Source organism: uncultured Streptococcus sp. (assembly GCF_902463925.1).
Lineage (GTDB): Bacteria > Bacillota > Bacilli > Lactobacillales > Streptococcaceae > Streptococcus.
In genome coordinates this window covers 57672-115342 of the sequence record NZ_CABQHE010000001.1, presented here as the reverse complement: position 1 = coordinate 115342, position 57671 = coordinate 57672, and the positions used below count along the sequence as shown (strand labels likewise).

At 40.8% G+C, this 57671-nt stretch carries 57 protein-coding genes, 3 tRNA genes, 1 other RNA gene, 3 pseudogenes and 1 riboswitch (2 of these 65 cut by a window edge); of the genes and pseudogenes, 10 read left to right on the top strand and 54 right to left on the bottom strand.

The features are described 5' to 3' along the window. The 16 genes from era to argF all read right to left on the bottom strand — a co-directional run. Positions 1-400 carry the start of a GTPase Era gene (gene era / locus RDY04_RS00440; RefSeq protein ID WP_303952649.1) on the bottom strand. The gene continues 500 nt to the left of window position 1, outside the view, so 400 of the gene's 900 nt are visible here — the first part of the coding sequence; its start codon is at positions 398-400; its stop codon lies beyond the left edge, outside the window. 18 nt (positions 401-418) lie between these two features. Beyond that, on the bottom strand, positions 419-823 hold the full coding sequence (locus RDY04_RS00435) for a diacylglycerol kinase family protein (protein WP_295496621.1): 405 nt from the start codon (positions 821-823) through the stop codon (positions 419-421). Further along, positions 804-1301 carry an rRNA maturation RNase YbeY gene (gene ybeY, locus RDY04_RS00430; protein ID WP_048787858.1) on the bottom strand — a complete coding sequence of 166 codons (498 nt, stop codon included), beginning with the start codon at positions 1299-1301 and terminating at the stop codon, positions 804-806. The genes RDY04_RS00435 and ybeY overlap by 20 nt, the downstream gene beginning before the upstream one ends. A gap of 222 nt (positions 1302-1523) precedes the next feature. After that, a complete protein-coding gene (licT, locus tag RDY04_RS00425) occupies positions 1524-2360 on the bottom strand; it encodes a BglG family transcription antiterminator LicT (protein WP_303953210.1) in 837 nt (278 codons plus the stop codon). Positions 2361-2462: 102 nt separating this feature from the next. Continuing rightward, complete coding sequence (gene recR, locus RDY04_RS00420) at positions 2463-3059, bottom strand: recombination mediator RecR (RefSeq protein ID WP_003094128.1); 597 nt, start codon at positions 3057-3059, stop codon at positions 2463-2465. A gap of 109 nt (positions 3060-3168) precedes the next feature. Further along, positions 3169-5283, bottom strand: a complete 2115-nt coding sequence (gene pbp2b / locus RDY04_RS00415; RefSeq protein ID WP_303952647.1) for a penicillin-binding protein PBP2B — start codon at positions 5281-5283, stop codon at positions 3169-3171. 121 nt (positions 5284-5404) lie between these two features. Then, positions 5405-6241, bottom strand: coding sequence for an NAD(P)H-hydrate dehydratase (locus tag RDY04_RS00410; RefSeq protein ID WP_303952645.1), 837 nt, complete (start codon positions 6239-6241; stop codon positions 5405-5407). A gap of 3 nt (positions 6242-6244) precedes the next feature. Continuing rightward, positions 6245-7099: a bifunctional methylenetetrahydrofolate dehydrogenase/methenyltetrahydrofolate cyclohydrolase gene (locus RDY04_RS00405; protein WP_303952643.1), complete on the bottom strand. Its 855-nt coding sequence runs from the start codon at positions 7097-7099 to the stop codon at positions 6245-6247. 632 nt (positions 7100-7731) lie between these two features. Further along, on the bottom strand, positions 7732-8007 hold the full coding sequence (locus RDY04_RS00400) for an alpha/beta fold hydrolase (protein ID WP_303952641.1): 276 nt from the start codon (positions 8005-8007) through the stop codon (positions 7732-7734). Between the two features lie 139 nt (positions 8008-8146). Next, on the bottom strand, positions 8147-8287 hold the full coding sequence (locus RDY04_RS00395) for a FeoB-associated Cys-rich membrane protein (protein ID WP_003094518.1): 141 nt from the start codon (positions 8285-8287) through the stop codon (positions 8147-8149). 17 nt (positions 8288-8304) lie between these two features. Next, on the bottom strand, positions 8305-10443 hold the full coding sequence (gene feoB / locus RDY04_RS00390; protein ID WP_303952638.1) for a ferrous iron transport protein B: 2139 nt from the start codon (positions 10441-10443) through the stop codon (positions 8305-8307). Then, complete coding sequence (locus RDY04_RS00385; protein ID WP_037599232.1) at positions 10440-10916, bottom strand: ferrous iron transport protein A; 477 nt, start codon at positions 10914-10916, stop codon at positions 10440-10442. The genes feoB and RDY04_RS00385 overlap by 4 nt, the downstream gene beginning before the upstream one ends. 171 nt (positions 10917-11087) lie before the next feature. Further along, complete coding sequence (locus RDY04_RS00380; protein WP_003094046.1) at positions 11088-11822, bottom strand: amino acid ABC transporter ATP-binding protein; 735 nt, start codon at positions 11820-11822, stop codon at positions 11088-11090. Beyond that, complete coding sequence (locus RDY04_RS00375) at positions 11822-12502, bottom strand: amino acid ABC transporter permease (RefSeq protein ID WP_002886081.1); 681 nt, start codon at positions 12500-12502, stop codon at positions 11822-11824. Before RDY04_RS00375 ends, RDY04_RS00380 begins: the two co-directional genes overlap by 1 nt. A gap of 269 nt (positions 12503-12771) precedes the next feature. Then, positions 12772-13002, bottom strand: a complete 231-nt coding sequence (locus RDY04_RS00370) for a DUF1797 family protein (RefSeq protein WP_002885970.1) — start codon at positions 13000-13002, stop codon at positions 12772-12774. A gap of 68 nt (positions 13003-13070) precedes the next feature. Beyond that, positions 13071-14051, bottom strand: coding sequence for an ornithine carbamoyltransferase (gene argF, locus RDY04_RS00365; protein ID WP_303952633.1), 981 nt, complete (start codon positions 14049-14051; stop codon positions 13071-13073). A 242-nt stretch (positions 14052-14293) separates the two neighbouring features. On the opposite strand from argF, the gene RDY04_RS00360 reads away from it, so the two are divergent. From RDY04_RS00360 to RDY04_RS00350, 3 genes are all read left to right on the top strand, one after another. Further along, entirely contained in the window at positions 14294-16564 is a 2271-nt protein-coding gene (locus RDY04_RS00360) for an ATP-dependent Clp protease ATP-binding subunit (protein WP_303952631.1), read from the top strand. Positions 16565-16706: 142 nt separating this feature from the next. Continuing rightward, the gene (locus tag RDY04_RS00355) at positions 16707-17165 is read left to right on the top strand and encodes an NUDIX hydrolase (protein WP_295496236.1); all 459 of its coding nucleotides are present in this window, start codon (positions 16707-16709) and stop codon (positions 17163-17165) included. A 9-nt stretch (positions 17166-17174) separates the two neighbouring features. Continuing rightward, positions 17175-17477, top strand: a complete 303-nt coding sequence (locus RDY04_RS00350) for a DUF1827 family protein (protein ID WP_002885967.1) — start codon at positions 17175-17177, stop codon at positions 17475-17477. Between the two features lie 40 nt (positions 17478-17517). Here the strand turns inward: RDY04_RS00350 and RDY04_RS00345 are convergent, their stop codons facing one another. The 13 genes and pseudogenes from RDY04_RS00345 to parE form a co-directional block, all read right to left on the bottom strand. After that, on the bottom strand, positions 17518-18480 hold the full coding sequence (locus tag RDY04_RS00345; RefSeq protein WP_303952628.1) for a Gfo/Idh/MocA family protein: 963 nt from the start codon (positions 18478-18480) through the stop codon (positions 17518-17520). 97 nt (positions 18481-18577) lie between these two features. Beyond that, complete coding sequence (locus RDY04_RS00340; RefSeq protein WP_303952626.1) at positions 18578-19813, bottom strand: aminoacyltransferase; 1236 nt, start codon at positions 19811-19813, stop codon at positions 18578-18580. Next, on the bottom strand, positions 19791-20117 hold the full coding sequence (locus RDY04_RS00335; RefSeq protein ID WP_303952624.1) for a VTT domain-containing protein: 327 nt from the start codon (positions 20115-20117) through the stop codon (positions 19791-19793). The genes RDY04_RS00340 and RDY04_RS00335 overlap by 23 nt, the downstream gene beginning before the upstream one ends. Before the next feature lie 414 nt (positions 20118-20531). Then, positions 20532-21152 carry a DUF3862 domain-containing protein gene (locus RDY04_RS00330; protein ID WP_303952621.1) on the bottom strand — a complete coding sequence of 207 codons (621 nt, stop codon included), beginning with the start codon at positions 21150-21152 and terminating at the stop codon, positions 20532-20534. A 43-nt stretch (positions 21153-21195) separates the two neighbouring features. Continuing rightward, positions 21196-21545: a transfer-messenger RNA gene (ssrA, locus tag RDY04_RS00325) on the bottom strand. A gap of 294 nt (positions 21546-21839) precedes the next feature. Beyond that, a tRNA-Arg gene (locus tag RDY04_RS00320) sits at positions 21840-21911 on the bottom strand. Positions 21912-21979: 68 nt separating this feature from the next. Next, the gene (rpsA, locus tag RDY04_RS00315) at positions 21980-23182 is read right to left on the bottom strand and encodes a 30S ribosomal protein S1 (RefSeq protein WP_201040891.1); all 1203 of its coding nucleotides are present in this window, start codon (positions 23180-23182) and stop codon (positions 21980-21982) included. A 120-nt stretch (positions 23183-23302) separates the two neighbouring features. Continuing rightward, positions 23303-23374 (bottom strand) — tRNA-Gln (locus RDY04_RS00310). A 68-nt stretch (positions 23375-23442) separates the two neighbouring features. After that, positions 23443-23523 (bottom strand) — tRNA-Tyr (locus RDY04_RS00305). Between the two features lie 60 nt (positions 23524-23583). After that, the gene (locus RDY04_RS00300) at positions 23584-23814 is read right to left on the bottom strand and encodes a DUF2969 domain-containing protein (RefSeq protein ID WP_003097605.1); all 231 of its coding nucleotides are present in this window, start codon (positions 23812-23814) and stop codon (positions 23584-23586) included. Between the two features lie 118 nt (positions 23815-23932). Next, positions 23933-24964: pseudogene (locus RDY04_RS00295) on the bottom strand (branched-chain amino acid aminotransferase); the annotation flags it as partial. Positions 24965-25120: 156 nt separating this feature from the next. Beyond that, entirely contained in the window at positions 25121-27577 is a 2457-nt protein-coding gene (gene parC, locus RDY04_RS00290) for a DNA topoisomerase IV subunit A (RefSeq protein ID WP_303952617.1), read from the bottom strand. Positions 27578-28068: 491 nt separating this feature from the next. After that, entirely contained in the window at positions 28069-30018 is a 1950-nt protein-coding gene (gene parE / locus RDY04_RS00285) for a DNA topoisomerase IV subunit B (RefSeq protein ID WP_303952615.1), read from the bottom strand. Between the two features lie 137 nt (positions 30019-30155). Here parE and plsY point away from each other — a divergent pair, with 137 nt between their 5' ends. Beyond that, complete coding sequence (gene plsY, locus RDY04_RS00280; protein WP_303952613.1) at positions 30156-30797, top strand: glycerol-3-phosphate 1-O-acyltransferase PlsY; 642 nt, start codon at positions 30156-30158, stop codon at positions 30795-30797. Between the two features lie 117 nt (positions 30798-30914). Here the strand turns inward: plsY and RDY04_RS00275 are convergent, their stop codons facing one another. The 9 genes from RDY04_RS00275 to RDY04_RS00235 all read right to left on the bottom strand — a co-directional run bounded on the left by RDY04_RS00275 (position 30915) and on the right by RDY04_RS00235 (position 37687). Then, entirely contained in the window at positions 30915-31274 is a 360-nt protein-coding gene (locus tag RDY04_RS00275) for a helix-hairpin-helix domain-containing protein (protein ID WP_303952611.1), read from the bottom strand. A gap of 74 nt (positions 31275-31348) precedes the next feature. After that, positions 31349-31603 carry a DUF1912 family protein gene (locus tag RDY04_RS00270; protein WP_002886199.1) on the bottom strand — a complete coding sequence of 85 codons (255 nt, stop codon included), beginning with the start codon at positions 31601-31603 and terminating at the stop codon, positions 31349-31351. Between the two features lie 112 nt (positions 31604-31715). After that, entirely contained in the window at positions 31716-32666 is a 951-nt protein-coding gene (mmuM, locus tag RDY04_RS00265; RefSeq protein ID WP_303952608.1) for a homocysteine S-methyltransferase, read from the bottom strand. Positions 32667-32677: 11 nt separating this feature from the next. Beyond that, the gene (locus RDY04_RS00260; RefSeq protein WP_303952607.1) at positions 32678-34054 is read right to left on the bottom strand and encodes an amino acid permease; all 1377 of its coding nucleotides are present in this window, start codon (positions 34052-34054) and stop codon (positions 32678-32680) included. 132 nt (positions 34055-34186) lie between these two features. Beyond that, positions 34187-34786 (bottom strand): ribosome biogenesis GTP-binding protein YihA/YsxC, encoded by a 600-nt coding sequence (gene yihA / locus RDY04_RS00255; RefSeq protein WP_303952606.1) that lies wholly within the window; start codon positions 34784-34786, stop codon positions 34187-34189. A gap of 9 nt (positions 34787-34795) precedes the next feature. Next, positions 34796-36022, bottom strand: coding sequence for an ATP-dependent Clp protease ATP-binding subunit ClpX (gene clpX, locus RDY04_RS00250; protein WP_295496835.1), 1227 nt, complete (start codon positions 36020-36022; stop codon positions 34796-34798). Between the two features lie 17 nt (positions 36023-36039). Further along, a complete protein-coding gene (locus tag RDY04_RS00245) occupies positions 36040-36210 on the bottom strand; it encodes a hypothetical protein (RefSeq protein ID WP_002886174.1) in 171 nt (56 codons plus the stop codon). 4 nt (positions 36211-36214) lie between these two features. Beyond that, entirely contained in the window at positions 36215-36718 is a 504-nt protein-coding gene (locus RDY04_RS00240; RefSeq protein ID WP_303952590.1) for a dihydrofolate reductase, read from the bottom strand. 108 nt (positions 36719-36826) lie between these two features. Then, on the bottom strand, positions 36827-37687 hold the full coding sequence (locus RDY04_RS00235; protein WP_303952589.1) for a thymidylate synthase: 861 nt from the start codon (positions 37685-37687) through the stop codon (positions 36827-36829). A gap of 331 nt (positions 37688-38018) precedes the next feature. Between RDY04_RS00235 and RDY04_RS00230 the strand changes: the two genes are divergently transcribed. The 5 genes from RDY04_RS00230 to RDY04_RS00210 all read left to right on the top strand — a co-directional run bounded on the left by RDY04_RS00230 (position 38019) and on the right by RDY04_RS00210 (position 41995). After that, entirely contained in the window at positions 38019-39185 is a 1167-nt protein-coding gene (locus RDY04_RS00230; protein WP_295495735.1) for a hydroxymethylglutaryl-CoA synthase, read from the top strand. Between the two features lies 1 nt (position 39186). After that, positions 39187-40461, top strand: a complete 1275-nt coding sequence (locus RDY04_RS00225; protein ID WP_303952586.1) for a hydroxymethylglutaryl-CoA reductase, degradative — start codon at positions 39187-39189, stop codon at positions 40459-40461. A gap of 166 nt (positions 40462-40627) precedes the next feature. Then, positions 40628-41077, top strand: coding sequence for a DUF1836 domain-containing protein (locus RDY04_RS00220; protein WP_303952584.1), 450 nt, complete (start codon positions 40628-40630; stop codon positions 41075-41077). Next, positions 41070-41747: a hemolysin III family protein gene (locus RDY04_RS00215; protein WP_295495726.1), complete on the top strand. Its 678-nt coding sequence runs from the start codon at positions 41070-41072 to the stop codon at positions 41745-41747. Before RDY04_RS00220 ends, RDY04_RS00215 begins: the two co-directional genes overlap by 8 nt. A 56-nt stretch (positions 41748-41803) precedes the next feature. Beyond that, positions 41804-41995 (top strand): PspC domain-containing protein, encoded by a 192-nt coding sequence (locus RDY04_RS00210; RefSeq protein WP_002886147.1) that lies wholly within the window; start codon positions 41804-41806, stop codon positions 41993-41995. A 71-nt stretch (positions 41996-42066) separates the two neighbouring features. Here RDY04_RS00210 and RDY04_RS00205 read toward each other — a convergent pair whose 3' ends face one another. Further along, positions 42067-42246, bottom strand: a complete 180-nt coding sequence (locus RDY04_RS00205; protein WP_295495721.1) for a hypothetical protein — start codon at positions 42244-42246, stop codon at positions 42067-42069. A gap of 275 nt (positions 42247-42521) precedes the next feature. Between RDY04_RS00205 and RDY04_RS00200 the strand changes: the two genes are divergently transcribed. Next, the gene (locus RDY04_RS00200) at positions 42522-42761 is read left to right on the top strand and encodes a PBECR4 domain-containing protein (RefSeq protein ID WP_303953208.1); all 240 of its coding nucleotides are present in this window, start codon (positions 42522-42524) and stop codon (positions 42759-42761) included. On the opposite strand, the pseudogene RDY04_RS00195 reads toward RDY04_RS00200, so the two are convergent. The 15 genes and pseudogenes from RDY04_RS00195 to fni form a co-directional block, all read right to left on the bottom strand. Then, positions 42748-43263: pseudogene (locus tag RDY04_RS00195) on the bottom strand (DUF3114 domain-containing protein); the annotation flags it as partial. The gene RDY04_RS00200 and the pseudogene RDY04_RS00195 sit on opposite strands and share 14 nt — an antisense overlap. Positions 43264-43292: 29 nt before the next feature. After that, positions 43293-44231 carry an alpha/beta fold hydrolase gene (locus RDY04_RS00190; RefSeq protein WP_303952580.1) on the bottom strand — a complete coding sequence of 313 codons (939 nt, stop codon included), beginning with the start codon at positions 44229-44231 and terminating at the stop codon, positions 43293-43295. A gap of 49 nt (positions 44232-44280) precedes the next feature. Beyond that, positions 44281-46227 (bottom strand): threonine--tRNA ligase, encoded by a 1947-nt coding sequence (gene thrS / locus RDY04_RS00185; RefSeq protein WP_303952578.1) that lies wholly within the window; start codon positions 46225-46227, stop codon positions 44281-44283. A gap of 55 nt (positions 46228-46282) precedes the next feature. Continuing rightward, entirely contained in the window at positions 46283-46417 is a 135-nt protein-coding gene (locus RDY04_RS00180) for a MazG-like protein (RefSeq protein WP_303953205.1), read from the bottom strand. Between the two features lie 48 nt (positions 46418-46465). Next, entirely contained in the window at positions 46466-46606 is a 141-nt protein-coding gene (locus tag RDY04_RS00175; protein WP_303952576.1) for a MazG-like protein, read from the bottom strand. Continuing rightward, positions 46578-46758: pseudogene (locus RDY04_RS09500) on the bottom strand (hypothetical protein). Before RDY04_RS09500 ends, RDY04_RS00175 begins: the two are co-directional and overlap by 29 nt. 187 nt (positions 46759-46945) lie before the next feature. Further along, a complete protein-coding gene (locus RDY04_RS00170; protein ID WP_303952574.1) occupies positions 46946-48268 on the bottom strand; it encodes a glycosyltransferase family 4 protein in 1323 nt (440 codons plus the stop codon). Continuing rightward, positions 48269-49267 carry a glycosyltransferase family 4 protein gene (locus RDY04_RS00165; protein WP_303953203.1) on the bottom strand — a complete coding sequence of 333 codons (999 nt, stop codon included), beginning with the start codon at positions 49265-49267 and terminating at the stop codon, positions 48269-48271. Positions 49268-49588: 321 nt separating this feature from the next. After that, positions 49589-50062, bottom strand: coding sequence for an IS200/IS605 family transposase (gene tnpA, locus RDY04_RS00160; RefSeq protein WP_308000816.1), 474 nt, complete (start codon positions 50060-50062; stop codon positions 49589-49591). Positions 50063-50275: 213 nt separating this feature from the next. Further along, on the bottom strand, positions 50276-50968 hold the full coding sequence (locus RDY04_RS00155; protein WP_303952570.1) for a 5'-methylthioadenosine/adenosylhomocysteine nucleosidase: 693 nt from the start codon (positions 50966-50968) through the stop codon (positions 50276-50278). A 67-nt stretch (positions 50969-51035) separates the two neighbouring features. Continuing rightward, positions 51036-51296 (bottom strand): cell wall synthase accessory phosphoprotein MacP, encoded by a 261-nt coding sequence (gene macP, locus RDY04_RS00150; protein ID WP_303952568.1) that lies wholly within the window; start codon positions 51294-51296, stop codon positions 51036-51038. A gap of 3 nt (positions 51297-51299) precedes the next feature. Continuing rightward, positions 51300-51848: an NUDIX domain-containing protein gene (locus RDY04_RS00145; protein ID WP_303952566.1), complete on the bottom strand. Its 549-nt coding sequence runs from the start codon at positions 51846-51848 to the stop codon at positions 51300-51302. Positions 51849-51927: 79 nt separating this feature from the next. Beyond that, positions 51928-53310: a bifunctional UDP-N-acetylglucosamine diphosphorylase/glucosamine-1-phosphate N-acetyltransferase GlmU gene (glmU, locus tag RDY04_RS00140; protein WP_295496744.1), complete on the bottom strand. Its 1383-nt coding sequence runs from the start codon at positions 53308-53310 to the stop codon at positions 51928-51930. 289 nt (positions 53311-53599) lie between these two features. Beyond that, entirely contained in the window at positions 53600-56260 is a 2661-nt protein-coding gene (mgtA, locus tag RDY04_RS00135) for a magnesium-translocating P-type ATPase (protein ID WP_303952564.1), read from the bottom strand. A 225-nt stretch (positions 56261-56485) separates the two neighbouring features. Then, positions 56486-56639: riboswitch (M-box (ykoK) riboswitch) on the bottom strand. A 325-nt stretch (positions 56640-56964) separates the two neighbouring features. Then, positions 56965-57671: the 3' portion of a type 2 isopentenyl-diphosphate Delta-isomerase gene (fni, locus tag RDY04_RS00130; protein ID WP_303952562.1), read on the bottom strand. Its footprint extends 301 nt past the window's final position; 707 of the gene's 1008 nt are visible here — the last part of the coding sequence; the start codon falls outside the window, past its right edge — the gene reads right to left on this strand; it ends in the stop codon at positions 56965-56967.

Sequence of the window (57671 nt, the reverse complement as noted above, 5' to 3'; positions counted from 1 at the left end):
GCTCAAGGAGCTGATCTGGATGGACCTTATCAATCTTATTAACCACCAATATAACCGGAACCTTGGCTTGCTTAAGACGTTCGATAATCATGTCATCACCCTTACCACGCGGCTCATCAGCTGGAACCATGAAGAGAACTGTATCCACTTCACGAAGGGTTGAATAAGCAGATTCCACCATGAAATCTCCAAGTGCTGTCTTGGGCTTGTGAATACCCGGTGTATCGATAAAAACAATCTGTTCTTTTTCTGTTGTGTAAATCCCCATAATTTTGTTACGGGTTGTTTGAGCCTTATCACTCATGATAGCAATTTTTTGCCCCATAACATGGTTCAAAAAAGTTGATTTTCCTACATTAGGTCGACCAAGAATGGCCACAAATCCTGATTTAAATGTCATATATCTTCTTTCTATTTTTTAGTTAAAAATCAAATTCCAAATTTTAGGTATGAAAACAATCATACCAGTAATGAGTGCGTAACAAGAGACAACCAAGACCGCTCCTGCAGCCATATCCTTAGCATTTTTAGCTAACATAGAAAAGTGATAATTACTGGCCAAATCAACAACATTTTCAATGGCAGAATTAACAATCTCTAGGGCAATTACTAGAAAAACTGCCTGCAGAAGAAAGAGCCATTCTGTCGCAGACACACGAAAAATCAAGCCAGCCAATACCACTAAGATAGCTGATACCAAATGTTTACGCATGTTGCGTTCTTCTTTAATGGCCGTTATTATCCCTGTCAGAGCAAACTCAAAACTGGCCGTAAATTCTCTGTTTTTCCACTTTTTTTGTGGGTTATTGTCGCGTAAGTCCATAAGCAGTCAAAATTTCTTCCTGTAATCCAAACATTTCCGCTTCTTCTTCTGGGGTGTAGTGATCATACCCGTTGATATGAAGAAATCCGTGAACAGCCAAAAAGCCCATCTCACGCTCGTAGCTATGTCCATATTCCTCAGCTTGTTCGCGAGCCTTATCAATAGAAATAAAGAGTTCGCCGATATAACTATCAAACTCCCCCATCATTTCAGCCAATTCGGGATTTTCAGCCAAATCTTCTTCATCAAAGGTAATATCTAACTCCGGCTTATACTCCAAACTAATAACATCGGTTGGACGATCCGTATCACGATACTCCAAATTCAATTCGTGACTACGTTCGTTAGTTACAAATGTAACCGCCATTTCCTTGTCTTCCTTGCCAAGTTTTTGAGCTGCAAAATCAAGTAATTCCAAGGTTTGTTTTTTTATTTCTTCTGAGACTTGTCCAGTCTCATCAATCATTTCAACGTACATAGCATGCTTTTTCGGAACAGTTGAGCCTACTTAAAGGACAGAGCCGTTCCCTTCCTTTCCCTAACAAATTAGCTTTTTATTACGAATACTAAATTGCATTCAATACTTTCATCGAGTGATTTCAGTACAATATCAATCAATTCATTATATCACAAGGGCACAGAAAAAGCAGACTTGAGCCTAATTGTCTGCTTTTTGTATAGTAGCTATGAGAATCGCTTCCTAATCGATATTATCTCTAAGACGTTGAATATGAATGGTTAAATAGACTTGTTCGTCTAAACTAAGTTCAAAAGCATAACTTGACTTGATGTAGATGACAATCTTTTGGGTACAAATAAAAGATTCCGGGTAGTTAACCTTAACTTGTTCATATAGAAAAGCATCGTTTTTACCACCACTAACCCCACTCACAATACGTTGTGCTAGATATTGGAGATGGGTAATAAAACGGTTATAAGAAAAACTTTCCTCCTCTAAATCACAACCAAAATGAAGACGGATAATCTCACTAATGCCAACCACAATTTGAGTTAGCTGTCGGTCTTTTTCATGGAGACCCGTATCCTTTTGTGCATTGACAAAGTGCAAAGCGACAGAAGCTGACTCATCATCTGCCAATTCAACCTCTAAATCATTGGCAATCAAACGAAGAGCTTGTTTTCCAATTTCATACTCCCGAGGGTAAAATTTTCGAATTTCCCAGGCCAAAGGGTTTTGCAGGAATATGCCTTCTCTACTGCGTTCAATAGCATAATGAAGGTGGTCTGCAAGAGCGATAAAAAAAGAGGGTTCAAACTTGGTTTGCAGGACAGCTTCAGCAAAAGTAATGATATTCAAAAAAACCTGCATTTCACCATCAGACAAATCTACATACACACGAGTCCATTCGGCCTCTGTCTCCGGATTTTCCAAGACAAAGGTCTTTTCAATCTTCTCTTTATCAACCGTCTCTCCTACCTTCTTTTGAAAGCCTAGTCCCTTACCCATAACAATATATTCCACATCATTATCCGTAGCTTGGACAACATTGTTATTTAAAATTTTTTCAATTTGCATCATGATTCCTCATCATTTAAGCCTTTCTTTTATTTTAACAAATTTTTAATGAGAAACCTAATTACAATAAACAAAAAGTGCTGGCTATACCAACACTTTTTTCTACAGTTCTGTTCGATTTTCGATGGCCCTTAGCAAGGTTACTTCATCAGCGTACTCAATGTCAGAACCAACAGCCAACCCACGCGCTAGGCGGGTCACCTTGATACCTGCAGGTTTGAGGACACGTGAAATATACATAGATGTTGCCTCACCATCTGCTGTTGCATTAGTGGCAATGATGACCTCGTCAACCTCGCTATCCATAAGACGGGTAATCAAACTCTTTAAATTAATATCATCTGGTCCAACACCATTCATAGGGGAGATAAGCCCTTGAAGCACATGGTAGAGACCTCGGTATTCCTGAATCTTTTCCATAGCAGAAACATCTTTGGAGTCTTCAACAACCAAAATCTTAGTACGGTCTCTAGTTTCATCCATACAAATATTACATGGGTCATCATCTGTTAAGCGACCACAAACCGAACAATAAGTCAATTCACGTTTTGCTGCTAAAAGATTTTTTGCAAAATCATTGACATCTTCATCAGACATGTTAATAGTATAGAAAGCCAGACGTGTCGCCGTCTTAGCCCCAATTCCTGGAAGTTTTGAAAAACTATCAATCAGTTTAGCAATTGGAGTAGGGTAAAGCATGAAGGCCTCCATTTCTTTTATTTTTCTCAATTCATATCTTAAAGAACAAATACTCAAACACTATATCACAGAAAAATCCCTCGTGCAAGGCACAAGAGACTTTAGATGTTTAGTGAGTATTTTGATAAAGTTCCATAATAGCTTTGACTGCATTTTGATGGGCCCCACTCTTCCCATCTAGAGCATGTGGGTACATAATCCCAACTGCCAACTTCGTACCATCTTTGGCGGTCGCATAGGCCACAGCATTAAGGTTAACTGTCGTTACTGAATTTCCTGAACCATCTGTTGCATAAGTTTCGGCTGTCCCTGTTTTACCACTAATTGGAATAATAGAACTTGCCATGGCTTTACCGGTTGCAAGACTAGAACCTGAATTGACCACGTCATTAAACCCTTGTTGGATAATCCCTAATTGCTCAGAATCTAAGGATAAGTTGTTAAGGACACGTGTGTCTACAGTTGAAGATAAAGTTCCTAGACTACCATTTTCACCAGCATCATAGATACCTCCGACGATGTGAGGCGCTACACGTTTTCCACCATTTGCGATTGAAGCAACATACTGAGCCAACTGGATAGTTGTATAAGAGTCATATTGTCCAAAAGCCTCTGTCAAGACATTGGCTACATTATAATTCTTGGAAATGTAACCTTCTGATTCTCCAGGTAAATCAAGTCCCGTAGACACACCCATACCAAATTCAGCATAGGTATCACGAAGCGTCGTCATCGCCTTTTCCATATTATCAGTCGACAAGGACATCCCTGGAACATACTGTTGCCCAAGAAGTTTGATAGCAATCTGAACCATATAGGTATTTGAGGAATATTCTAAGGCCTGAGTTGCGGTAATGGCACGACTACCTTTCTCTGTAAACCAAGAGGTAATTGAGGGCGAACCAGCAATATTAATAGGTTGGTCAGTTAATACCTGGTCCCCATAGATAGCACCCGAGCGCCAACCTGCGGTTAAAGTAGCCCCCTTAACTACAGAACCTGGAATAAAGACATCGGTGATTGTCCCTAAGGCATCAGCCTTAAAATCCTGTGCCCCTTGCTCGTGTTTTTGTCCTGCCATAGCAAGGACAGCACCAGTATCCGCATTCATAACTACTGCGTACATACCTTCAGAATAAGTCGCTTTATTCTCTGAAATCTCTGAAGAAAGTTGTTGGCCAAGGATATCTTCAACTCCCTTTTGGAAATCAAGGTCGATGGTCAACTGCAGGTTGTTTCCCTTGCTACCTTTCTGAGTGATTTTATCACTATCAACCTGACCTTCCTTGTCCACAGTAATCTCACGAATAGTATGTTTTCCTTGGAGCTTCTCTTCGTACTCTTTTTCCAAATAAGAGGTACCCACACGGTCATTTAGGGCATAGCCTTTTTTAAGATAATCCTTAGCATCCTCCTGAGGCAGTCCTGCTTCTGAACTTGAAACCCTACCGATAAGAGGGGACAAGGCCGAATCAGACGTGTGACGTTCCCAATCCTTAGCAACTGTAATTCCGTTAAGTTCCTTCTGCTTGGCTGCCACAATCGCAATCTGATCAGGGGTCAAGTCCGCCGTTTTCAGTGTGACTGTTGAGAAATTAGAAACAGCATTCATCTGAGAATAAATGTAGACTATCTTTAGCTCGTCCTCAGAATAATCAACAGCTTCATCAGGAACCGCATCAATAGCATTATTGTAGATAGTAGCTTCAGCTAATTTATTACCAAATTTATCTGTTTTCTTGTTGTTTGGAAGATCATTAACAACACGCTTATAAGTGGCAGAATCTGCTAAATAAAAGTCACGTTTCTGTCGATCGGTCACCTTGGTCTCTGTCAGAGTCACCATGGTCGCCAACTTTTCAGCGACCTTCTTCATCGTATCTGATGACACCAAATTGCTACGTGTGAAGGTAATAACGTCCTTACTCTGGTTAGTCGTGAGGGCAACCCCTTTAGCATCAAAGATTTGTCCACGTTCGCTTGCAATCCTAACCGTATACTTGGAGTTATCCTCTAATTTTTTAGTATAAAACGATTTGTTATAAACCTGCATATAGGTCAAACGCGCAAAAAGTAACAAAAAAAGAACAAAAACGACACCAAAAAGCAAGTAAACACGACGCGAGATGTTTACTGGCTTTCTAGGTTTATTCGCTCGTTTTTCTTTTCGCTTCTGAAGCCGTATTTTCCATTTTTGACTATTTTTTTCCCAAAATGATGTCACTTTGTTTCCTCTATGTTCTTATAAGAATTTTCTTATATTTTATCACAAATTATCTTCAGCAAACTTAAAAAAATATCGAAATTTAAAAAAACTTGCCTCAATTTGAGACATGTTTTCAGATTTATAATGACAATTTTTTCATCCAGCTAGGAATAGCCTTGCTGATGCGAGTCGGTAAAACCACATAAGCATTTTCAGCGAGATTATATGCAATAGCTGAGTGAAGCCAGACTGCAACTGTAACTGCTTTATAGGAGCCAATTGAGGCGAATTGGGCCAGAAAACCAGTAATCATACCAGCCAAGGTATCTCCCATTCCTCCCGTTGCCATATAGGGCCCACCGACCTCTATATGGGCTACTTCTGCTCCTTGATAAACAGCTGTCTTATGACTCTTGGCAACTAGAATTGTCCCACTTTGAAACTCTTCTAAGGCTCTTTGAGTATTGGAAACCGACTGCTCTGAAATAGCTAAACCAGACAGTCTTTCCCATTCCTTTTGATGGGGAGTAAGTATAAGGTGACACTCTGGCAAACTGCTCTTTTTTTTGTGTGCCAACAGATTAAGAGCAGAACCATCAACAACCAAGTTCTGGTTTGACCTAATATTTGCCAAGACCAAATCCAAGGCTCGACCAGCCGTCTCCTCCTCACCTAGGCCAGAACCGATTAATACCACATCAGCTGCCCTAAGATTATCAAGAAATCTTTCCGTCTCCCTTAGGTCAAAGGCCATAGCTTCAGGAAGGTGAGCATGAAGGGCTGTGATATTGTCACGATCTGTAGCAACTGTAACCAAACCTGCACCACTGTTGACACAGGCAATAGCAGCCATAATGATGGCACCACCATAAGGATAAAGTCCACCAACCAAAAGCACTCGACCATAAGAGCCCTTGTGAGACTCTCTCAATCTAGGTCTTATCACTTGCCTAACTAAATCGTCATCAACTTCCATAAGCTATCCTTTCGAACTACGAAGAGCAGCTTGATAGGTCTGTTCCATCAGCATGGTAATAGTCATAGGACCTACACCACCTGGGACAGGAGTGATCATGCCAACCTTCTCTTTCACTTGATCAAAATCAACATCGCCACAGAGTTTACCTTCTTCATCGCGGTTGATTCCTACATCAATGACAACCGCACCCTCTTTGACAAATTCTTCTGTGACAAATTTTGCACGGCCAATAGCCACAATCAAAACGTCGGCCTTGTTACAAACTTTAGCCAAATGTGGTGTACGTGAGTGGGTCAAAGTAACTGTGGCGTTTTTCTCCAAGAGAAGCTGAGCCATAGGTTTACCAACAATGTTACTACGTCCGATAATAACCGCTGTCTTACCTTCCAATTCAACATTGTACTCACGAAGAATTTCCATAATCCCAGCCGGTGTACAAGGTACCATTTGACGACGACCATTCCAAAGATTACCAGTATTCATAGGATGGAAACCATCGACATCTTTTTTAGGATCAATAGCCAAAAGAATACGCATTTCATTAATATGATTTGGCAATGGCAACTGAACCAAGATACCATGGAAAATCGGATCTTGATTGTACTTCTCAATAACCTCAATCAATTCTTCCTCGCTGATACTCTCAGAAAGATTGACCGTCTTACTGTGGAAACCAGCCTTTTTAGCAGCACGTTCCTTATTACGCACATAAACTTGACTAGCAGGGTTGTCTCCGACCATAATCACCACGAGTCCTGGAACAATCCATTCCTTTTCTTTTAGACGTGCTACCTTTTCTTGTAATTGATCCTGCATTTTAACAGCTAGGGCCTTACCATCCATTATAATCGCCATGGGTGTTCTCCAATACATACTTTTTTTCAATTATACCATAGGGAGGCCTCTTTGTGACTCAATTTTCAAAATTTTCAAAAAGACATTTAAAATGAAACACAAAAAGCTGGGAATTTGTCCCAACTTCGTCTGATTATTCTTCGTAATTAATCTACAAAAATTTTGCTGACTCCCTCCTCAATAACTCTTAAGGTCTTTTGCTGGAATTTACCACTTTCATACATGTGCACCCATTAGTGAAACAAGAACTGAATCACGGTAGTTCTTAGCTATTCTTCTAGCAATATTAGGATGAGTCATCTTATTCTTACAAGAACAGGGCACGAAATGTTACTAAAATTCATGTAAATCGCCTTGGTCTTATCAAATCAATGAAGGGGCATCCGAGTGTAATATCCGACTCAGGCACTAGTGTAACAAAGACTTGTTCTTTTAAAGATTCCTCCTGCTCATTCATACAATACTTGAAAAAATTCTTTTTTTATAAGGCGGAATGGCTTTTTCCCATAAGCACCAACGTAAAAAGTGTTTACCGAAACAAGCTAGCATAGTTGAATAAAAGGCAAAAATATCAGCTGTCAGAGCAGATCACATGAGAATCATACCAGCAATTTCTGTCTTTTCAGCAACCATCATGCCACCAGACAACCTAAAGAGTGTCCCAAAATAATCGGTGGCTGATTTAAACTTTCGATCAAAGCCACCAAATCATCTCGATAATCCTGCAAAGTTACGGTACCAACTTTAGTCAGACAGCCTTGATATGGTAAGTCATGGTAACGAAAGCTAGGTGTATGCACCGTATACTCCATCTGACGGAGACCTGTCGCAAATTCTCCCCAAATATTATCAGCACACCAGGTCTCATGAATTAGGACACTCTCTCTGTTCAAACCCATTTCTTTCATTTCGCCTTTATTAAGTCACGCTAGATTCTTTAAATGTTATCATATCACACTTTCTCTTAGGAAACCTTTATACATTCCTCACAATTGTAAGAAAAAAATGACCCCTTATACAAATAAAAGCTCATTTTCTTATATTCCATTAGTGATTAGCTTTATGCATTTCTTCTTTGACTGGACAAGAGCACTCGCAATCGCCACAAGAACCTTTTCCTTTGATATAGTGGCGGATGCCAAGACCGGCCAAAGCAAAAATAATGAAGGCAATAATAAACGTAGACATAACAATTCCTCCTAAACCTAAATATGGGCTTCTTGAAGATTATCCAAGCTAATGATTTGATCCTTAATCTGACGTGGTTTACGAACAACAAAGTAAATCATAGTAACTAAAAGTAAGAAAGCAACAAAAGTCCAAATTGTCATTGACTTGCCGTACAGGATAACTTGGCCAAACTGGTAAAGGATTAAACTCACACAATAAGCTAGGCCTGTTTGGAAACCGATAGCACCAACCGTCCATTTAATATTGGCCATTTCACGCTTAATAGCTCCAATAGCCGCAAAACAGGGTGCACAAAGCAAGTTAAAAATCAAGAAGGAATAGGCAGCTAAAGAAGAATAATCTGCTTGCAAAGCCGTAGCCAAACCAGATTCACTACTGTTATGATAGAGAATTCCGAAGGTGGCAACAACTGTTTCCTTGGCAGCTAAACCTGTAAGAGCCGCAACTGTTGCCTTCCAATTTCCAAAACCAAGAGGTGCAAAAATCCAAGACAATCCTTTACCCAAAGTCGCTAAGATACTCACTTCCGTATCAACGGTCTGTAACATAAAGTTGTAGTTGGACATGAACCAAATCAGGACAGTCAAACTGAAAATAATTGTTCCCGCACGTTTGACAAAACTCATAGCCTTACCAAAGGCATAACGCAAGACTGACATGGCTTTAGGCCAGTGGTAGGCAGGCAATTCCATAATAAACGGACTGGTTAAACCACCCAAAAAACTCGTCTTTTTGAGGGCAATACCTGATAGGATAATGGCAGCCATCCCAATAAAATAGGTACTTGGTGCTACTAAAGAATTACTAGGGAAGAAAGCTCCAGCAATCAAAGCGATAATTTCCAACTTTGCCGAACACGGCATGAAGGTCGCCGTCATAATGGTAATGCGACGGTCCCTTTCATTTTCAATGGTTCGACTAGACATAACTGCTGGAACCCCACAACCTGTCGAAATCAACATGGGAATAAAGGATTTTCCAGAAAGTCCAAAACGACGGAAAATACGGTCCATAACAAAGGCAATACGACTCATATATCCAATGTCCTCAAGCACACCCAAACAGATAAAGAGCACAAAAATTTGAGGAAGGAAACCTAGTACTGTCCCAATCCCAGCAACAATCCCATCAACAATCAAAGACTTAAGCCAGTCCTGAACTTGAAGATAGTCAAGACCAGAAGTTACCAAATCTGGAACATACTTACCAAAAAGCACATCGTTAGCCCAGTCTGTCCACATGGTTCCAACAGTCTGAATAGATAAGAAATAAACCAAATACATAACTGCTGCGAAAATTGGCAAGGCCAAAATACGGTTGGTGACAATTCTATCAATCTTATCTGACAAGGTCAGGGCAAAATCTTCTGTATGACTTTGAGCCATCTGGCAAACACGTTCAATAAAGGCATAACGCTCATTAATGACAATTGACTCCGCATCTTCTGTGAAAATTTCCTCAGTGATACGAATGATATCTTTGATTTCTTTTCGTTGAAATGGGGACAAGTCTAGCTCAGCCTCAACTAAAGCATCATGTTCAAAGAGTTTAATGGCATAAAAACGAGCAGACCTTTGCGGCACCGAATTTCCCAAGACTTCCAAGATTTGTGAGATAGCAGCTTCTAATTTATCATCATAAATTGGAAAGGCAATATCACCGACTGTAGAAGTCGTCGTATGGGACGCCTTTTTCACGACCTGATCCACACCAGTTTGCTTGAGAGCACTAGTAGCTACTACTGGCACGCCTAGATGGTAAGATAATTTATCAATATTAATCTGTTTTCCCTGAGCCTCTAAAACATCACTCATGTTAAGCGCTAAAGTGACTGGAATACCTGTCTCAATCAACTGCGTTGTCAGATAAAGGTTACGCTCCAAATTTGTCACATCGACTACATTTAAAATACTGTTGGCCCTTTGGCTCAACAAATAGTCACGCGCCACCTTTTCTTCAGGGCTATAGGGTGACATTGAGTAAATCCCTGGTAAATCCTGGATTTCTAAATCCTTATTCTTTTTGACCAGACCACTTTTTCGTTCGACAGTAACACCCGGCCAGTTACCAACACGCTGATTGTTCCCTGTTATCAGGTTGAATAAACTGGTTTTACCACTATTAGGATTACCTATTAATGCAATTTCTGTCATTTTTCCTCTCCCTCGTCCAGCATGACCACACTAATCATTTGCGCTTCCGACTTGCGTAGAGTTAATTCATACCCTCTCAAGCTAATTTCTAGAGGATCTCCCAAAGGAGCTACCTTACGCAACAAGACTCGAGTACGCTTTGTAATTCCCATATCCATAAGACGTCGTTTGGTTTCATTTGCTGAAAAAATATCAGTAACGATAGCCGAACGTCCAACTGGTAATTCAGAAAGAGGTATCTTTTCCTGATCTTCCTCTGCAGGTGCCAAATCAATCTTATCCAGAATCGAAGCATCAAAGGCTAAGCGACTCCCCTTAACGATAATAATAGCACTGTTCTTGGTCTTAGTTACCACCTCAATCGTTTCACCGGCAGCCAACCCTAGGTTAGATAAGTGTAAAAGACTATCCTTAGGGAGGTTAATGCCAAGAATCCGGTAAGGCGTTTTTAAGGCCGCATCATATATGAGCATATTTCTTGACCTACTTTATTATTTTTGATATGGCATCATTATAGCATATTTATCCATCTTTTCCGCAATATTATCCTAAACAAGAATGATTCTAGAAAAGCAGAACACAAAAAGAAAAGACCGGAAAAGTTCCAGTCTTCACAAACAATGTATACATACTTAATGAATATCTTACAAAACCTTACTCAAGAAATCCTTGGTACGATCTTCCTTAGTATTGTCGAAGATCTCTTGCGGTGTACCTTCTTCGACAATGACACCACCATCCATAAAGATGACACGGTCAGCTACCTCATAGGCAAAGCCCATTTCGTGGGTAACGATTGCCATTGTCATCCCTGATTTAGCGAGGTCTTGCATAACTGCAAGAACTTCACCAACCATTTCTGGGTCAAGGGCTGATGTAGGTTCGTCAAACAAGAGAACGTCTGGATCCATAGCCAAACCACGTGCAATCGCAATACGTTGTTGCTGACCACCTGATAGACTCGTTGGGTAGGCATCTGCCTTATCTTTCAAGCCAACCTTTTCTAAAAGTTCCATAGCCTTTGCTTCTGCATCAGCTTTAGAAACACCCTTAGTCTTAATTGGTGACAAGGTGATATTTTCTTTAACTGTCATATTAGGGAAGAGGTTGAACTGTTGGAAAACCATTCCCATCTTTTCACGCATTTTAAAAATATCGTTGCTCTTGTCTGTAATATCCACACCTTCAAAGGAAATCACCCCTTTTGTAGGCGTTTCAAGTAAGTTCATTGAGCGTAGGAAAGTTGATTTACCAGATCCTGAAGGACCAATGATAACCACTACTTCACCTTTTTTAATGTCTAAATCAATCCCTTTGAGAACTTCGTTTTTACCAAAATACTTGTGGAGATTTTTAATCTCAATAATTGTTTCTGCCATTATTTACGTCCCTCCCCAAGTCGTTTTTCCATTTGTTTCAAGAGTGCAGTCATAGCCGTTGTCACAATCAAATAATAGAAGGCTGCGAACAAGAGCGGTGTCAAAGTCAAGTAGGTTGTAGTTGCAACAGTTTGTGCACCATTCCACAACTCCATAACCCCGATAGTTTGCAAAAGTGAACTATCCTTGATAATAGTGACGAACTCGTTACCCAAGGCAGGCAAGATATTTTTAATGGCTTGAGGCAAGACCACATATCGCATGGTATTCCATGGACGGATGCCAAGTGAGTAGGCAGCTTCAACCTGACCTTTAGGAATAGACTCGATACCTGCACGCACACTCTCAGAAATATAAGCACCACTGTTCAAAGAAAGGACGATAATACCTGGAACGATACGTGACAAATCAAGATTCAAAATGCCAAACTGTACAGTTGGAAGGTTCATGTGGATGAGGTTAAAAGCAATCATAATCTGCACAACCATAGGAGTCCCACGGAAAACCCAAACATAAAGGCTTACCAACCACTCCAAAGGTTTGATTCCAGAACGCTTGGCCAAGGATACCAAAACCCCAAGAATGGTTCCGAAGAAGACCACGCAGACTGAAATCATAATTGTTACTAAGACACCATAGTTAAAGTAAGACCAAAACTGTGGTAGAAATGAAAAATTCATCAAGATACTCCTTACTAATATTCTTCAATATTATATCAGAAGACTGTATAATAATAAAGTATTTTTCTTATAAATGCGATATTTCAGTATAAAAAATAATGATTGACCTAGCAATCAAAAACTCTACGAAAACTTTTGAAGTGACTCCATTTTTTTTTGCAATTAAAACAAGCATAAACTAAAACTCTAGCCCTAAAAAAACACCTGAAACTATTGAGTCCCAGGCATTTTGAATTTTTGGACCCCTATCTGAGGATCCAAATTAATTATTAGTAAAGCAAATCGTAGATTTCCATTGCAATCAAGTCGATGCTATCAAATGAGTATGACTCGCGAGCTTCAACATCACGCAATGTGAAAACTGGACCATTTTCAGGATCGTTGCTAAATGATACTTCAGCAACAACCACTCCTTCACGTTCAAAATTACGTTTCAAATTACCACCATCAGCCGCCATCATTTCAAGACGGTTAATGATTCTCACCAAATGTGATTCCATGTTATTTCTCCTATTAATTGTGTATTTCTTACTTATTTTATCACACTTATGGGAAAAATGGGGGAATTTTAAATATTTTTCAAGGAATTGTACATAATGGCCTTGATAGAATGCATACGATTCTCAGCTTCTTGGAAGATAATATCACTGTATTTTTGGAATACTTGATCGGTGATTTCTAACTCTGCCAAACCATATTTGTCATAGATTTCTTGCCCAATTTGGGTATTGAGATCATGAAAAGCTGGGAGACAGTGCATAACGATGACATCTGAATTTTCCGTCTTGGCAAGTAGGTCTGCATTAATTTGATAAGGCTGGAGCAAATCAATACGAGATTTAAAGTCTACTTCTTCACCCATAGATACCCAGACATCCGTATAAAGCATATCCACTCCCTTGACCTCTGAAATATCATCTGTAATGGTTAAATCGGCACCATTATTATGTTTCTGAGCTAGGGCTACAATCTCATCTTCGGGTTGCAGCACCTCTGGGGCAATAATCTTGACATTAACGCCTAAAATAGCCGAAGTGACCAAAAGTGAGTTGGCCATATTATTTCTACCATCTCCAATATAGGCGATGGTCAAACCTTCCAAACTACCAAAACGCTCCTTCAAAGTCATGAAATCAGCAATCATTTGCGTTGGATGCCAGGTATCCGTCAAACCATTCCAGACCGGAACACCTGAGTACTTAGCCAAATCTTCGACATCTTCTTGCTTAAACCCACGGTATTCGATTCCATCAAACATAGAACCAAGCACCTTGGCTGTATCAACTACAGATTCCTTTTTACCTAACTGAATGTCTCCAGCACCAAGATAAGTCACATTCATACCTAGGTCCTGACCAGCCACTGTAAAAGCTGAGCGGGTTCTTGTAGATGTTTTTTCAAAAATCAAGGCAATATTTAAGCCATCTAAATATTTATGCGGAATTTTTTCCTTCTTTAGCTGTTTAAATTTTATAGATAAATCGATCAACTCCTCGAGTTCTTGCTTGGTAAAGTCAATTTCTTTCAAAAATGATTTAGCTTGTGTCATAGGTCTCTCTCTTTCGTTCTGAATAATATAAAAATATTATATAATATTTATTCACTTTGTACAAGTGATTTTGAATTAAAATTCAAAATCAGCACTTTTGTCAAGAGAGTGCCAAACCTAAATGCTTTTTACTTGCAATCTACCTTCTGCATGCTATAATGAATTTATATATTTGACCTTTTTTGACCAAGATATTTTCAAATAACGGTCTTTCCCAATTCAAATAGAAAAGAGGTACTGATATGCTCTGTCAAAACTGTAACCTTAATGAAGCTAGTATTCATTTATATACCAATGTAAATGGTAATCAGCAACAAGTTGACCTCTGTCAAAATTGTTATAAAATCATGAAATCTGACCCCAAGAACCCCCTCAATCAATTCAATCAAACAGGAGGTTCCAACTTCTTCGACGATTTCTTCAGCGACCTAAATAACTTTCGTTCTTCAAACGGAGATCTTCCCAATACACCTCCAACACAAGAAGGTGGTAACCGAGGAAATGGTGGCAATACACAAGGGCCAGGCCATTCAGGAGGACCACGCCAACAAGCTCCTCAACAGCCACAAGGTCTTCTTGAAGAGTTCGGCATTAACATCACTGACATCGCTCGTCGTGGAGACATTGATCCTGTTATTGGTCGTGACGAGGAAATCATTCGTGTCATCGAAATTCTTAACCGCCGTACCAAGAACAACCCCGTCCTCATCGGTGAACCCGGTGTCGGTAAGACTGCTGTTGTTGAAGGCCTAGCTCAAAAAATCGTTGACGGTAGTGTGCCTCAAAAACTCCAAGGCAAACAAGTTATCCGTCTTGATGTGGTCAGCTTGGTTCAAGGGACTGGTATCCGTGGCCAATTCGAAGAACGCATGCAAAAACTCATGGAAGAAATTCGTCAACGTCAGGATGTGATCCTATTTATTGATGAAATCCATGAAATTGTAGGAGCTGGTAATGCTGGTGATGGCAATATGGATGCTGGAAACATCCTAAAACCTGCCCTTGCTCGTGGGGAACTTCAACTGGTCGGAGCAACTACACTCAACGAATACCGCATCATCGAAAAAGATGCTGCCCTTGAGCGTCGTATGCAACCAGTTAAGGTTGACGAACCAACGGTTGAGGAAACAATCACTATTTTACGTGGTATTCAACCTAAATATCAAGACTACCACCATGTCAAATATACAGACGAAGCGATTACTGCAGCTGCAGAATTGTCCAACCGCTACATTCAAGACCGCTTCTTGCCAGACAAGGCCATCGACCTTCTCGATGAAGCCGGTTCTAAGATGAACTTGACCCTCAACTTTGTTGATCCTAAAGATATCGACAAGCGTTTGATTGAGGCTGAGAACCTCAAGGCTCAAGCTACTCGTGACGAGGACTTTGAAAAAGCCGCCTATTTCCGTGATCAAATTTCCAAATACAAGGAAATGCAAAAACAGACCATCAAAGACCAAGATATGCCTGTCATCACAGAAAAACATATCGAAGCTATTGTGGAACAAAAAACCAATATTCCTGTCGGTGATTTAAAAGAAAAAGAACAATCACAACTTCTTAGTCTTGCTGATGATCTTAAATCACATGTTATTGGACAAGATGCCGCAGTCGATAAGATTGCCAAAGCCATTCGCCGTAATCGTGTTGGATTGGGTGCACCAAATCGCCCAATTGGTAGCTTCCTCTTCGTAGGTCCTACAGGAGTCGGTAAAACTGAACTCTCTAAACAATTGGCGATTGAACTCTTTGGTTCAGCTGACAGCATGATTCGTTTCGACATGTCAGAATACATGGAAAAACACGCCGTTGCTAAATTGGTAGGTGCTCCTCCAGGATATGTTGGTTACGACGAAGCTGGGCAATTAACTGAAAAAGTCCGCCGTAACCCTTATTCACTCATTCTTCTTGATGAGGTTGAAAAAGCTCACCCAGATGTGCTTCACATGTTCCTTCAGGTACTTGACGATGGTCGTCTGACTGATGGTCAAGGGAGAACTGTAAGTTTCAAAGATACCATCATCATCATGACTTCAAATGCTGGTACAGGTAAAGTTGAAGCTAGCGTTGGCTTTGGAGCTGCCCGTGAAAATCGTACCAATTCTGTTCTCAACCAACTCGGAGATTTCTTCAGCCCTGAATTCATGAACCGTTTTGACGGTATTATCGAGTTCTCTGCCCTAAGCAAGGAAAATCTCCTTACTATCGTGGACCTTATGCTTGATGGTGTCAACCAACGCTTGGCTAATAACGGTATCCACCTCAGTGTAACTGAGAAGGTTAAGGAAAAATTGGTTGACCTTGGTTACGATCCTAAGATGGGGGCTCGACCACTACGCCGCACCATCCAAGATCATATTGAAGATGCTATTACTGACTTCTACCTTGAAAATCCAAACGAAAAAGATCTCAAGGCAATCATGACTTCAAAAGGCCACATCACCATTAAGTCTGCCAAAAAAGCTGAAAAAGCTACTCAGAAAACTGAGACATCAAAAGAAACTGATTAAATAAAGAAACCAAGTCGCAATGACTTGGTTTCTTTATTTTTTCATTTCCTATTTTCAAATTTATCCCTAATTCTGCCTAAATCAATAGGAAAATGAGCAAAATTTTAGTATAATATAGGCAAATAAACGTAAGGAGCAACTCATGAATCCAACATTTGGTGACAAGGTTGAGGGAGCTCATTATCAAACACGTTACGGTGTTTATGCTGTAATTCCTAACCAAGACAAGACAAAGATCATTTTAGTGCAGGCTCCTAATGGAGCTTGGTTTCTCCCAGGCGGAGAAATCGAAGCAGGCGAGGATCACTTTAGTGCCTTAAAACGCGAGTTAATTGAAGAACTTGGGTACACAGCCACTTTAGGTCAGTACTATGGACAAGCTGACGAATACTTTTATTCAAGCCATCGTGACACATACTACTACAATCCAGCCTACATTTATGAAGTTGTAGATTTTTCAGAGATTGGCAAGCCCCTCGAAGATTTCAACAACCTAGCATGGTTTCCAATTGATGAAGCAATCGCCAAGCTAAAACGTGGTAGCCATAAATGGGGAATCGAACAATGGAAATCAAGCAATACCCTAACTGCCAAATCCTAGGAGGAAACTATGAAACTCATTAATACAACCCGTACCCATCAAGAACTCGTTCAAAATCAACTCGATAATACAGATGCCTTTCTCGTAGAGACATACTCTGCTGGAAACACAGATGTTGTCTTTACACAAGCACCGAAGCATTACGAACTTCTGATTTCAAATAAACACCGTGCTGTTAAGGATAACGAATTGGAAGTTATCCGTGAATTTTTCCTCAAACGAAAGATCGACAAAGATATCGTTTTGATGGACAAACTTAGAACAGTACACACTGACAAATTGATTGAGATTTCATTCCCAACAACTGTATAAATTCAAAAGAAGCCGTGGCCACCGCCACAGCTTCTTTTTTTTATAAGACTTTAGAAGCTTGGTCCAAGACTTCCATAACCTGGTGGCTATGCTCCAACTGCTTGGAAACATTCTCAAAATCCATTGTCGCAATCATTTTCTCAAAAGCTACAAATTCATCATACATACGATGTTTTGGACTATTAAGATTAATCACAGTCTCTTCTTGACCATTAAGAGTAAGACCAATTTCAGGAAGGGTGTTGGTTGCACCAAAAATGGTAATAGCTCCCTTGTCACCTTGAATAGTCGAGCGAATTTCAGCACTACAATCCTTTGCTCCAATGGCAACAGCCTTAAAGTTACCATAGTCCAAAACTAAAATCCCTGAAGTATCCACTCCTCGCTCTACATTCGGTAGATATTCCACATGATTAGGATTTCCAAACAGGCCAACAAGAAGGTGAATATTATAGATATTAAGATCTCTAAGCGCTCCACCACCCATTTCAGGGTTAAAGGCAGGAGCAATATCTCCTCGCTTAAAGGCATCATAACGTGACGAATATTGGGAATAATTGATGTTAACAATTTTGATATCACCAATTTCAGATAAGGAGTCCTTGATAACTTTAAAATTTTCCAGATATTGATTTGTTATTGCTTCTATCAAGAGAAGCTCTTTTTCTTGAGCAAGCTTAATCAGCTCTTCAAACTCTTCCAAATGCAGGGTAAAAGGTTTCTCACAGATGACATGCTTGCCAGCCAAAAGTGCTTTCTTAGCATAGTCATAGTGGGTATGGTTGGGCGTTCCCACATAAATCGTATCAACTTCTGGATTGGACAAAATTGCCTCATAATCACTAGTCGCCTGAGTAAGACCATACTGCTTGGCTAAGGCTTCAGCCTTATCAAGTGATCGTGGTGTCGACATTATAGCCTCCAGCTCAATTTCCTCAATAGTCATTAACACAGGAAGAACCTCTGTCACAATCATTCCTGTACCCAATAGTGCAAGTTTCATCAACTTACCTCCCTAATTTCTAATCTCTCTTTACAATGATCCAAGCCCATATAGAGACTTATAATGAAAGAGGACTCAAATCGAAGCCCTCTAAAATTTAAGAACGTCCAAGCAGTTTCTTAACTCCTTGAATCGCTTTGTATTTAAGCGGTTGTGGATAATAACGGAAAGTTCCCATCTTACGAACAATATAACCATTAAAGTTTTGTTTAAATCGCAAAACCCCATCAGAACCATCAAAAATTCCCATAATACCAAGGAAGTTATAGAAGCTGACGCCACGTTTAATAGCCTGTGTCATTACATACTCTTGCAAGAGTGCTGGAGCATAAAATTTATTAAATTCAGGATAAGAGCCACTGAAAAGATAGACTCCCTCCTGAGGGGTGTAAACGAAGAGACTTCCGGCTAGAACAATGTCTTCCTGACCATACTTGTCAATAAAGGCAGTCGCTTCTCCCTTACGAACATCAAAAGTCGCAAACTGACTTGATAGCTCTCGCAATTGGTTTTGTTTTTTCTCAGACTTAGGATTAACTTCCAAATCAGCTTGCAATTTGACAATTCTAGCTCCCAACTTTGCCTGATCACTCTCCAAATGATCAAAGTAATCTTGAAAATTCAGGGTAGCTACCATAAAATCGGCATTATCACCAAAAGCATCATAAAAATCTTGATAATATTCTAGCGATTTATCACTATACTCACGACGATCAGAAGTCGCTGAAGTGATTTCTTTAAAAATGGATAACTCATCGCGTTTCAATTTTTTCAGTTTAATCCCGAATGTTTTGGCTTTTTTAACCAGAGGTTTCCCTTTTTTACTGAATGATTTGATGAGATCTTTTTCCTCAATCCCAGATAAATCCTTCACATAGTGCCAGTCAGGCTCACCACCAGGATAGCCTGTCTGTAAACCATCAAAGCTATAACCTAAATCAGTCAATTGACTAATCAACTGCTTCTGCTCATCACTAGTTGGTTCACCATTACTGTCAAAAGTTTGATAAGTATCATAAGGTTTGATTAATAGTTCAAGAGCACCATTTTCCTTAGCATAATCCTTCAAACCTTGGTAAAAGTCGCTCAGATGAGCTGTATTTGAGTGAATCGGTCCACAATTCACCTCCATACGAAGCCCACCAGTCATAGGCATGCTGTAGACAATTGCTGAGACTTCTAGCTGGTCTCCTTCTTTCCAAGCGACATAGCTAATGCTAAACCCACGCTTTTCAAGAAGCTTAGCCATTTCCTCAGTTTGCATAAAAGAACGCTCAGACACTTGTTGAGCATGTGTGTTAAATTCTTCTTTAGTTACTTGAATGAAGCTCATTTTTTTCCTTCCTAAAATGGATAAAGTAAATGACGAGTGAGATAAAAAGCAAGATGGCAAGTACTGCCACTAATGGTATTCGGATTGGACGGATATTAAGAAACAAGTCTCCACTGACTGCATAAACAACAGAGAGTGGTGCCATTCCAATTAGTGTCGCTAAAGTCCTTGTCCTTGTGGGTAATTTCATCTGAACACAAGCATAATTGACCAAAGCTGATGGGATAAAAGGAGTAGAGAATGCTAGGAAAATACCAATAAAGCGATGTTTAAAGGACTCAACATAGTTTAGGAGTTTCTCCATACGTTTAGACCTCCAAGTCTCCTTAAAATTTCAAATCTAGTCAAATTACTAAAAGTATTACCTATAATATTCATAGGAATTGAAAACAAAGGGACATAGAGTAGCCCAACAAGAATACAAAAAATAGAACTTGAAACTCCAGGAATAGCTGATAACAGAATCATTAGACTAAGAAGTATCATTGCGTTTTGGAATTTAACCTGCTTAAAAAGGCTTGATCATGATTAGCATTGATCCACTTCTTGATTTAGGGGATAAAGCTATTTAAAAGAGGCCATAAGAATACCAGAATTAAACCTGCTATCCCTATAAAAAATACCCTTTTTAGTCATTATATTTCCACAAATTTAATTACTCCTTTTATTATAACAAAAAAATACCTTCATTGATTTAGAAAGGCATCTTTTACTGCGATTACTTGTTAATCAAATTTGCTTGAGACTTGTTTTCCAAGGCACCATTTTTAAAGTTAAGAGTAAGGCTACCTGTCTTCCCTTTCTTAGTTACAAGGTTAGATGACCAAAGTGCTTGTGTCATTGTCGCATCAGAAGAAACAGCGATAGAATAAACATCTGGTACCCCAAGTGTTTTGACCGCATTATCATAGCTAGTTCCATTTTTAAGATCTTCATACATTTTCAAAGTGATTTTAGAATCCCGAACGTAAGAAAAAGTTGAAATTGACTTAACAACGGTACTATTGTTAAAAAGTTTTGCTGTAACAACAACATTATCATACTGCCAATTATAGACATCAAGCGTGGCGTCTCCTGCCTGCTCCTGACTAGTTGATGTGGGCTCACCAAACCAACCCTTCAAACTATCAAGATTTGATCCCCCAGAAAACTCCTGAGAAGCATTTGCCATGGCAATCTTATCAAAGTTCTGGCGAACATTTCCATGCTTAACAGTTAAAATCTTTGATACTTCATTATCCAAAGATCCCTTCGTCTCTGTCTTAGACGAAGATTTTCCACAAGCTGCTAGAGTAAAAAGTGAGAGACCTAAAACGGTCAAAGACAAAAGTTTTTTCATAATAAGTTCCTATACACAAATAAAAGGCTGACGCCTCTGGTTTTTATGGAGCCGGTGGGAGTCGAACCCACGTCCAAACACCTGCCAACATATTCATCTACAACCATAGGTTATGTCTTTCATTTAACAGATAGGCGACACATAACTCAAGCCTTCTATATGCGAGCCTATAAATCTCTTTTCAACCAGCTAGGCAATGGTCAAACGTAGCTTATAAATCAATAAAACCTCTAAACAAACATAAGCAATCTGCTAGAAGTCACGCGAGCAGGTGTTTAGGCTGCTACAGCGTAAGAATTAGTATTTTTTGCAGTTATATTTAACTGAGCGTTTACGTCGCCACACGAGTCGCAGAATATGCCTCATAATGCCTGTCGAATCCGTAACGACCCCAATATGAGATACTGAGTATTATAGCAAAATTTTTAATAAATAGCAAAAGATTACCAAAATATACACCAAAGTATAGACTATGTACGATTTATTAGCATCTAGCTTTCTACCCAATTTACAGAAATAGATAATTCGGTTATTATTACAAATTACTATTCAATAACTTTCTTCCTAAACTCTAAAGATACTATATATCATTTACCTTTTCTAACATTCCCTGAATTTACAGAGCACTCTTGATAAATTTAACAACTAAAAAACGCTGAAAGCACTACTCTCTCAACGTTTCCTCTTTGCACCCTAAGGGAATCGAACCCCTATCTCAAGAACCGGAATCTTACGTGATATCCATTACACTAAGGGTGCTAACAGTATACTATTATAGCATACTCTAAAATATAAAAAAAGACATGTTTCCATGCCTCTTTATTATCTTACAATTCGATATCTCCGAAAAGATCCGCCATTGAGAATCCAGATTGAGTTTCTGGAAGCTCATAGTCACGTTTTTCTTGACGTTTTGGACGACGTGGACGTGATTGACGTTTTTCATTGTTTTCGCCTTCAGCGTTAGCTGGACGTTCTTCAAGAGCTTTGATAGAAAGTGATACACGTTCTGCATCAGCGTTTACTTCAAGAACTTTAACTGTAACGTCTTGGCCTACTGAAAGAACATCTTTTGGATTTTCAACACGTTTGTGTGAAATTTGTGAGATGTGAACAAGTCCATCGATTCCTGGCAATACTTCAACGAAAGCACCAAAGTCAGTCAAACGTTTAACTTTACCTTCGATTACATCACCAGCAGCAAGTTTTTGTTCAACGCCATCCCATGGTCCAGGTGTTGTTGCTTTAAGTGAAAGAGATACACGTCCTGCTTCTTCGTCGATAGCAAGAACTTTAACTTCAACTTCATCACCAACAGATACAACTGATTTAGGTGAAACATTACGTTCGTGAGACAATTCAGTCACGTGAACAAGTCCGTCAACACCACCAAGGTCGATGAAAGCACCAAAGCTTGTCAAACGAGCAACTTTACCAGTTACCACTGAACCAACTTCAAGTTTAGAGAAGACCTCTTTACGAGCTTCTGCAGCTTCTGCTTCAACAACTTCACGACGTGAAAGGATGAAACGGTTTTCAGCTGGATCAACTTCTTTAATTTTAGCGTCAAATTCTTGACCTACGAATTGTTCAGTGTTACGAACAAAACGAGTATCAATCATTGAAGCAGGAATAAATCCACGGAGTCCTTCAAATTCAACTGAAAGTCCACCTTTAACAGCACGTGTTCCTTTAACAGTAACAACTTCTTCTTCACGACCAACAAGTTTATCCCAAGCTTTGCGAGCTTCCAAGCGTTTTTTAGATACAAGGTAAGTTACAGTATCAGTATCTTTACCAACAACTTGACGAAGAACAAGCACTTCAAGTGTTTCACCAACTTTAACAAGGTCTGCAACGTTTGCGTCACGGTCGTTTGTCAATTCACGACGTGTCAAAACACCTTCGATACCAGTTCCTTCGATAACAACATTTGCTTGATCATTATCTACTGAGATAACTTCAGCTGTTACAACGTCACCTGTGTTAACTTCGCTAACACTGTTTAGCAATTCTTCAAATTCGTTCATTCTAAAAAAATCCTCCAACAAGAGCCAGCCAATTCTAACCCTTGATAACAATATATTTTTCAAGGTACCCGCAAAGACAATGGTTAACATAGACGGTGCCAATGCACCCGATACCTTTGACTGGGGTAGCTGGATTCGAACCAACGCATGAGGGAGTCAAAGTCCCTTGCCTTACCGCTTGGCTATACCCCAATAGCAAAATGCTATAAAAAAACATCTAAGCACTTGATATCGAATATTCCGATTCAGTTTCTTAGACATGGAGAGAGAGGGATTCGAACCCCCGAACCCGAAGGAGCGGATTTACAGTCCGCCGCGTTTAGCCTCTTCGCTATCTCTCCTTAAGAACAAGAAATAGTATAACACAGTTTCTTGACCAAAGCAAGCCTTTACTTTGGATTTTAATGATTAAGATTGTACGATTCGATAATGGCAGCTATTGCATCATCCATTTTATTGTGGAAACCTGCTACGTTTTCTTTATCAACAACGGCAAACTTCCCATCGATTTCTACAATTTGTCCGATGACTTTCTTACCAACAAGAAGCTCAAAACCTTCAATGGTTGCTTTGTTTACAATGACTTTGGCATCTTTGATTTGGATTTCAATTTTTTTGTCTTTTTTACTCATAGATTTATACCCGATACCTAAATCGAGCCATCCTTTCTTAGTATATGTTCTTAATTTTACCGAAAAAGAAAAAAGCTTGCAAGAGCAAGCTTTAAAATATTCATTTATTTACTTGGAATTAGTCAACTTTGACAATCCATCCTTCTGGGGCTTCAACGTCACCAAATTGGATACCTGTCAACTCATCATAAAGTTTACGTGTTACAGGTCCGACTTCTGTTTCTGAATAGAAGACATGGAAGTCATCACCGTGTTGTACACCACCAATTGGTGAGATAACAGCAGCTGTACCACAGGCACCGGCTTCGACAAATTTATCCAACTCGGCAATCTTAACATCACCTTGAATAGCCTTCATACCAAAACGATTTTCAGCCAAGTAAAGCAATGAGAATTTCGTAATTGATGGCAAGATAGATGGGCTGAGTGGTGTAATGAATTCGTTATCGGCTGTGATACCAAAGAAGTTTGCAGAACCAACTTCTTCAATCTTAGTGTGAGTTGCTGGATCAAGGTAGATCACATCAGAGAAGTTACGGTCATGTGCAATCTTACCTGGCAACATACTTGCTGCGTAGTTACCACCGACCTTAGCAGCACCTGTACCATGTGGAGCAGCACGGTCATAATCATCTTGGATAAGGAAGTTTGTTGGAGCCAAACCACCTTTGAAGTAGTTACCTACTGGCATAGCAAAAATGGTAAAAATATACTCATCTGCTGGATGCACACCAATGATATCACCAACCCCAATCAACAGTGGACGGAGATAAAGTGTTGCACCTGTCCCATATGGTGGCACGTATTCTTCATTGGCACGTACAACTTGTTTACATGCATCTACAAATTTGTCAACGGGAACTTGTGGCATCAAAAGACGATCCGCAGTACGTTGCAAACGTTTAGCATTTTCATCTGGACGGAACAATTGAATAGAGCCATCTTTAGTACGGTAAGCCTTGAGTCCTTCAAAAGCTTCTTGACCATAGTGAAGAGCTGGAGATGCTTCTGAAATATGCAAAGTTGCATCCTCAGTCAATTGCCCCTCATCCCATTTACCGTCTTTGTAATATGAGATATAACGGAATGGAAGTTTACGGTAATTAAATCCTAGATTTTCCCAGTCTAAATCAACTGTCATGTGTATGTCCTCTTTTCTGTTACTATGTGCTTTCTAGTATAGTCCTTTTCATTGAAAATTTCAAGGTTATTTTGCAAAATTCTGACAATTCTTTTTAAAACATTTATTTTGCCCATCAAAGAAAAAAACTCTGCTCTCTAGTAAGAGAACAAAGCTTTCTTATCTTTATTTTTCAATAATCTTGGCAGAAAAGACTTCTTTGTCTGCTAATCCTTCAATGAAATTACCGTTGCTAGTCCGGTCTGAAAGATTTAGAAGGGACAAGTCAACCTCTGCCGTTTCACCTGTTGTAGCTGTTACAAGCAAGGTCTGAGGAGTCTCTTCCACTGGTGTCGCTAGAAGATCTATCTCGCCACCAGCATTTTCCGTAAAGACTGGACCCGCAGTGAAGACGCGATGTGGTTTCGTCTTAAGCTCACGAAGAACTTGGAGACCGCGACCAGCTCGCTTAGCCTGTGGAATATCTGCTGTAGCTACACGTTTGAGACTAACTCTTTGTGTCAGAAGGTAGAAACTTTGAGTATTTGCCACAAAAACGGACTGAACGATATCATCATCCTTAAGATTGATTGCCTTAACACCTGCTGCCTTGGCACCAACTACTGGTACTTCGTACGCGTTAAAGCGAAGAGCATAACCCTTTTGAGTGATAATCATGATATCATCCAATTGAATTGGCGTAACCGTGACAATAAAATCACTATCATCCTTGAGTTTAGCGTATTTAACCGACTTAGACTTGTAGGTACGCCAAGGTGTAAATTCCTTGCGTTCGAAACGTTTAATCTGACCTAGCTTGGTAGCTGCTAGGTAAGTACCCGTTTCAAAATCATCCAGGATTTCTGCGTAAAGCACTTCTTCATCCTTAGATAAATTGGTGATAGTTTGTGATAAATGCTCTCCCAAATCCTTCCAACGAATGTCTGGTAACTCATGGATTGGACGATAAATCACATTGGCCTGATTAGTGAAAATCAAAAGGTGTTGTGTCGTCTTAGCTTGCTGAACCAGAATCAAATCATCATCATCACGTTTTCCGACTTCGTCAATCGTTGAAGCATTGAAAGAACGTGGGCTTGTACGTTTGACATAACCACCACGAGTTATGCTGACATAGGTTTCTTCTTCAACAATCAAACTTGCAGTATCAATTTCAATGATCTTGGTTTCTGCTTGCAACTCTGAACGACGGTCATTACCAAATTTCTTCTTAATGTCACGGAGTTCACGTTTCATGACATTAAACATGGTACGCTCATCACCAATGATAGCAGCCAAGGTCGCGATTTGTTCGCGTAGATCGGCTTCCTCATTTTGGAGAGTGACGATATCCGTATTAGTCAAACGATAAAGTTGCAAGGTCACGATAGCTTCGGCTTGTTCTTCTGAAAAATCATAGCTGACCTTAAGATTTTCCTTAGCATCAGCTTTATTTTCAGAAGCTCGGATAAGAGCGATAACCTCATCCAAAATAGAGATAACTCGGATCAATCCTTCAACAATATGAAGACGTTTTTCGGCTTTTTCCTTATCAAATTTTGAACGGGCAACGATAATATCGCGACGGTGGGCAATGTAGCTAGACAAAATCTTTTGCAAGCCCACTTGACGTGGGGTGAAATTGTCGATAGCCACCATGTTGAAATTGTAGTTAACCTGAAGATCTGTATATTTCAAAAGATAGTTAAGAATGGTTTGGCTGTCAGCATCCTTCTTAAGTTCGATAGCAATACGCAAACCTGTACGGTCAGACTCATCACGAACTTCTGCAATGCCTGGAACCTTGTTATTGACTCGAACATCATCGATTTTTTTAACGAGAACTGCCTTATTGACATCGTAAGGAATCTCAGTAACAATGATTTGTTCCTTGCCACCTTTGAGTTGTTCAATTTCAGTACGTGAGCGCACAACGACGCGGCCCTTACCAGATTCGTAAGCCTTACGAATCTCATCTTTGCCCTGAATGATAGCCCCTGTTGGGAAATCAGGGCCAGGCAAGAATTCCATCAATTTATCCAGTTTAGCCGATGGGTGGTCAATCATGTAGACAACAGCATCGATGACTTCTGACAGATTATGCGGTGGAATGTCTGTGGCATAACCAGCAGAAATCCCTGTAGCACCATTAACCAAGAGGTTTGGAAAGGCTGCAGGTAAAACTGTTGGTTCCTTCTCTGTATCATCAAAGTTCCAAGCCCAAGGAACGGTGTTTTTATCAATATCTTGAAGAAGGTAGCCAGCAATCTCTGACAAACGTGCCTCTGTATAACGCATAGCCGCTGGTGGATCACCGTCCATAGAACCGTTGTTACCGTGCATCTCAACTAAGATTTCACGATTCTTCCAGTCCTGAGACATACGCACCATGGCATCATAAATGGAACTATCGCCATGTGGGTGAAAATTACCCATAATGTTACCCACTGACTTGGCAGATTTACGATAGCCCTTGTCATGGGTATTGCCATCCTTATTCATGGAATAAAGAATACGACGTTGAACGGGTTTCAAACCGTCACGAATGTCAGGAAGCGCACGCTCCTGAATAATGTATTTGGAGTAGCGTCCAAAACGCTCCCCCATGATGTCCTCAAGGGACATGTTTTGAATATTAGACATAAGATACAAAGGGACGATTCGGCTTGCCGAAAATTTCTGTAGAAAAATAGGAAATTGATGCAGGGTCCGATGAAGCCAAGGCGATTTATCTTTTTTTCCTAAGAAATTAGTCCCGTGTTCAGTTACATTCAGTAACCAAACGACCCTTTCTGTAGTTTAAAGTGTTTAAAATAGATTATTGAATCAGTGATTAGGGAGTTTCTCCTCAGCATAAGCCGTCATCTCTCATCCTCTTTATGATTGTAGGCAAACCCCATCTTTTTAGACAATCATACTTCCCTGTACAATCATCATGAGAAAGCTTTCCTCTAAAAAACTTTCTGGGGCTCCAATATTGGATTCAATTACCTTAAGTATGCATAGATGAAATACTATCGGTGTATACAATCCTAAAAGTCTAATTCTTCGACGATTCATGATGATTACAAGAAAAATTGAGGACAAAAAACTAATAAAGGAAAACCTAAGTATAGATCCATCACTCACACTCCCTAAAACGCTGTCATTTCTTCCAAGGTAAATTTAACGTTATCTTCGATCCATTGACGGCGTGGTGCTGGTTTATCTCCCATAAGGACTGAGACACGACGTTCAGCACGCGCTAGGTCATCAATCGTTACTCGGATAAGGGTTCTTGTCTCAGGATCCATGGTTGTTTCCCAGAGCTGGTCAGCATTCATCTCACCAAGCCCTTTGTAACGCTGGAGAATAGCTCCACGACCAAATTTTTGACGAAGTTCCTCAAGTTCCCCATCCGTCCAAGCATATTCGACAACTTCCTTCTTGCCTTTACCTTTAGACATCTTGTAAAGAGGAGGCAAAGCGATATAAACGTGTCCTGCTTCAACCAGCGGACGCATATAACGATAGAAGAAAGTAAGAAGTAAGGTCTGGATGTGAGCCCCATCGGTATCGGCATCGGTCATGATGATAATCTTGTCGTAGTTGATATCGTCAAGGTTAAAATCAGCTCCAACACCTGCACCAATAGTGTAAATCATGGTATTGATTTCTTCATTTTTGAGAATGTCAGCCATTTTAGCTTTCTCAGTGTTTAGAACCTTACCTCGAAGAGGCAGGATAGCCTGGAATTTACGATCACGACCTTGTTTGGCGGATCCACCGGCAGAATCCCCTTCGACTAGATAAAGCTCATTTTTTTTAGCATTTTTAGACTGGGCTGGCGTCAGTTTCCCTGATAAGAGCCCCTTGTCTTTTTTATTTTTCTTACCATTTCGACTAGCATCACGCGCTTTTCTAGCAGCTTCACGGGCATCACGGGCCTTGATAGCCTTACGCACCAAGTTAGAAGCCAAATCTCCATTTTCCATAAGGAAGTAAGTCAGATGCTCTGAAACAATACTATCAACAATCGGACGAGCTAAAGGAGAGCCAAGTTTGTCCTTGGTTTGTCCTTCAAACTGAAGGTGTTCTTCAGGAACCAAAAGCGAAATAACTGCTGACAATCCCTCACGATAATCCGACCCTTCGAGGTTCTTATCCTTTTCTTTGAGAAGCCCTGTCTTACGTGCATAATCATTAAGAGCCTTGGTAATGGCAGACTTAAATCCTGTTTCGTGGGTCCCTCCGTCCTTAGTACGGACATTATTGACAAAGGAGAGGATATTATCAGAGTAACCGTCATTGTACTGAAGGGCTACCTCTAAATGAAATTCTTGCTGATCTCCATCAATATAGATGACTGGTGTCAACGTTTCCTTGTCCTCATTCAGGTATGACACAAAATCTTGAACCCCATTTTCATAGTGGAATTCTTCACGAACTTCTTCTTCGTCCCGCAAGTCTGTCAATGTCATAGTGACATTCTTAAGAAGGAAGGCTGATTCTTTGAGACGCTCTGAGATGGTGTTAAATTTGAAGTCAGTCGTTGAAAAGATGCTTGCATCAGGCATGAAAGTAACTTTTGTACCTGTCTTAGACTTAGGCGCTTTACCAATCTTTTCAAGCCCTGTTACAGGGTGACCACCATTTTCAAAACGTTGGCGATAAACACTACCGTCACGGGTAATTTCTACCTCAAGCCAACTAGACAGTGCATTAACAACTGAAGAACCAACACCGTGAAGACCTCCAGAGGTCTTATAACCACCCTGTCCAAATTTACCACCCGCATGGAGAACGGTGAAAATAACTTCAACCGTTGGTTTACCCATAGCATGCATACCTGTCGGCATCCCACGTCCAGAGTCAGAAACAGAAACGGAACCATCCTTATTTAGGGTAACAGCGATAACATCACCAAAACCAGAAAGAGCTTCATCGACCGCATTGTCGACAATCTCCCAAACTAGGTGGTGAAGTCCTGTTCCATCTGTTGAGCCAATGTACATTCCTGGGCGCTTGCGAACCGCATCCAACCCTTCTAGTACCTGAATGGCATCATCATTATAATTATTTACATTAATTTCTTTTTTAGCCAAGAGTGACCTCCAAAATTTTCATCCTTATTATTTTATAAGTTTTCAAAAGAATTTGCAAAGGAAATCGAGAAAGCTCATAGGATATCTTTACGCTGACTAGCTTTGTCAATTACTAGGCTGTATGCTATAATTATCTCATGAAAATCTTACTGTTAATCCTTATCGCCTACTTGCTAGGTTCCATTCAGACTGGTCTCTGGATTGGAAAAGTTTTCTTTCATACTAATCTTCGAGAGCATGGCTCTGGAAATACTGGAACAACCAATACCTTCCGTGTTCTTGGTAAGACTGCTGGCACAATCACATTCTTAGTAGATATGCTTAAAGGGACTTTGGCAGTGCTCTTACCTATTTGGCTGGGTGTCACGGAAGTATCACCCCTAATCATTGGTTTCTTTGCAATTATCGGGCATGTTTTTCCAATCTTTGCAGGATTTAAAGGCGGAAAAGCCGTTGCGACAAGTGCTGGGGTGCTTCTTGGTTTTGCTCCCCTCTACTGCGTCTTCCTACTCCTGATCTTTGCTTTAACGCTCTATTTAACCAGCATGATTTCATTTTCAAGTGTCACGGCCGCAGTTGTTGGGCTAATCACCTTGGCTATTTTTCCAGCCATCCACTTATTGCTAGATGGATATGACCCAATCTTTAGTACTGTTCTTATCATCATGGCTTTAGTGATTATTTTCCGTCACACTGAAAATATGGGGCGAATCCGCAGGCATCAAGAAAACTTGGTACCTTTTGGACTTAATTTAACCAAACAAAATCCCAAGAAATAAATAATTAATTACTATTGACCACTAGCCAAGCTAGTGGTTTTCTTGTTCTGATAACCAACTGACGGCTTCAAGACAAAGAATAAAGATCCGAAGTCTACACCTCGGATCTTTTTAGGCTTAAGCTTTAAAGTTGACACCATTTTCTTTCAATTTTTTAACTGTTGCAGGTCCGACACCCTTGAGGGCAAGAACTTCTTCTTCAGTCACAGTAGCAAAAGCCTCTGCTGAAGTCAAACCTTCATTGTAAAGAGTTTCTACAAGGTTTGAACGAAGACCTTCAACTTCTGGAAGTTCTGCAAAAGCTTCAAGACTAAGGTCTTTTGCTGCTACTTCTTCCTTAGCAACTGTCTTAGTTTCAGCAAGAGGTTGTGATGCTACTGGTGGCACTGGTGGAACAGGGGCTTTAAGATTATTGAAAAGTCCTTGTTTTTTCAAACGGTGTTTAAAAGCTTTCTTTTTATTTTTTACTTTAGCCATGTTTAGTATTCTCCTATTTTAATCGACGACATCTTTCCATAAAGTATTGTCGCCATTTTCTTTTCCATCCTCTATTAATAGTGACGTTCCCCGAACAAGCCATCTGGCATATCATGGAAACCTTTGCCAGCACGATAGTTGGCAAACTTGCCAATTAGGAAATTGTAAGCATCCAATTTTGCTTCATAACGGTAACTTGCATCACGTGCACGCTCATCGCCATCTTCTTCCCAGATTTTCTTGCTTGCGGCCAAGGCCGTTTCGTTTACTTTAACTTGGGTAACAACCCAGGCTTCGAAGTCTTTTAGAAATTCTTGTTCGTAGGTCATATTTTCCTCTTCATTTTAAAAACCAGCTTAACGCTGGCTTCATTTTCTACTAATAGTGTGTAGAGCTCATAGCCTTACAGTCTCCTATTATAACAAATAATTAGAAATTTGACTAGGTTCTAAACTCTGCATATAAGGCTTTAATGTCATTTGGACGTGTACGGCAGCAACCACCTAAAATCTTCACCCCAAACTGAGCATGCCAATCCTTGCTGTGTTCAACTAAGGTCAGAGCATCCTTATCCTTAGGTTTCCAAGTCTGCGTGCTACCATCATAAACCTCACCTGAGTTGGGGTAAGTAATGAGGGCTTTTCCAGCATTTTTAAGAATAGTAAGAGCCTGATTATACAGCAGAGGCGAACTACAGTTGATTCCTAGAGCCAAGATTTGGTCTGACTGGGAAACAAGCTGGGCAATCTCATCTAAAGAAGTCCCATCACTGATAGTTCCTGGTTCTTGGACTGTAAAACTGATATAAGCTTCTGCTTCTGGAAATTCTTCAGCCAGAAGTTCAATCAAAGCTTGTGCTTCCAGACGATTAGGAATGGTTTCCAAAGCCAACAAATCGACACCCTGATCTAGGAGAATTTGAATGCGAGGACGATGAAAGTCCTTGAGAGCCTCGATGGTAATCTGACCATAATCACCAGTGTACTCAGAACCATTGGCCAAATAAGCTGCGTACGGACCAACATCTCCAGAAATCAAAGGATATGGTCGTTTTGCTTTCTCAGTCTCATCTAATGCTACCCATACCTTATCACGTGCAGCCTTTGCTAGCTGGACCGTTAGGGCAATAATCTGCTCGGCTGCTTTCTCGGTAAGCCCTGCCTCTACCAATCCAGGTAAGGTAGCCTGATAAGATGACGTGGTAATCAAGTCAGCCCCAGCAGCTACATAGGTTTCGTGGATTTTTTGAATAACTTCTGGCTTTTCAAGCAGGTACTTGGCTGACCAGAGCTTACCTGAAATATCATAACCCAAGGCTTCCATCTCTGTTCCTAGAGCCCCATGAAGAATAAGGGGAGAATTATTTTCCAAATAATCTTTAAATGTTGCCATAAAAGGCCTCCTTACCATTTTTTAAAGCGAAGGTAGTGATAAAGGTAACAGAAAATCATGAAAGGAATACCGAAATAGAGTCCCGCACGTTGTGAACTATCCCAAGCAATCCCAAGCACAGAAATAGCTAACAGAACAATTGTGATATAAGGGAGGATTGGATTAAACGGTGTCTTATAGTCCAGTTCGTCTTCGGAATGTTCTAAATTCCACTGTTTACGGAAGTTGATTTGTGCCATAGGAATAGAAAGCCAAACAACAACAACTGCAAATCCAGCGATTGATACCAAAGCTAGGTAAACCGTATCTGCTGCATAGATACTTGAAAAGAGCGATAAAACTGCTCCAGCCATGGAAATCAAAAGGGCTGTCATTGGAACACCATGCTTATTGATTTTCACTAGCTTTTTATTAAGCATGCCCTCATTGGCCAAAGACCAAAGCATACGGCTTGAAGCATAAAGACCTGAATTCCCAGCAGAAAGAATAGCTGTCAGGATAACAAAATTCATAATGTCCGCCGCAAATGGAATCCCCATCTTGTCAAAGACATCAACAAAAGGTGCTGAGGATACCCCTGCTTCTTTCATTGGAAGAAGCGAAGCCAAGACCACAATGGTTAAGACAAAGAAGATAACCAAACGGCCAATAGTTGTTTTAATAGCACGTGGAACAGCTTCCTTAGGATTATCTGTTTCACCAGCTGCAATACCGATTAACTCTGTTCCCGAAAAGGCGTAGTTAACCGCCAACATGACTGACACAATAGCAAGAGCACCATTTGGAAAGAGACCATTGGCCATCAAGTGCTTGAACATAATGGCCTCATGGTGCCCATCAAAACTCACCAATCCAAACATAGCCCCTAGCCCCAGAATAATGAAAACCAGGATAGCAATAACCTTTATGGAAGAGAAGAAAGATTCTGCTTCCGCAAAAGACCTTACGCTCAAAGCATTAATTCCAAAAATCACAAAGGCAAAGAAGGCCGCAAACATCCAAACCGGAACTGATGGGAACCAACGTTGCATCAACATAGCAGCACCCAGAAATTCTGTTCCCAAGGCAACCGTCCAACAAATCCAATAAAGCCAAGCTACCGTAAAGCCGGTTCCCGGACTGATAAATTTAGTGGCATAGGTGTGAAAGGACCCCGTTACTGGCATGGCAACTGCTAACTCACCCAATGAAAGCATGACCAAGTAAACAACGATAGCCCCCACAAGATAAGATAGTATCGCACCAAGAGGGCCTGCTTGTGCAATCGTATAGCCTGAACTTAAGAAAAGACCAGTACCAATGACACCACCCAACGAGAGCATAAAGAGGTGTCGAGAAGTCATCTTCCGTTGGAACTGACCCTCATTTTCATAATTATGGTTTTCCATAAATTCCTCCAAAAAAAAATGTAATAAAACAAGCTTATCACAATATCATCTCCTTGGATAATAAGTGAAAACTATCAAAGAGATAGTTAAAGACTATCACAAGAAAAAAACTCGGATTTCTCCGAGCTTTTCTTACAATTCTGCCAATATCGTGTCCCATGCTTCATCATAACCGTCACGTGTGACAGATGAAAAGACGATGAAATGGTCATTTTTATCAAAATTGAGTTTTTTCTTAATAATAGATTCGTGCTTGTTCCATTTTCCGCGAGGAATCTTGTCAGCCTTAGTCGCCACAACGATAACTGGAATTTCATAATACTTAAGAAATTCATACATTTGGATATCATCTTGAGTTGGTTCATGTCGGAGGTCAACCAAGCTAACAACCACACGAAGATTGTCTCGAGTCACGAGGTACTCCTCAATCATTTTCCCCCATTTGGCACGTTCTTTTTTGGACACACGGGCATAACCGTAACCTGGCACATCCACAAAGCGTAGCTTATCGTCAATATTGTAGAAATTAAGCAACTGGGTTTTTCCTGGTTTGCCAGAAGTACGTGCTAGGTTTTTACGACCAAGAAGAGTATTGATAAAGCTTGATTTACCAACATTCGACCGTCCTGCTAGGGCAACCTCAGGGAGCTCATCTTGGGGATAGTGACTCTTATTTGCTGCACTGAGCAAAATCTCAGCGTTATGCGTATTTAGGACTTGTTCTTCAGCCATAAGTCCTCCTTACGCTGTTTCCAAAACTGGAGCAGCTGTACCGTCAACGGCTTCTTTGGTAATACGAACCTTAGTCACATCTTCCTGGCTAGGAATTTCAAACATGACATCCATCATGACTTCCTCAATGATAGAGCGAAGCCCACGCGCACCGGTCTTACGTTCAATCGCCTTACTTGCAATAGCTTCAAGAGCATCTTGGTCAAACTCAAGTTCAACCCCATCATAAGACAAGAGGGTTTGATACTGTTTAACCAAGGCATTTCTAGGCTCTGTCAAGATACGAACCAAGTCGTCAACCGTTAACTGTTCTAGAGCCGCAAGTACTGGCAAACGTCCGATAAACTCAGGGATAAGACCGAATTTTTGAATATCTTCAGCCACAATTTCCTGCATGTATGATGAGTCATCATCAATTGCCTTATTATTTTGACCAAAACCAATGATTTTCTCACCAAGACGTTGCTTAACGATATCTTCGATACCATCAAAAGCACCACCCACGATAAAGAGAATATTCTTCGTATCAATTTGAATCATCTCTTGGTTAGGGTGTTTACGGCCACCTTGAGGTGGAACGCTGGCTACTGTTCCTTCGATAATCTTTAAGAGGGCTTGTTGAACTCCTTCACCAGAAACGTCACGAGTGATTGATACGTTTTCACCCTTTTTAGCAATCTTATCAATCTCGTCGACATAGATGATCCCACGTTCCGCACGTTCAATATTGAAGTCTGCCGCTTGGATCAGTTTGAGGAGGATATTTTCCACGTCCTCACCCACGTAACCTGCCTCTGTCAATGATGTCGCATCCGCAATCGCGAAAGGAACATTCAAGCTACGAGCCAAAGTCTGGGCCAAGAAAGTCTTCCCTGAACCGGTTGGTCCAATCATGAGAATATTTGATTTTTGCAAATCAACATCGCTGTCTTCACGACTTTCTGTGAAGTTAATACGTTTATAGTGATTGTAAACAGCTACCGCCAAGGCACGTTTAGCACGATCTTGCCCCACGACATAGTTGTTCAAAATATCCAAAAGTTCTTTTGGCTTGGGTGTTTCGGCCAAGTCAGCCAAAACTTCTTCTGCCATTTCCTCACGAATGATTTCTTGTGACAAAGCCACACATTCGTTACAGATAAAGACGCCATTCCCAGCAATAATTTTCTTTACTTCTTCTTGGTTTTTGCCACAAAATGAACAATAAACCATTTCTTCATTACGATTTCCAGCCATTTATTCCTCACTCTTTTCTAAAATAGGGTGCCATAGAAGGCGTGAATAGTATTGACAAGGTTAGTAAAAGCATTTAAAAAGAGAAAAACTGCTAACCCATAACGTTTCTTGCGAAAGGCAGGAATGGCAGAGAGCACACAAAGCACCCCCAATAATGCAGTAAATAACCCAAAAACACTACGTTGCATGAACCTAGTCTCCTTCTTTTTCATAGCGACTTATGCTAAAGTCGTAGGCATTTTTATCATCCTTGGCCACGCGGTCACGTGATACCTCTTTAAATGCCGTCATATCTAGTTGTGGAAAATACGTGTCTCCCTCTAAATCAGCCTCAATAGTTGTCTTGATGAATGCATCATAATGCCCATCAAAAGCCTTGTAGACACCAGCACCACCAGCAATATAGAGATCCTTATCTTGCTGTTCAAACCAAGCTATGGCTTCCTCAACACTCGTAACGGTCGTTACACCCTTACAGTCGAAGTCCTTGTCTCTTGTTAGAATTAGGGTTTCACGTCCTGGGAGGCAACGACGATTCATGCCATCAAAGGTCACACGTCCCATAAGAATTGCTGAGCCCATGGTCGTTTTCTTGAAATGTGCCAGTTCAGCAGGCAAGTGCCAAGGCATGGTGTGATTCTTCCCAATAACATGGTTATGAGCTTCCGCCCAAATAGCAATGAGTTGTTTAGACACAGTATTTCCTTTTCTTTTTACGTTTACAATCCATTCTAACAAAAAAAGAGAAAAAGAGCTTGGAAAAAACTTTGCCAGCTCTTTATGGACTTAAATTATCAACGTTTATTAAATTGCTAAGTCAAATTTGAGTTGAGGTTTAACAGGATCATAGTCAACCAATTCGAAATCTTCTGGTTTGATATCGAAGAAATTAGTCCCATCAGGAACGTTGAGAACCAAGCGTGGTTGGCAATCAGATGGCTGACGTTTGAGAAGTTCTTCGGCTTGCTCAAATTGATTGTCATAGATATGGAGGTTGTTGATGAAATAAAAGAATTTACCAACTTTCCAACCAAAATGCTTGGCAATCATCATCTGAAGAGCCACATACTGCATGGCATTAATATGATGAGCCACCAACATATCGTTAGAACGTTGCGTCAAAGTGGCGTCCAAATAAATGTCCTCACCAACACGACGAACATCAAACATGGTTTGGAAGGCACAAGGCTGAAGTCCTGCGGTCTCCTCGAATGCCTCGTAATCCCAAAGGGAAATGACATTGCGGCGGTTCCATGGATTAGCCTGCAACTGTGCCAATAAACGATTAATAATATCGTGCTTTTTAACAACCGCTCCATAACGCTGACCAATTGAACGCTTGTCTCCATTATTGGCAGACACGCCTTCAACTTCCCAGTCATTCCAATAGTGAACATTGTACTTGTCTTCAAGAACATCTAGGCTATTTGTCTGGTCTTGATAAATCCAAAACACTTCTTTGATGGCAGATTTGATAGCGATAGAACGTAGAGTCGTAATTGGAAACTCTCCCTTGCTCAAATCATATTCTGCAAAAGACCCTGTGATGTATTTGGAATTGGCTGTTGTGCCATCCTTGTATTTAGGACGTGCTTGCTCTGACCAAACCCCTTCTTCCATGATTTTAGTGATATTTTCTTTAAATATAGTGTCTGCTTTTGTCATGATTTTCCTCTTTATTCCATTTAAAAACAAAGTATTTTTTGAGACTTTCCTAAGTAATTACGGACGTCTTCGAAGTTCAAAGACAAATTTTTGAGTCTAAAGTCTCAAAAATCCAATTATCATTTCAATTTTACCCTATTCTGGTGTAAATGAGAAATATAAGCTATGGAATTGCAAAAGTAAGTCGTTTAAAATCCCCTAGTTCCTATCAAAAAATGAGATATAACTAACTATCAAAGTTTTTTCAAGGCGAAAGCGCTCTTTTATGGTAAAATCACTATAGATTAGTATCTTCTGGATACTCTACAATGAAGAAAAAAGGAAACATCATATGTCTATTGGAATTGATAAGATTGGTTTTGCGACCAGTCAATATGTTCTAAACATGGCTGATCTCGCTCTTGCCCGTGGGGCGGAGCCTGAAAAATTCAGCAAGGGGCTGATGCTTGATGCAACCAGTATTACGCCGATTACAGAAGATATCGTGACGCTTGCCTCTGATGCAGCGGCTGATATTTTAAATGACGACGACAAAAAAGCTATCGATATGGTCATCGTGGCTACTGAGTCTTCCATTGACCAGTCCAAGGCTGCTGCTGTCTATGTTCACAGTCTTTTAGGTATTCAGCCTTTTGCCCGTTCTTTTGAAATGAAGGAAGCTTGTTACGCTGCAACAGCCGGACTTAACTATGCTAAGTTGCATGTGGCAACTCACCCAGATAGCAAAGTTCTGGTTATCGCTAGTGATATTGCCCGCTATGGTGTCGGATCTTCTGGGGAGTCAACTCAGGGAGCTGGTGCTGTAGCTATGCTAGTCAGTCAGAATCCACGTATTTTGGAGCTTGCTGATGATAATGTGGCGCAAACTCGTGATGTCATGGACTTCTGGCGCCCAAACTACAGTTCAACGCCTTATGTTCAAGGCATCTATTCAACCAAGCAGTACCTTGACAGTTTGAAGACAACTTGGGCAGCTTATCAAGAACGCCATCAGGCTGACTTTGCTGATTTTGCCGCTTTTTGTCTCCACCTTCCTTATCCTAAGCTAGCTCTTAAGGGACTTAACAAGATTATTCCAAAAGATTTGAACCCAGAGAATAAAGAGCGTTTGACAAACAACTTTGATGCTTCAATTACCTATAGTCGTCAAATTGGAAACATCTATACAGGGTCACTCTATCTTGGACTTCTGTCTTTGCTTGAACAGTCGCAAGACCTTAAAGCCGGAGATAAGATTGGCTTCTTCTCTTACGGTTCTGGAGCTGTTTCTGAAATTTTCTCAGGACGTCTGGTTGAAGGTTACAAAGACCTGCTTCGTTCGGACCGCCTAGATACCTTTGCCAAGCGTCAACACTTGAGCGTTGCTGATTATGAAAAAATTTTCTATGAAGAGGCTCAGTTGGATGACACTGGTTCTACTCAATTCGCTGATTACCAAACCGGAGCTTTCCGTTTAGCTGAAATCTCTGAACACCAACGTATCTATAAAGGACATTAATATGACTAAACTCTCTTGGACTGGTTTTTCCAAGAAGACACCGCAAGAACGTAAAGAGCATTTGAAAAAGAATGCTCTTTTGTCTCAGGAAAATCAAGATCTTCTGGATAAGGACCAACAACTTACCCTTGAAACCGCCAATCAGATGGCTGAAAATGTTATTGGTCGCTTTACACTCCCCTTTGCCATTTGCCCAGATGTATTGGTAGATGGTGTGACCTATCAAGTTCCCATGGTTACCGAGGAACCTTCAGTTGTGGCTGCTGCTTCCTACGCTAGCAAGCTCATTAAGCGTTCTGGTGGTTTCACGACTACAATCCATGACCGTCAAATGATTGGCCAAGTTGCCCTCTTTGACGTCCCTGATAAGGATGATGCTTCAAGAAAAATTCAAGCAGCCAGTCAGGATCTTATTGAGATTGCCAAAGAGGCTCACCCTTCTATTGTTAAGCGTGGGGGTGGCCCTCGCAAGCTCTGGACTGAGACTAAAGGAGACTTCCTCATTGTCTATCTAGCCGTTGATACCCAAGAAGCCATGGGAGCCAATATGGTCAACACCATGATGGAAGCCCTGGTGCCAGAATTGGAAAACCTGTCAGAAGGTCAAAGCCTCATGGCTATTCTCTCAAATCTAGCCACTGAAAGTCTTGTGACAGCGACTTGTCGTCTTAGCACACGCTTCCTCAGTCGTAATAAGGAAGAGGCACATGACCTAGCCAAGAAAATGGAGATGGCTAGCCAACTGGCTCAGGTGGACCCTTACCGAGCAGCTACCCATAACAAGGGAATTTTCAATGGTATCGATGCGCTAGTTATCGCGACCGGAAACGATTGGCGAGCAGTTGAGGCCGGTAGCCATGCCTATGCAAGCAAGGATGGTAGCTACCGAGGTCTGTCCACATGGACTTATGACCAGGAGGCTAAAGAATTGGTGGGAGAATTAACCCTCCCCATGCCAATCGCAACCCGTGGCGGTTCAATCGGACTTAACCCTAGTGCTTCTATCGCCCATGACTTGCTTAATCATCCAGATGCTAAAACGCTAGCCAGTATCATCGTCTCACTTGGTTTGGCACAAAATCTGGCTGCTCTCAAAGCTCTGACTTCAACAGGAATACAGGCAGGACATATGAAACTCCAAGCCAAATCTCTGGCCTTGTTAGCCGGGGCTAGTCCTGAAGAAATGCCTCAAGTTTTGTCTGAACTTCTCAAGGCCAAACATATAAACCAAGAAACTGCACAAGCAATTTTGGAGAAACTCAGAAACCATAAGTAGTGGATCAGAAACAATAAAAAAATCACTCTGCCTAATCACATAAAAAATAAAGATGTTGGAAATATTATCTCAACATCTTTTTCATATCTCACAGATTCTGACTTGACTTGAATTTCTATAATGTTATAATCTAGTTATGGAGACTAGATAAAGAGGTTTTTATAATTTGACAACACAACAATACCCTCTCTGGGAAGAATTACCAGAGATTGAACTCTATTTGGATCAGGTTTTGCTCTATGTCAATCAGGTCACCCAAAGTACTTTGGGGCCAAACGACAAGGGGCTAACCGCCTCTATGGTCAATAATTATGTCAAACATGGCCATGTCGCAAAACCCATCAAGAAAAAATATAATGCTGCTCAGGTAGCTAGACTTATTGTCATCACTAGTCTGAAGACCGTCTTTGAGATTTCTGAGATTGCCAAAACCTTGGAAATCCTACGAACAGATTCTGAAAGTCAAAAGAGCTACTACAATGACTTTGTAGCCTGTATGAATGGTCAGTTTCCCCAAGAAGCTCCGCAAGTCATACTCTCAGCCTGTCAGACGCTTCAATGTTACCAAGCTACCCATCAACTTTTGAACGACCTTGAAGGAGGAAACAATGTCTAATACTGCTACTTTTAATACTTCTCCCAACCTCAAACTCAGTAAAAAACTTAGCTTTGGTGAGGAAGTGGCCAACAGTGTGACTCACGCCGTCGGAGCTGTGGCCATGCTGGTCTTACTGCCAATTACTGCTGTTCATGCCAACAATGGCTACGGCATGATAGCTGCTGTTGGGATGGCTGTTTTCGTTATTAGCCTTTTCCTCATGTTCTTGAGCTCAGCTATCTATCATGCCATGGATTACAACTCACCCCACAAGATGGTCCTGAGAATTATTGACCACAGCATGATTTATATCGCCATTGCTGGAAGCTACACCCCTGTTGCCCTCTCACTGGTTGGCGGATGGCTAGGCTACAGCATCATCATTCTCCAATGGGGAACAACGATTTTTGGGATTCTCTATAAAATCTTTGCTAAAAAAATCAATGAAAAATTCTCCCTCTTTCTATATCTGATGATGGGCTGGTTGGTTATCTTCATTATCCCAGCTATCGTCACTAAGACAGGGCCTGCCTTTTGGGGACTCATGCTTGCTGGAGGATTGTCATACACGGTTGGTGCAGCTTTCTACGCTAAGAAAAAGCCATACTTCCACATGATTTGGCACCTCTTCATCATGCTGGCTTCGGCTCTGCAATATCTGGGTATCGTCTACTTCATGCTTCCTTAAGCTAATACTAGACTTCAAGGTGTTATGGTATAATAAGGCATACGGAGGTAAATCATATGAAAAAAGAACTCAGACGAGATCCAAACAACAAAATCATTGCCGGTGTTTGTTCTGGTATCGCTAAATATCTTGACATCGACCCTGTCATTATTCGCCTCATTTGGGCTGCAGCGATTTTCTTATTCGGAACAGGCTTTCTTTTCTACATCATTTGCTGGATTATTATCCCAGAAGAAAGCAAGTGGTAAGCTATCATTGAATATATAAAAAGTGATACAGACCTAATTTCTTACCATTTAGGTCCATATCACTTTCTTTTTTATTTTCTCAAGCGGAAAATCAAATAGCTGACATTAATGAGGAGTAAAACACTCCAAAGAATGAGAAAGGGAATATTTCCTCGGACAGCATTGTGCCAAATACCTAGGGCGTATAAGGCCATAAAGACTAGTGAGCCTAGAACCACTGTTCCTTTATTGTTTTGTGGTTGTTTAGACATATGAACCTCCTTTGATTGCTTGGTCTGATCCGGTTTAAAGCCATAAACCAGAGCAAGAAAAAAAGACTCCTGAAATTACTCAAGAGCCTAGCAATGCGGGCGAATTTCATCGCACTTCCGATTATTTAGGAAAAGAATCTCCAAGGACAGCATCGCAGCCTGTTGTGGATGAACCACAACCTGATTTTCCTGTCATTGCTCAACTATATTTTACAACGGATAGGGCCCGTGTGTCAAATATAAAACCAGGCTATAGGGTGGCTAGAGCTAAGGATATGAAAGACTTGAACTTATTTGCGCCAACCTTGCAAAGTACAGCTCAATGGTATTTGCAAGAACTAGCAGACAGTAAAATTCACTATGTCTTTAAAGATGCTGATGGTCAATTTGATAAGCTAGAGGTAAATTTCCAAGAAAAGAATTTTGCACATCTAGCTGGGATATCACCAGTTAATAGGACGATGAAAGAAACTCTATATGACTTTGCTAAAGGTAGGGGAGACTATCCAGAATAAACTCAATCCGATTATAGAGAAGAATTTTTAGATTAACACTTGGAATCCCATCAGGATAAACCGCCTTGCCATCACAGATAGAAACCTTCTGGTGCAAACGTCCCTGATCGAACATGGTGAAAGGCTTCCATCTGAGATAGACAGCCAAAGCTTCTTTATCTGTCATCCCTGGCTTTTTATAATGCGTCCGCACATACTGGGCCTGTTGACTAGAGATCAGGTAACGTAGCTGATGGATTTGTCGCTCTATAGAAACATCCTTAGACAAACTATCATCAGGAAAAGACAGATCTACCAATTTCACGACATCCTTCCAGAAGGAATCATGCGGTGCCAAGTCAGGATCGAAATAAGATAAAAGGTGTTGGGTTTCTTCAAGCTCCCCCGATAAGTCCTCTGGCATCCCTATATAAGCTAGCAATAGCTTAAGCACCTGCAATGGTTGGTAGTCCCTTTGCCAGTCCTTCCATAAGTGTCGAAAGGCTTTTGAACCAATGAGCATCACATCCCTCCTCGATAATATATGTAAATTCATTCAGTCGTCTCTTTGATGAACTCCTCTATCTTTGCTGCTACCTCTTTGGTCTGATAGTGATACAGATAATGCGGAGCATCATAAAAAGTCACTTCGATATTTTTCTGGTCCTTTGCAAAGCTAATCGCATAATGCCGCCAGTCCTCCTGGCTAAAACCAGTACCCTCACCATTAGAGACCATCAGTAAGGTTGGAATATGTGAATCGATGCTAGAAGTAACCTTTTTCGCATTTTCCTTAACAGACAGGCTCTCATTTAACATAGCCTTTGACAAAATTTGACGATAGGCTATCCGTTGATAGAGGCGGCGGTCACTACTACTGAGATTGGTATTAGGTACATATAAGCGACTCGGTAAATACCTTAATAAGCCTAATTGACTTCCCCAATGAGCCATACGTAAGATCTGAGGGTGCATTTTTAAATGAGCATAACTTTCTGGTAGGGCCCAATCTAAGCCAATGATCCCTTTCACTTCACTAGGGTATTTTTCCTGCCACAAAAGTGTCTCTAAGGAGGCCATAGAATGAGAAAGGATAATGTAAGGACCCGATACATGGGCTTTGGCTAGGGCTTGACGTGTCTCTGAAAGAACCTCAGAAACATCTCGGGACTTAGACGTGTCCTCACTGTAACCATAGCCAGCCCTTTCAACAATGACTATCTTATACTGCTTCGAAAGCCCATCATACAAGTCTTTAAAATCTAGAATGGGAGAGGCTGTTCCAGCACCAGAAAGAAAAACTAGAGTTTGTGACCCCTTCCCCTTTACAAAGACGCTCATTTCATGGCCATTGACAAACACCATTTGTCCCATAGGGTTGAGAGAAACCTTCTCTCTTTGCAAGGCCAATCTATGGTAAGTAAAACTAGCCGGTAACAAGACTAGAACTGCTCCCAGCAGAAATAAAAGTCTTTTCCTAAAAACGTGCATAGTTTATCCTACTAAAAAGTCAGCTAGCTTAGCTAACCGACTTTCTAATTTATTCGGCATCTGGGCGTGATTTGCGAGCAATATCAGCAAGGATATTTTCTACAAATTCTGACACAGTTTCAGTGTGTGTCTGTTTTTGTCCATAGCGACGAACGTTAACAGTTCCGTCTTCCATTTCCTTATCACCAACAATCAATTGGTAAGGGATTTTTTGTGTTTGAGACGCACGAATCTTGTATTGCATTTTCTCGTTACGTTCATCCACTTCAACACGGATACCACGGTCACGAAGTTGTTTAGCAACTTCCCAAGCGTAATCTGTGTGGGCTTCATTTGAAACTGGAATAACAGTCACTTGTTGAGGTGCCAACCAAGTTGGGAAGGCTCCTTTATAGTTTTCAATAAGGATAGCTGTAAAGCGTTCCATTGTTGAGATAACCCCACGGTGAATCATGACTGGACGGTGTTCTTCACCATCAGCTCCGATGTAGTGAAGGTCAAAACGTTCTGGAAGCAAGAAGTCCAACTGAATAGTAGAAAGAGTTTCTTCCTTACCAAGAGCAGTCTTAACTTGGATATCCAATTTTGGTCCATAGAAGGCTGCTTCTCCTTCGGCTTCGTAGTATTCAACACCCATATCATCAACAGCTGCTTTCAACATGCGTTGGGCATTTTCCCACATCTCATCGTTGTCAAAGTATTTGTGCTTATCTGCAGGGTCACGATAAGACAAACGGAAACGGTAATCCGTCAAGTTGAAATCTTCATAAACATCGATGATCAATTGAAGGATTTTCTTGAATTCGTCTTCGATTTGTTCTGGAGCAACGAAGGTATGTCCATCGTTAAGTGACATTTCACGGACACGTTGAAGACCTGTCAAAGCACCTGATTTTTCGTAACGGTGCATCATACCGATTTCAGCGATACGGATTGGCAATTCACGATAAGAGTGAACATGGTGTTTGTAGACTTCGATGTGGTGTGGGCAGTTCATTGGACGAAGGACAAATTCTTCTCCATCTCCCATATCCATTGGAGGGAACATGTCTTCACGGTAATGATCCCAGTGACCTGAAGTTTTATAAAGTTCAACAGATGCAATTGGTGGCGTATAAACGTGTTGGTAGCCCGCAGCGACTTCCTTGTCCACAATGTAGCGTTCCAACTCACGACGGATAGTCGCACCATTTGGCAACCAGAATGGAAGACCTTGACCGACTTCTTGAGAAATCATGAACAAATCAAGTTCTTTACCAAGTTTACGGTGGTCACGTTCTTTAGCTTCTTCGAGACGTTTAAGGTATGTTTTAAGATCTTTTTTGTCGAACCAAGCTGTACCATAGATACGTTGCATCATGGCATTGTCACTATTTCCACGCCAGTAAGCACCCGCAACATTCAAGAGGTGGAAGATTTGGATACGACCAGTTGATGGCACGTGAGGGCCACGGCAGAGGTCAACGTATTCACCTTGACGGTAGATAGTCAAACCACCTTCGTCTTCTGAGTGTTCTTCAATCAATTCCAATTTGTAAGGATCGTTTTTGAAGATTTCACGCGCTTCATCCTTAGTCACTTCTTCACGGATTGATGGGAAGTTTTCTTTAACGATTTTCTTCATTTCTTCTTCGATACGAGGAAGGTCTTCGTTAGAAATTTGACCAGCTTCATTGTCAGTATCGTAGTAGAAACCATCTTCGATAGCTGGACCAACACCCAAATGAATATCTGGGAAAAGGCGACGAGCTGCTTGGGCAAACAAGTGAGCCGCTGAATGACGCAAGATTGGAAGAGCGTCTTCGTGATCAGGTGTCACGATTTCGATGCTTCCATCTTCAGTGATCACACGAGTTGTGTCAATCAATTTGCCGTTAAATTTACCAGCAAGAGCTTTCTTAGCCAAAGAGTTGCTGATAGATTGTGCAATTTCAAAAGTTGTCACGCCAGATTCGAATTCACGAACAGCGCCATCTGGGAAAGTAATGTTAATCATAATTTTCTCCTTTTATTATTTCATAGTTTCTAAGCATTGACTGTTGAATATCAGACTACTTCATAGTCTTAATGTTCAACTGCTTTTCTTTATCAGAGAGGAAGTTTTCCATTTCCGTCAGAACATCTACATCCCAATATTGAGAAAGTTCTACTAGCCACCAGATATTTTCTGAAAGTTTTGGTTTCAGTGTGTAGGGTGTTTCATCATAGTAGCGTCCTTGCTATGTCATCACTAGTTATTGAAAATTTTCAATATCATTAGATAAAGCCAATAGGTCCTCTTCTACCGTCCACCTGGAATCATGATGCTTAACTTCTAGCTCGTGATAAGCTTGTCGGATTACCCAACTACGCTCCACTAATTCTTGCAAGTCCATAGTTAGTCTCCTCATAAAAAAATTGCAACATCCAAAAAGGACGTCGCAACGTGGTTCCACCTTAGTTCGTGTATGACAAAAAAATAAGTCTGCCTTACACCTCTGATTGGCTCTAACGTGGCCACCGTTTTATGTTTGCATAAAAAGATAATCGAGTAGTCCCAACCATGTCCTCTACGTGATTTCCAGCACCACACGCTCTCTGAAAGATTTCCCATGACTGATATGTCTCTATGCGTTATTATAGCATGAAACTGTAATTTTTCAAGCTAATTTTCTCTTTTATTATTATTAATCAATGCTAAGATTTTATCTGACTAGGAAAATATGATAGCTTTCCTAATCCAAAAGTTTTGTGATATTTCTGATTTTCTTGACCTGTTTGGCTGATCCTTTGAGGATACGAACAGAGCCATTGACAGGCAAGGTAATAGCCTTAGTTGGCAAATAAGTCACCATACGGGTCAAGCGTTTCATAGTGCTATCTTCGCCATTGAGATCATTATGGAAATCCTTAGAAATCGTAAGATCCAAGTAATACTCATAGACACGTTTTCCAAAGTTTTCCGCAGAAATTTCATAGAGCTTCTCAGCCCACTTAGTCTCGTCTTTTTCTGGTGTTACAATGGCAGCTTCCAAAATGGCCCCAGCTAAATCATTATCATGATAATAAAGCGTTCCAAACATCTGGTCTGTAATCACATTATCCAAGTAAGGATTTCCATGAGCAATGATAGGGGTACCACTAGCCAAGGCCTCCAGATAGGTCAAGCCCTGAGTCTCACTGGTTGATGCCGAGATAAAGAAATCAGCAGCCTTATAGTAAAGAGCTGTTTCGCCAGGTGCAATCATACCTGTGAAAACCACCTTATCCAAGACACCAAGTTTCTTGGCTTGGGACTTCAGGTCTGGTAGGTAAGGGCCATCGCCAGCAACAACTAACCGAACCTTATCATCTTCCTCTAAAACTGAAGGTAGAACCGCCAAAACTGCTTGGATATTTTTCTCATAAGAGACACGAGACAAACTCAACAACATGGTTTCATCTGAGGCAATACCAAGCTTGGCTCTCAAGTCCGCCACATCATCTTCAGTAATCTCTGGACGTTGGAATTTTTCAAGCTCAATCCCAGTTGGAATGACCCGTTTTTCAGCAGCAACCTTATACTTGAGCAAAAGGTCATAAACAATCTCACTCGGACAGATAACCCCATCCAAGTCACTCATAAAACCACGAACAATGTACTTAACCATACTCGGTCGAATAACCATACCTTTGGCAATATAGCGGACATAGTCTTCATACTGGGTGTGATAGGTGTGTACAACAGGAATCTTAAGTTCACGTGCAATGGCAATCCCTAGAAGCCCCAAGGAGAACTCTGTCTGCGTATGAATAATATCAAGCTTGTACTGTTTTGCAATCTCTAGAGCCTTAGAAAAACCACGATAAGCCACTCGGCGATCCTTAAAGGCAAAGAAAGGCAAACTAGGAATACGAATAATCTGCCAGTCTTCATAGCGATCAACATCTCTATCAGTCGTAGTAAAGATAAAGACATTATGCCCCATTTTTTCCAACTGCGTCTTCAGTGTGCGAATACTAGTCGCAACACCGGATACCTGTGGAAAATAGGTATCTGTAAACAATCCGATACGCATTTAAATCTCCAATACTTCTTTGTAGGCTTTAACAAGTTTTTGGGCGACATCATCAATCGAGCGACTTTCTGCAACCTTGTATCCTGCTTCACGCTTGTCCACTTTACCATCGATAATATCTTGTAAGGCCACTACAAATTCATCCACATTATGCCCAAATGAGGCGGATTGCTCATCAACCCAACCCTCATAAACAGGGATATCACGTAAGACCACATGTTGGTGACTAGCAAAGGCTTCAAGTACTACAATTCCTTCTGTCTCTTCATAAGATGGGAAAAAGAAGGCGTTGGCACCACTCATAGCTCCCTGGAAGACAGCTCCCTTGAAATAACCTGGAAAGCTGACATTATCAGGATGCTTACCATTGACAATGTCTCGAATCTTTTTAGGAATTAGCCATTTACTAATACTGCCTAGCCAAATGAAACGAACATGTGGCATTTTCTCAGCCACCTTGACAAAATCTTCAATTCCCTTACGTTGGAAATAAAGACCCGCACAAATAACCACTGGCTGTCCCTCCTCGATACCAAAGTAATCTCGGAAAATTTCTTCCTTGCGTGGATCTTTGCCGTATTTTTTCAGATCAATCCCGTTTGAAACAGCAATGATCGGTGTGGTAACTCCATAAGATTGAATCAATTTTTTGGAATACTCAGAAGGCGTAATCACGTAATCAGCCTTTTGATACATGTGGGCCAAATATTTTCCAAAAAGTGGAGCCATGAGATTAGAACCAATAAATGAATTTTCAAAGTCCTCACGTGTCGAATGACCATGCATGATGACCTTCTTACCACGACGTTTTGCTGTATGCAACAACATCAAACTGCGTGGTCCATAAGTATTGATATGAACAACATCATAATCACCCAAGATGTCTGTTGTATAGGGAATCCCCGCCAAGTCCAAGGCACGCATCTGATGGTGAAGAGCCCGTCCGATTCCTGATTTTTCAAGAACCGATTTTCCTTCAAGATAAAGTAGAACTTTCATACTCATAATTATAGCTTAATTTGTACGAAATTTCATCTTGCAGTTAACTTTATCTTGATTTCTCATTTAATGATATATAGTAAGTCCTCTCTTTTAACATTGTTTCACTTCCTCATTTTTTGACATAATTTTAATTGTGATTCTATTTTAAAAATGCCGAAATTCACGTTATTGCTTCCAAAGATTAGAAGATTATCTGAATTCATAGTAGAATCACCCCCCTGAGAACGGGTGGTTTGCTCTTCGGCCTAAAGGCCTACCGAACGGTTTTCCTTCAGCACCATCTTGACTAGCTGCCCCGTCTAATGGGAATCTTTAAGACTACTTTCTTTTATTCTTCTCACCTGTAAACGGATCATACTCCTCAAATAGACTTAGCTGATCTGCTATCACGTCTTCTTGTAATTGATTACGAATATATTCTTCAATTCGCTTCTGATTTCGCCCAACCGTATCAACATAAAAGCCTCGACACCAAAATTTGCGTTCCCCATATTTATACTTTAAATTAGCGTGTCGGTCGAATATCATTAAGCTACTTTTACCCTTTAAATATCCCATAAATGAAGAAATACTTAGTTTCGGTGGTATACTCACTAACATGTGAATATGATCTGGGCAAGCTTCTGCTTCATGAATTTCAACGCCTTTTCTTTCACATAATAACCGTAAGATTTGACCAATACTTGCTTTGTATTTCCCATAGATTATCTGACGTCTATATTTGGGGGCGAAAACAATATGATACTTACAATTCCATGTAGTATGTGCTAAACTATTATTATCCTGTCTCATCAGGGGTTCTCCTTTAGTATATTAGTTAGTGGTCGGAAAACCTTATCTAATATAACACTTTAGGGGGACTTTTTTGATACATGGCTAAAAGCTTTTCGGAACCACTAGCATAGCTAGTGGTTTTCGTGATACAAAAAAACTGTCGTTCTCTTAAGAATGACAGTAGATTTCAACCTTATTAAGAAGGTGAACATTAAGACTCATTTATACTACTCAAGCAAGTTCTTTAAGAAACTCCACTAGGATAGCAGCTGACTGTTTACCCGCCTGAATAATGAATTCGTCAAAGGTAATATTAGCATCATGAGCAGCCGTATCACTCATGGCACGGACAACAATGAAAGGTTTCTTGACGCTATGTGCGGCTTGAGCAATAGCTGCTCCCTCCATCTCTACAGCTAAGACTTCTGGAAAGTGACCTTTAATAGCATCAATCTTGTCTTGACCTGCAATGAAGCTATCACCAGTAGCGATAAGCCCAATCTTAGAATCAATGGAAGCCTGAGCCAAGACCTTTTTGAAAGTATCTACGAAGGTAGAATCACTTTCAAAGTAGAGTGGCTGCATAGACATTTGCCCATAATCATAGCCAAAGGCTGTCAAATCAACATCGTGGTAGGCTAATTTTGAAGCTACAACCACATCTCCAATTTTAAGTCCAGGTGCTACTGCTCCTGCAGAACCAGTGTTAATGAGGGCATCAACGCCAAAATGGTCTGCCAAGACAGCCACAGACATGGCTGACATAACCTTACCAACACCTGATTGTACCAAAACGACGTCGTGTTTTCCCAAACGTCCTGTGTAGTAGGTATTGCCAAGAACAGTTTCTTCAACCTTATTTTCCAATTGCTCCACTAGAAGCAGTAATTCCTGCTCCATGGCAGCGATAATTCCGATTTTCATATAATTCCTTTCTTACTTGTAATCTTATCAAAGTTCAGCAGATACATCCATCCAACTCACAGACTTTTTAGAAATAAAAGACAGCAACAATGAGAATAATCAAGAGGACAACAATCCAAAAGAGGATGCGATTAAGCTTGTGCTGAAATTGATTACGTTTAGCATTCTCAATCCGGCGGCTCTTGTATTCAGAGGGCTGATAATTAGCCTCATAATCCTCGTCATAGAACTCTTGATCATAGTCCTCATAATAAGGATGTTCCTCTAAATCGATTTCCCCACGCTTGGCCTGCTCAATGATATCGTCGGTCAAAAGTGGTTTTCCCATAGCTTATTTTCCTCCGAAATGAAGTGCATAGTATTGGAGTGCGATGATAGTTTTAGCATCCTGGATAGCCCCTGACGCTACAAGTTCCATACACTCTTCATAGGTCAATTCATAGAGTTCAAGGAACTCATCATCATCAAGTGGACGTGGATTTTCCACAGGTTTAAGGTTTGTCGCTACATAGAGTTTGATTCTCTCATTACAAAAGCCAATGGCTGTGTAAAATTCATGAATCAATTTAAGTTCGCCCCTATACTGAGTCTCCTCTTCAAGTTCACGCGCTGCTGCAGCCATCTCATCGCCAGCCTCACCGACTTCCAGTTTACCCGCAGGAATCTCGTAGGAAATTGCCTCAATAGCCTTACGGTATTGCTTGACGATAATAATTTTCCCTTCAGGGGTAACAGCTAAAACGGCCACTGCTCCCTTGTGGAAAATCAGTTCACGACCAGCTGTCTTACCATCTGGCAAGAGAACTTCGTCTACTGCAACTTCAAAAATATGTCCCTTAAATTTTGACTCACGTTTGAGTGTTTTTTCTTCAAAATCCATGAATTGACTCCTTTTACTTCTGACCTCATTCTAAGCTACATCTACTCTACAAGAGAATCTAGCTCAGATAGCCTTAAGCCTACTTTTGTTGGCTTGGGTGGTGAGGTTTCTTAATGGCATAGCCCTCTTTATTGACCTGACGGCCACGTCCAATAGCTACGCTATCAGCTGGCACATCATCTGTGATGGTTGAGCCAGCCGCTGTGAGAGCGTTAGCCCCGATTTCAAGCGGTGCAATCAAGGTTGAATTGCTTCCGATAAAGACATTATTGGCAATTTGTGTCTTGAACTTGTGTTGTCCATCATAGTTAACAGTAATTGTTCCGGCACCAAAGTTAACGTCAGAACCAACTTCCGCATTACCAATGTAAGTCAAGTGACCAGCCTTAGTATTTTCGCCGATAGTAGAACCCTTAACCTCGACGAAGTTACCGATATGAACGCCTTCTTTGAGCATTGAATCCGGACGAATATGGGCAAATGGACCAACGGTAACGCCTTTTTCAACTACTGAATGCTCAATCATTGAGTTGGTGATGACAGTATTGGCACCGATAGTTGAATCAACAATATAAGTGCCGTTAGTCAGCACTGACTCTGCACCGACTTTAGTTTGCCCTTTAAGCGTAACATTGGCCTCAATGACAACATCTGGCTCAATTTTCACATCCACATCGATATAAGTAGCGTTTGGATTTTGGAAAGTCACACCATTAACCATGTGAGCCTTGTTAATACGACGACGCATAACATCTTCTGCCGTAGCTAGGGCAACACGGTCGTTAACTCCAAGACTTTCTTCAAAGTCACGAAGGGTAAAGGCACCTACCTTTTCACCATTTTCACGGAAAATAGAGATGACGTCTGTCAAATAGTATTCCCCTTGAGCATTGTTAGTATTAATATTTTTAAGCGCTTCGAAGAGACGTTTATTGTCAAAGACATAAGTCCCTGTATTAATTTCTTTAACCTGTTGTTCAAACTCATTTGCATCTTTTTGCTCAACAATCTTAGTGACTTCACCATTTTCATTACGGATGATACGGCCATATCCAAATGGATTGTCGGCAGTTGCAGTCAAGATAGTGGCAATATTTTTGTGATTAACGTGGAAATCAATAAGGTTTTTAAGGCTTTCACCGGTAATCAAAGGTGTATCCCCAGCGATAACAAGCGTTCGTCCTTCAAGTCCAGCCAACTCTTCTTCAGCCATCATTACTGCGTGACCTGTCCCCAACTGCTCTGTTTGCATAGTGAAGGCAGATTGACCATCCAAAACCTCACGAACAAGCTCAGCCTTGTGACCAATAACAGTAACATTTTTAGCTGGTTCGATAGCTGAAACTGCACGGAAAACATGCTCAAGCATAGTGATGCCTGAAACCTTGTGTAATACTTTTGGAAGATCTGATTTCATGCGAGTTCCTTTACCCGCAGCAAGGATAATAGCGTAATTACTCATTTTCTTTTTCCTTCTTAATATTTTTTTGTAATGATTTCTTTCGTGACGGTCTTAACCTTGAGTCCCAAATCTCAGGACCTTATCCTCTCACTAGGATGGCCAACTAAAGAAAGGAGAGCTTGAAAAAGCACAATTTCTCATTTATGAGAAAATATATCTTTCAGACTAACCGTTTTTAACGGCGTCTGATTATCTATAATCGCCCTATTATACCATAAATAAGAAAGTTTTGGCAGAATGGACGGTAATGAAAAAAGAGCTGACGCTCTTTTTTCTAAGGATAGTTATCCTACAACCATTCTTTGTATTTCTTAATGTAGACATGCTTCACAAAGGTAACACTAAGCATATACAAAACGATAATAACAAACAAGAGAATGAAATAGAGACCATTTAGATGACTAAGTTTTAAGAGACCAGCCAATGGACTGTAAGGAAGAGAGGTTACAAAGACAGCAGCAAATAGGGTTGTCACAACAACAGATAGTGCTGGGTGACTTTGAATAAATGGTAGTTTTGGTGAGCGTAACATGTGGATAACCATGGTTTGAGACCACATTGATTCGATAAACCAACCTGTTTGGAAAATGATGATAAAGGCTGCTGCTTCTGGTGAACCATGAACATAGCCATGCCCCAAAATCATTGGCACAATGATGAAGTAGAGCAAGATGTAAGTCAAAATATCAAATACAGATGAAATAGGTCCAAACCAAGCCATGAAACGCATTATTGATTTGGCTTCCCAGATATGTGGCTCTTTAAGAAATTCCTTATCCACATTGTCAAATGGAAGAGCGATACAAGAAATATCATAGACAAGATTAAGAACAATCAAATGCACAGGTGCCATTGGTAGGAATGGTAAGAAGATGCTGGCAAAGAGGAGAGAAAAAATATTACCGAAATTTGAAGAAACGGTCATCTTGATGTACTTGGTCATATTGGCATAGACCTTACGTCCTTCAACCAGTCCTTTTTCCAAGACCATTAGATCCTTATCAAGCAAGATAACATCTGCAGTTTCCTTAGCAATATCAACAGCTGTATCCACAGAGATACCCACATCTGACACCTTCATAGATGGGGCATCGTTGATACCATCACCCATATAACCTACCTTGTGGCCATTTTCCTTAAGGCTTAGGATAATTCGTGCCTTTTGGTCTGGGGATAACTTAGCAAAGACTGTTGTCGTTTCCACAGCCTTAGCCAAATCTTGATCTGACATGGTATCAATGTCACTTCCAAGTAGGATGTGTCTCACATCTAGACCAACTTTTTCACAGACAGCCTGTGTCACCTTCTCATTGTCTCCAGTCAAAATCTTTGTGGTCACACCATACTCTGCCAAAGCCTTGATAGCGGGTGCTGCTGATGGTTTTGGTGGGTCAAGGAAGGCAAGATATCCCGTCAAAATCATGTCACTTTCATCTTCGACACTAAAGACGTCATTCTCATTAAGCTGTGATTTGTAGCTAACACCGAGAACACGCAAACCTTGTTCATTCAACTGTGCGACTTCCGCGAGGACCTCCTCACGAACATCGTCGGTCAATGGGATAATGTCACCCTTGTATTCCACATAGTTAGAAACAGAGAGCATTTCTTCAAGGGCACCTTTTGTCACCATACTCACAAAACCATCATTGTCTTTAACAATGACACTCATGCGACGGCGTTCAAAATCAAAAGGGAGCTCATCAATCTTGTGGAAGGTTTGGTCAAGATTACGAACGATCTCGTGTTTCTTAGCTTCTCTCTCAGTTCGACTAATAATGGCACGGTCCATAAGATTTTTCAAGCCAGTTTGGAAATAAGAGTTAAGATAGGCTCTCCGAAGCACTGAAAGGTCAAGGTCACCATGGATATCAAGAGGGTACTCAAGAACGATTTCATCCTGAGTCAGGGTTCCTGTCTTATCCGTACAAAGGATGTCGATCGCCCCTAGGTCTTGAATAGCATTAAGTTTTTTGATGACCACCTTTTCCTTGGCCATAATGATAGAACCCTTGGCAAGACTGGCTGTGATAATCATCGGCAACATTTCTGGGGTCAAACCGACTCCCACACTAAGGGCAAAGACGCCGGCTTCAAGCCAGTCCCCATCTGTTAAACCGTTAATCACAAAAACAACAGGAACCATCACCAACATGAGTCGAATCAAGAGCCAAGAAATGGAATTCATCTCACGTTCAAATGAAGTTGGTTCGTCATAAGTATTGATGGTCTGCTCGATAGCTCCCATCATGGTTTCATCACCAACAACCAAAACCAAGGCTGTTGAACGACCAGAGATAACATTAGTTCCCATGAAAGCAAGGCTCTCACTTTCAAGCAAACTCTCTAGATTTTGACTATCCGCCTTAGCCAGACAAGCCTTTTCCACAGCATCGCTTTCACCTGTCAAGCCAGACTGTTGAACAAAGAAATCACGAGAGTCTAGCAAGACCACATCCGCCGGAATCATATCTCCCGCACTCAGTTTGACCACATCTCCAACCACAATTTCATCGATTGGGATTTCTTGCTCACTGCCATCTCGAAGCACTGTTGCTGTATTAACAATCATGCGAGACAAATTGCTAGCAGCCTTGTCACTACGAAGTTCTTGAATGAAACGGATACCACCAGATATCAAAACTAGAGTGACAATGATGATAGAAGTCGTTGGATCTTCTTCACCTGGTTTAGCAAGCCAGACATTGGTGATAAAGGAAACCAGAGCGATGACTAGGAGAATAACAGTAAAGGGATTGATGATAGATTCATAAATCTTTTTGATGATAGAATCCTCTTGTCCTTTGGTTATGACATTTTCCCCATAAAGGTCACGGTTTTCTTCTACTTGGTCTCCCTTCAAGCCATCCAAATGAGTCTTGTAGCGAGTAAGGGTTGTTTCAAGTGGCTCTTGAAGAGCAGCAATAAGTCTTTCTTTATTTATTGACATTGGAATCTCCTTATTTAATCAGGAGCCAATCACTTATGGAGTCCCTAAGACACTAATCAGCGATTGACTGGTTAGGTGCGGTTCGGGGTGATCGTCGATTAGTCTCATAGGTTTCTCCTTTCAATTTATTAATGGTGGGTGGACCTCAGACAAATGAAAAGAGTCCTACCCATATACAGGTAAGACTCTATAAACTCGAGGTGGATTTTTTAATAGATTTTGTCAAAAAATGGACCGTTCAAGCTTTAGCTCCGCAAGGCGATGAAATGAGCTTAGTCTTGACCTTGGCGATCAGGACTGTTGACCAACGAGTAGTGTCTCCACTGCTTTGCGGTAGTCATCCGTATCCTTGTGGTAGCCTCACCTACCGTATGTCACTGAAAATATTACTCCTAAGGTAGTGACTTGTCAAGGGGAAAGTTGACTTTTTGCTTGATTGGATAATAAAAAGAGCTTACGCTCTTTTTATACTTAGATGAAATCTTCTTTTGAGACTTTCCTGAAGTGAGTGCGGACGTCAGCAATCTTCTTCGAAGTTCCATGACTATTTTTTAGCCTAAGGTCTCAAAAATTCCGAATTCTTGAACCACTAGTGTTTCAAGAACTTTTCTCACAGCGGGAAGTCTCGTTAAATGCTCGTTTAAATCAAGTCTAAACAAGATTAGAGTTACTTATCCTTTACGGAGGTTAAAGTGATATCACCTTTATGACTTCTCTTGTTTGACATAAGTCCCTTGTAACTTACCATGTAAGATATAGTCTACAGATTTGAGCTCATCAATAGTCCGACAATCGAGGGCACACATGATGAGACGAAGGTCGTCCTTCCAACCATTGACAATAGCCACAACCTTATCCACAGAATAACGTTCCACTAATTCAAGGACCGTTCGCGATAGGCCTACGCCTTTTGCTCCTAAGACCAGACATTTGACCATATCAAGTGGGTTTCGCACGCCACCAGAGGCTAGGATTTCCACATCTTCACGAAGGTCTTGGGCTTGCAAGAGGGTCTGAACGGTGCTTTGTCCCCAGTCATTGAGGTAATCTCGGTTGCCGCCTCGGCTATTTTCAATATAGGCGAAGCTAGTCCCACCACGACCTGAGATATCCACAGTCTTGATGCCTTGAGACATGGCGTAACGAATGGTTTCAACATCCATACCAAAGCCGACCTCCTTAAGCACAAGAGGAACCTCTATGTTCTGTGCATAAGCCGCCACATTTTCCTTCCAAGTGTGGAAAATACGCTCTCCCTCAGGCATGAGAAGCTCCTGCATAAGATTGACATGGAGCTGTAAAAAAACTGGCTTCATAGCTTCCACCGTCTTAATCCCCAAGTCCACAGACTTATCCACACCGATATTGGTCGCAAGGTCTAAGTCTGGAAACTCTTGACGATAGTCAAAGG

Coding starts and splice junctions, on each gene's coding strand:
- yihA (WP_303952606.1), bottom strand. CDS start 34,786: ATGGCTGAAGAACAAGTCCTAAATACGCATAACGCTGAGATTTTGCTC.
- licT (WP_303953210.1), bottom strand. CDS start 2,360: ATGCAAATTGAAAAAATTTTAAATAACAATGTTGTCCAAGCTACGGAT.
- RDY04_RS00270 (WP_002886199.1), bottom strand. CDS start 31,603: ATGACCTACGAACAAGAATTTCTAAAAGACTTCGAAGCCTGGGTTGTT.
- RDY04_RS00165 (WP_303953203.1), bottom strand. CDS start 49,267: ATGAAAGTTCTACTTTATCTTGAAGGAAAATCGGTTCTTGAAAAATCA.
- RDY04_RS00170 (WP_303952574.1), bottom strand. CDS start 48,268: ATGCGTATCGGATTGTTTACAGATACCTATTTTCCACAGGTATCCGGT.
- RDY04_RS00260 (WP_303952607.1), bottom strand. CDS start 34,054: ATGGAAAACCATAATTATGAAAATGAGGGTCAGTTCCAACGGAAGATG.
- argF (WP_303952633.1), bottom strand. CDS start 14,051: ATGACACAAGCTAAATCATTTTTGAAAGAAATTGACTTTACCAAGCAA.
- RDY04_RS00360 (WP_303952631.1), top strand. CDS start 14,294: ATGCTCTGTCAAAACTGTAACCTTAATGAAGCTAGTATTCATTTATAT.
- clpX (WP_295496835.1), bottom strand. CDS start 36,022: ATGGCTGGAAATCGTAATGAAGAAATGGTTTATTGTTCATTTTGTGGC.
- parC (WP_303952617.1), bottom strand. CDS start 27,577: ATGTCTAATATTCAAAACATGTCCCTTGAGGACATCATGGGGGAGCGT.
- RDY04_RS00235 (WP_303952589.1), bottom strand. CDS start 37,687: ATGACAAAAGCAGACACTATATTTAAAGAAAATATCACTAAAATCATG.
- RDY04_RS00300 (WP_003097605.1), bottom strand. CDS start 23,814: ATGAGTAAAAAAGACAAAAAAATTGAAATCCAAATCAAAGATGCCAAA.
- RDY04_RS00375 (WP_002886081.1), bottom strand. CDS start 12,502: ATGAATTTTTCATTTCTACCACAGTTTTGGTCTTACTTTAACTATGGT.
- RDY04_RS00215 (WP_295495726.1), top strand. CDS start 41,070: ATGTCTAATACTGCTACTTTTAATACTTCTCCCAACCTCAAACTCAGT.
- recR (WP_003094128.1), bottom strand. CDS start 3,059: ATGCTTTACCCTACTCCAATTGCTAAACTGATTGATAGTTTTTCAAAA.
- glmU (WP_295496744.1), bottom strand. CDS start 53,310: ATGAGTAATTACGCTATTATCCTTGCTGCGGGTAAAGGAACTCGCATG.
- macP (WP_303952568.1), bottom strand. CDS start 51,296: ATGGGAAAACCACTTTTGACCGACGATATCATTGAGCAGGCCAAGCGT.
- RDY04_RS00230 (WP_295495735.1), top strand. CDS start 38,019: ATGTCTATTGGAATTGATAAGATTGGTTTTGCGACCAGTCAATATGTT.
- RDY04_RS00350 (WP_002885967.1), top strand. CDS start 17,175: ATGAAACTCATTAATACAACCCGTACCCATCAAGAACTCGTTCAAAAT.
- mmuM (WP_303952608.1), bottom strand. CDS start 32,666: ATGGCAACATTTAAAGATTATTTGGAAAATAATTCTCCCCTTATTCTT.
- tnpA (WP_308000816.1), bottom strand. CDS start 50,062: ATGAGACAGGATAATAATAGTTTAGCACATACTACATGGAATTGTAAG.
- RDY04_RS00275 (WP_303952611.1), bottom strand. CDS start 31,274: ATGGCTAAAGTAAAAAATAAAAAGAAAGCTTTTAAACACCGTTTGAAA.
- feoB (WP_303952638.1), bottom strand. CDS start 10,443: ATGACAGAAATTGCATTAATAGGTAATCCTAATAGTGGTAAAACCAGT.
- plsY (WP_303952613.1), top strand. CDS start 30,156: ATGAAAATCTTACTGTTAATCCTTATCGCCTACTTGCTAGGTTCCATT.
- RDY04_RS00405 (WP_303952643.1), bottom strand. CDS start 7,099: ATGGCGATTATAATGGATGGTAAGGCCCTAGCTGTTAAAATGCAGGAT.
- RDY04_RS00395 (WP_003094518.1), bottom strand. CDS start 8,287: ATGTCTACGTTTATTATTGCCTTCATTATTTTTGCTTTGGCCGGTCTT.
- RDY04_RS00145 (WP_303952566.1), bottom strand. CDS start 51,848: ATGGATTTTGAAGAAAAAACACTCAAACGTGAGTCAAAATTTAAGGGA.
- RDY04_RS00155 (WP_303952570.1), bottom strand. CDS start 50,968: ATGAAAATCGGAATTATCGCTGCCATGGAGCAGGAATTACTGCTTCTA.
- RDY04_RS00190 (WP_303952580.1), bottom strand. CDS start 44,231: ATGCACGTTTTTAGGAAAAGACTTTTATTTCTGCTGGGAGCAGTTCTA.
- RDY04_RS00335 (WP_303952624.1), bottom strand. CDS start 20,117: ATGGAGAAACTCCTAAACTATGTTGAGTCCTTTAAACATCGCTTTATT.
- RDY04_RS00225 (WP_303952586.1), top strand. CDS start 39,187: ATGACTAAACTCTCTTGGACTGGTTTTTCCAAGAAGACACCGCAAGAA.
- RDY04_RS00380 (WP_003094046.1), bottom strand. CDS start 11,822: ATGGCAGAAACAATTATTGAGATTAAAAATCTCCACAAGTATTTTGGT.
- RDY04_RS00175 (WP_303952576.1), bottom strand. CDS start 46,606: ATGGACTTGCAAGAATTAGTGGAGCGTAGTTGGGTAATCCGACAAGCT.
- ybeY (WP_048787858.1), bottom strand. CDS start 1,301: ATGTACGTTGAAATGATTGATGAGACTGGACAAGTCTCAGAAGAAATA.
- RDY04_RS00355 (WP_295496236.1), top strand. CDS start 16,707: ATGAATCCAACATTTGGTGACAAGGTTGAGGGAGCTCATTATCAAACA.
- RDY04_RS00245 (WP_002886174.1), bottom strand. CDS start 36,210: ATGCAACGTAGTGTTTTTGGGTTATTTACTGCATTATTGGGGGTGCTT.
- RDY04_RS00385 (WP_037599232.1), bottom strand. CDS start 10,916: ATGCTCATATATGATGCGGCCTTAAAAACGCCTTACCGGATTCTTGGC.
- RDY04_RS00410 (WP_303952645.1), bottom strand. CDS start 6,241: ATGGAAGTTGATGACGATTTAGTTAGGCAAGTGATAAGACCTAGATTG.
- thrS (WP_303952578.1), bottom strand. CDS start 46,227: ATGATTAACATTACTTTCCCAGATGGCGCTGTTCGTGAATTCGAATCT.
- RDY04_RS00210 (WP_002886147.1), top strand. CDS start 41,804: ATGAAAAAAGAACTCAGACGAGATCCAAACAACAAAATCATTGCCGGT.
- RDY04_RS00370 (WP_002885970.1), bottom strand. CDS start 13,002: ATGGAATCACATTTGGTGAGAATCATTAACCGTCTTGAAATGATGGCG.
- RDY04_RS00205 (WP_295495721.1), bottom strand. CDS start 42,246: ATGTCTAAACAACCACAAAACAATAAAGGAACAGTGGTTCTAGGCTCA.
- RDY04_RS00435 (WP_295496621.1), bottom strand. CDS start 823: ATGGACTTACGCGACAATAACCCACAAAAAAAGTGGAAAAACAGAGAA.
- mgtA (WP_303952564.1), bottom strand. CDS start 56,260: ATGTCAATAAATAAAGAAAGACTTATTGCTGCTCTTCAAGAGCCACTT.
- RDY04_RS00400 (WP_303952641.1), bottom strand. CDS start 8,007: ATGAAAGAAATGGGTTTGAACAGAGAGAGTGTCCTAATTCATGAGACC.
- RDY04_RS00340 (WP_303952626.1), bottom strand. CDS start 19,813: ATGAGCTTCATTCAAGTAACTAAAGAAGAATTTAACACACATGCTCAA.
- RDY04_RS00345 (WP_303952628.1), bottom strand. CDS start 18,480: ATGAAACTTGCACTATTGGGTACAGGAATGATTGTGACAGAGGTTCTT.
- RDY04_RS00200 (WP_303953208.1), top strand. CDS start 42,522: ATGAAAGACTTGAACTTATTTGCGCCAACCTTGCAAAGTACAGCTCAA.
- RDY04_RS00330 (WP_303952621.1), bottom strand. CDS start 21,152: ATGAAAAAACTTTTGTCTTTGACCGTTTTAGGTCTCTCACTTTTTACT.
- rpsA (WP_201040891.1), bottom strand. CDS start 23,182: ATGAACGAATTTGAAGAATTGCTAAACAGTGTTAGCGAAGTTAACACA.